This window comes from Faecalibacter rhinopitheci, assembly GCF_015234135.1.
In the GTDB taxonomy this organism is placed as follows: Bacteria; Bacteroidota; Bacteroidia; order Flavobacteriales; family Weeksellaceae; genus Empedobacter; species Empedobacter rhinopitheci.
Map to the genome: position 1 here is coordinate 230,686 of NZ_JADGIK010000002.1, position 57,671 is coordinate 288,356.

At 30.0% G+C, this 57,671-nt stretch carries 56 protein-coding genes, 5 tRNA genes and 1 other RNA gene (2 of these 62 only partly in view); 35 read left to right on the top strand and 27 right to left on the bottom strand.

The features are described from left to right. The 3 genes in view from IM532_RS13810 to IM532_RS03835 are tightly spaced (each overlapping or abutting the next) and all read left to right on the top strand, a layout consistent with a single transcriptional unit that may run on beyond the window. Positions 1 to 653, top strand: partial view of a UvrD-helicase domain-containing protein gene (locus IM532_RS13810; protein ID WP_194182120.1) — the 3' end only. 2,455 nt of this gene lie to the left of the window's left edge; the window shows 653 of its 3,108 coding nt (coding positions 2,456-3,108); the start codon falls outside the window, past its left edge; the stop codon is at positions 651 to 653. After that, complete coding sequence (gene uvrC / locus IM532_RS03830) at positions 653 to 2,464, top strand: excinuclease ABC subunit UvrC (RefSeq protein WP_194182121.1); 1,812 nt, start codon at positions 653 to 655, stop codon at positions 2,462 to 2,464. Before IM532_RS13810 ends, uvrC begins: the two co-directional genes overlap by 1 nt. Beyond that, positions 2,439 to 2,882 (top strand): hypothetical protein, encoded by a 444-nt coding sequence (locus IM532_RS03835; RefSeq protein WP_194182122.1) that lies wholly within the window; start codon positions 2,439 to 2,441, stop codon positions 2,880 to 2,882. The genes uvrC and IM532_RS03835 overlap by 26 nt, the downstream gene beginning before the upstream one ends. A 325-nt stretch (positions 2,883 to 3,207) precedes the next feature. Here IM532_RS03835 and gcvT read toward each other — a convergent pair whose 3' ends face one another. Both gcvT and IM532_RS03845 read right to left on the bottom strand, forming a co-directional pair. Beyond that, the gene (gene gcvT, locus IM532_RS03840) at positions 3,208 to 4,284 is read right to left on the bottom strand and encodes a glycine cleavage system aminomethyltransferase GcvT (protein WP_194182123.1); all 1,077 of its coding nucleotides are present in this window, start codon (positions 4,282 to 4,284) and stop codon (positions 3,208 to 3,210) included. A 75-nt stretch (positions 4,285 to 4,359) separates the two neighbouring features. After that, entirely contained in the window at positions 4,360 to 4,722 is a 363-nt protein-coding gene (locus IM532_RS03845) for a hypothetical protein (protein ID WP_194182124.1), read from the bottom strand. Between the two features lie 114 nt (positions 4,723 to 4,836). Between IM532_RS03845 and IM532_RS03850 the strand changes: the two genes are divergently transcribed. Both IM532_RS03850 and IM532_RS03855 read left to right on the top strand, forming a co-directional pair. Further along, positions 4,837 to 5,454: a YiiX/YebB-like N1pC/P60 family cysteine hydrolase gene (locus tag IM532_RS03850; protein WP_317172977.1), complete on the top strand. Its 618-nt coding sequence runs from the start codon at positions 4,837 to 4,839 to the stop codon at positions 5,452 to 5,454. Between the two features lie 24 nt (positions 5,455 to 5,478). Continuing rightward, positions 5,479 to 5,664: a hypothetical protein gene (locus tag IM532_RS03855; RefSeq protein WP_194182126.1), complete on the top strand. Its 186-nt coding sequence runs from the start codon at positions 5,479 to 5,481 to the stop codon at positions 5,662 to 5,664. On the opposite strand, the gene IM532_RS03860 is transcribed toward IM532_RS03855, so the two are convergent. From IM532_RS03860 to IM532_RS03875, 4 genes are read right to left on the bottom strand one after another with little or no spacing between them, the layout of a single operon-like run. Continuing rightward, positions 5,661 to 6,128 (bottom strand): peroxiredoxin, encoded by a 468-nt coding sequence (locus IM532_RS03860; RefSeq protein WP_194182127.1) that lies wholly within the window; start codon positions 6,126 to 6,128, stop codon positions 5,661 to 5,663. The two genes, IM532_RS03855 and IM532_RS03860, sit on opposite strands and share 4 nt — an antisense overlap. Beyond that, positions 6,115 to 6,525: a 6-pyruvoyl trahydropterin synthase family protein gene (locus IM532_RS03865; protein ID WP_194182128.1), complete on the bottom strand. Its 411-nt coding sequence runs from the start codon at positions 6,523 to 6,525 to the stop codon at positions 6,115 to 6,117. The genes IM532_RS03860 and IM532_RS03865 overlap by 14 nt, the downstream gene beginning before the upstream one ends. Before the next feature lie 14 nt (positions 6,526 to 6,539). Next, positions 6,540 to 7,055 carry an isopentenyl-diphosphate Delta-isomerase gene (gene idi, locus IM532_RS03870; RefSeq protein ID WP_194182129.1) on the bottom strand — a complete coding sequence of 172 codons (516 nt, stop codon included), beginning with the start codon at positions 7,053 to 7,055 and terminating at the stop codon, positions 6,540 to 6,542. Positions 7,056 to 7,083: 28 nt separating this feature from the next. Then, entirely contained in the window at positions 7,084 to 7,797 is a 714-nt protein-coding gene (locus IM532_RS03875) for a biotin--[acetyl-CoA-carboxylase] ligase (RefSeq protein ID WP_194182130.1), read from the bottom strand. A 99-nt stretch (positions 7,798 to 7,896) separates the two neighbouring features. Between IM532_RS03875 and rsfS the strand changes: the two genes are divergently transcribed. The 6 genes from rsfS (at position 7,897) to IM532_RS03905 (ending at position 12,815) form a co-directional block, all read left to right on the top strand. Next, positions 7,897 to 8,265 (top strand): ribosome silencing factor, encoded by a 369-nt coding sequence (gene rsfS, locus IM532_RS03880; RefSeq protein ID WP_194182131.1) that lies wholly within the window; start codon positions 7,897 to 7,899, stop codon positions 8,263 to 8,265. 25 nt (positions 8,266 to 8,290) lie between these two features. Further along, entirely contained in the window at positions 8,291 to 10,261 is a 1,971-nt protein-coding gene (gene ftsH / locus IM532_RS03885) for an ATP-dependent zinc metalloprotease FtsH (RefSeq protein WP_194182132.1), read from the top strand. Between the two features lie 126 nt (positions 10,262 to 10,387). Next, on the top strand, positions 10,388 to 10,999 hold the full coding sequence (locus tag IM532_RS03890; protein WP_194182133.1) for a hypothetical protein: 612 nt from the start codon (positions 10,388 to 10,390) through the stop codon (positions 10,997 to 10,999). Beyond that, positions 10,996 to 11,847, top strand: a complete 852-nt coding sequence (locus IM532_RS03895; RefSeq protein ID WP_194182134.1) for a phosphatidate cytidylyltransferase — start codon at positions 10,996 to 10,998, stop codon at positions 11,845 to 11,847. The genes IM532_RS03890 and IM532_RS03895 overlap by 4 nt, the downstream gene beginning before the upstream one ends. Next, a complete protein-coding gene (locus tag IM532_RS03900; protein WP_194182135.1) occupies positions 11,844 to 12,494 on the top strand; it encodes a phosphatidylserine decarboxylase family protein in 651 nt (216 codons plus the stop codon). Before IM532_RS03895 ends, IM532_RS03900 begins: the two co-directional genes overlap by 4 nt. Positions 12,495 to 12,575: 81 nt before the next feature. Beyond that, positions 12,576 to 12,815 (top strand): hypothetical protein, encoded by a 240-nt coding sequence (locus IM532_RS03905; protein ID WP_194182136.1) that lies wholly within the window; start codon positions 12,576 to 12,578, stop codon positions 12,813 to 12,815. A 19-nt stretch (positions 12,816 to 12,834) separates the two neighbouring features. Here IM532_RS03905 and IM532_RS03910 read toward each other — a convergent pair whose 3' ends face one another. Genes IM532_RS03910 through recR form a run of 4 tightly spaced genes read right to left on the bottom strand, consistent with a single transcriptional unit; the run spans position 12,835 to position 15,893 of the window. Further along, complete coding sequence (locus IM532_RS03910; RefSeq protein WP_194182137.1) at positions 12,835 to 13,458, bottom strand: HAD family hydrolase; 624 nt, start codon at positions 13,456 to 13,458, stop codon at positions 12,835 to 12,837. Next, positions 13,451 to 14,035: a phosphoribosyltransferase family protein gene (locus tag IM532_RS03915; RefSeq protein ID WP_194182138.1), complete on the bottom strand. Its 585-nt coding sequence runs from the start codon at positions 14,033 to 14,035 to the stop codon at positions 13,451 to 13,453. The genes IM532_RS03910 and IM532_RS03915 overlap by 8 nt, the downstream gene beginning before the upstream one ends. Before the next feature lie 4 nt (positions 14,036 to 14,039). Next, the gene (locus tag IM532_RS03920) at positions 14,040 to 15,245 is read right to left on the bottom strand and encodes a glycosyltransferase (RefSeq protein WP_194182139.1); all 1,206 of its coding nucleotides are present in this window, start codon (positions 15,243 to 15,245) and stop codon (positions 14,040 to 14,042) included. Positions 15,246 to 15,278: 33 nt separating this feature from the next. After that, positions 15,279 to 15,893 (bottom strand): recombination mediator RecR, encoded by a 615-nt coding sequence (gene recR / locus IM532_RS03925; RefSeq protein ID WP_194182140.1) that lies wholly within the window; start codon positions 15,891 to 15,893, stop codon positions 15,279 to 15,281. 114 nt (positions 15,894 to 16,007) lie between these two features. On the opposite strand from recR, the gene IM532_RS03930 reads away from it, so the two are divergent. From IM532_RS03930 to IM532_RS03950, 5 genes are all read left to right on the top strand, one after another. Beyond that, the gene (locus tag IM532_RS03930) at positions 16,008 to 17,531 is read left to right on the top strand and encodes a sodium:solute symporter (protein WP_194182141.1); all 1,524 of its coding nucleotides are present in this window, start codon (positions 16,008 to 16,010) and stop codon (positions 17,529 to 17,531) included. A 12-nt stretch (positions 17,532 to 17,543) separates the two neighbouring features. After that, entirely contained in the window at positions 17,544 to 17,783 is a 240-nt protein-coding gene (locus IM532_RS03935; RefSeq protein WP_194182142.1) for a hypothetical protein, read from the top strand. A 129-nt stretch (positions 17,784 to 17,912) separates the two neighbouring features. Next, positions 17,913 to 18,758, top strand: coding sequence for a transketolase (locus IM532_RS03940; RefSeq protein WP_194182143.1), 846 nt, complete (start codon positions 17,913 to 17,915; stop codon positions 18,756 to 18,758). Between the two features lie 29 nt (positions 18,759 to 18,787). Next, positions 18,788 to 20,251: a hypothetical protein gene (locus IM532_RS03945; protein ID WP_194182144.1), complete on the top strand. Its 1,464-nt coding sequence runs from the start codon at positions 18,788 to 18,790 to the stop codon at positions 20,249 to 20,251. 60 nt (positions 20,252 to 20,311) lie between these two features. Beyond that, the gene (locus tag IM532_RS03950; protein WP_194182145.1) at positions 20,312 to 21,256 is read left to right on the top strand and encodes a transketolase family protein; all 945 of its coding nucleotides are present in this window, start codon (positions 20,312 to 20,314) and stop codon (positions 21,254 to 21,256) included. A gap of 334 nt (positions 21,257 to 21,590) precedes the next feature. Here the strand turns inward: IM532_RS03950 and rnpB are convergent. The 3 genes from rnpB to IM532_RS03965 all read right to left on the bottom strand — a co-directional run bounded on the left by rnpB (position 21,591) and on the right by IM532_RS03965 (position 25,285). Further along, positions 21,591 to 21,901: RNase P RNA component class A (gene rnpB, locus IM532_RS03955), an RNA gene on the bottom strand. A gap of 88 nt (positions 21,902 to 21,989) precedes the next feature. Further along, positions 21,990 to 24,521, bottom strand: coding sequence for an ATP-dependent Clp protease ATP-binding subunit (locus IM532_RS03960; RefSeq protein ID WP_194182146.1), 2,532 nt, complete (start codon positions 24,519 to 24,521; stop codon positions 21,990 to 21,992). A 113-nt stretch (positions 24,522 to 24,634) separates the two neighbouring features. After that, entirely contained in the window at positions 24,635 to 25,285 is a 651-nt protein-coding gene (locus IM532_RS03965; RefSeq protein WP_194182147.1) for an NRDE family protein, read from the bottom strand. 47 nt (positions 25,286 to 25,332) lie between these two features. On the opposite strand from IM532_RS03965, the gene IM532_RS03970 reads away from it, so the two are divergent. The 3 genes from IM532_RS03970 to IM532_RS03980 all read left to right on the top strand — a co-directional run bounded on the left by IM532_RS03970 (position 25,333) and on the right by IM532_RS03980 (position 27,664). After that, entirely contained in the window at positions 25,333 to 25,821 is a 489-nt protein-coding gene (locus tag IM532_RS03970; protein WP_194182148.1) for a hypothetical protein, read from the top strand. Beyond that, positions 25,818 to 26,807 carry a hypothetical protein gene (locus IM532_RS03975; RefSeq protein WP_194182149.1) on the top strand — a complete coding sequence of 330 codons (990 nt, stop codon included), beginning with the start codon at positions 25,818 to 25,820 and terminating at the stop codon, positions 26,805 to 26,807. Before IM532_RS03970 ends, IM532_RS03975 begins: the two co-directional genes overlap by 4 nt. A gap of 62 nt (positions 26,808 to 26,869) precedes the next feature. Beyond that, complete coding sequence (locus tag IM532_RS03980) at positions 26,870 to 27,664, top strand: rhomboid family intramembrane serine protease (RefSeq protein ID WP_228063646.1); 795 nt, start codon at positions 26,870 to 26,872, stop codon at positions 27,662 to 27,664. Between the two features lie 20 nt (positions 27,665 to 27,684). Here the strand turns inward: IM532_RS03980 and IM532_RS03985 are convergent, their stop codons facing one another. The 3 genes from IM532_RS03985 to obgE form a co-directional block, all read right to left on the bottom strand. Then, the gene (locus IM532_RS03985; protein ID WP_194182151.1) at positions 27,685 to 28,092 is read right to left on the bottom strand and encodes a hypothetical protein; all 408 of its coding nucleotides are present in this window, start codon (positions 28,090 to 28,092) and stop codon (positions 27,685 to 27,687) included. A 130-nt stretch (positions 28,093 to 28,222) separates the two neighbouring features. Next, the gene (locus IM532_RS03990) at positions 28,223 to 28,543 is read right to left on the bottom strand and encodes a YbaB/EbfC family nucleoid-associated protein (RefSeq protein ID WP_194182152.1); all 321 of its coding nucleotides are present in this window, start codon (positions 28,541 to 28,543) and stop codon (positions 28,223 to 28,225) included. A 19-nt stretch (positions 28,544 to 28,562) separates the two neighbouring features. Then, a complete protein-coding gene (gene obgE / locus IM532_RS03995) occupies positions 28,563 to 29,549 on the bottom strand; it encodes a GTPase ObgE (RefSeq protein ID WP_194182153.1) in 987 nt (328 codons plus the stop codon). 95 nt (positions 29,550 to 29,644) lie between these two features. Here obgE and IM532_RS04000 point away from each other — a divergent pair, with 95 nt between their 5' ends. Then, entirely contained in the window at positions 29,645 to 30,673 is a 1,029-nt protein-coding gene (locus IM532_RS04000) for a quinone-dependent dihydroorotate dehydrogenase (protein ID WP_194182154.1), read from the top strand. Between the two features lie 66 nt (positions 30,674 to 30,739). On the opposite strand, the gene IM532_RS13690 is transcribed toward IM532_RS04000, so the two are convergent. The 4 genes from IM532_RS13690 to kdsA all read right to left on the bottom strand — a co-directional run bounded on the left by IM532_RS13690 (position 30,740) and on the right by kdsA (position 34,193). Further along, a complete protein-coding gene (locus IM532_RS13690) occupies positions 30,740 to 31,324 on the bottom strand; it encodes an adenylate kinase (protein ID WP_228063647.1) in 585 nt (194 codons plus the stop codon). Positions 31,325 to 31,330: 6 nt separating this feature from the next. Continuing rightward, positions 31,331 to 31,867: a hypoxanthine phosphoribosyltransferase gene (hpt, locus tag IM532_RS13695; RefSeq protein WP_228063648.1), complete on the bottom strand. Its 537-nt coding sequence runs from the start codon at positions 31,865 to 31,867 to the stop codon at positions 31,331 to 31,333. Positions 31,868 to 31,925: 58 nt separating this feature from the next. Further along, the gene (gene hemN, locus IM532_RS04010) at positions 31,926 to 33,287 is read right to left on the bottom strand and encodes an oxygen-independent coproporphyrinogen III oxidase (RefSeq protein WP_194182155.1); all 1,362 of its coding nucleotides are present in this window, start codon (positions 33,285 to 33,287) and stop codon (positions 31,926 to 31,928) included. 96 nt (positions 33,288 to 33,383) lie between these two features. Continuing rightward, positions 33,384 to 34,193, bottom strand: coding sequence for a 3-deoxy-8-phosphooctulonate synthase (kdsA, locus tag IM532_RS04015; protein WP_194182156.1), 810 nt, complete (start codon positions 34,191 to 34,193; stop codon positions 33,384 to 33,386). 75 nt (positions 34,194 to 34,268) lie between these two features. Between kdsA and IM532_RS04020 the strand changes: the two genes are divergently transcribed. Continuing rightward, positions 34,269 to 34,502, top strand: coding sequence for a YgjV family protein (locus tag IM532_RS04020; protein ID WP_194182157.1), 234 nt, complete (start codon positions 34,269 to 34,271; stop codon positions 34,500 to 34,502). Positions 34,503 to 34,514: 12 nt separating this feature from the next. Then, positions 34,515 to 35,636, top strand: coding sequence for a glycosyltransferase (locus tag IM532_RS04025; protein ID WP_194182158.1), 1,122 nt, complete (start codon positions 34,515 to 34,517; stop codon positions 35,634 to 35,636). An 82-nt stretch (positions 35,637 to 35,718) separates the two neighbouring features. Here IM532_RS04025 and IM532_RS04030 read toward each other — a convergent pair whose 3' ends face one another. Further along, positions 35,719 to 36,414 (bottom strand): cell division ATP-binding protein FtsE, encoded by a 696-nt coding sequence (locus IM532_RS04030; protein WP_194182159.1) that lies wholly within the window; start codon positions 36,412 to 36,414, stop codon positions 35,719 to 35,721. A gap of 85 nt (positions 36,415 to 36,499) precedes the next feature. Then, on the bottom strand, positions 36,500 to 36,658 hold the full coding sequence (gene rpmH, locus IM532_RS04035; protein ID WP_194182160.1) for a 50S ribosomal protein L34: 159 nt from the start codon (positions 36,656 to 36,658) through the stop codon (positions 36,500 to 36,502). Between the two features lie 274 nt (positions 36,659 to 36,932). On the opposite strand from rpmH, the gene gyrA reads away from it, so the two are divergent. Together gyrA and IM532_RS04045 are read left to right on the top strand one after the other, a co-directional pair. After that, a complete protein-coding gene (gyrA, locus tag IM532_RS04040; protein WP_194182161.1) occupies positions 36,933 to 39,512 on the top strand; it encodes a DNA gyrase subunit A in 2,580 nt (859 codons plus the stop codon). Between the two features lie 2 nt (positions 39,513 to 39,514). After that, positions 39,515 to 40,717 carry a tetratricopeptide repeat protein gene (locus tag IM532_RS04045; RefSeq protein ID WP_194182162.1) on the top strand — a complete coding sequence of 401 codons (1,203 nt, stop codon included), beginning with the start codon at positions 39,515 to 39,517 and terminating at the stop codon, positions 40,715 to 40,717. A gap of 65 nt (positions 40,718 to 40,782) precedes the next feature. On the opposite strand, the gene surE is transcribed toward IM532_RS04045, so the two are convergent. Continuing rightward, on the bottom strand, positions 40,783 to 41,547 hold the full coding sequence (gene surE / locus IM532_RS04050; protein ID WP_194182163.1) for a 5'/3'-nucleotidase SurE: 765 nt from the start codon (positions 41,545 to 41,547) through the stop codon (positions 40,783 to 40,785). A 193-nt stretch (positions 41,548 to 41,740) separates the two neighbouring features. Here surE and IM532_RS04055 point away from each other — a divergent pair, with 193 nt between their 5' ends. The 3 genes from IM532_RS04055 to IM532_RS04065 all read left to right on the top strand — a co-directional run bounded on the left by IM532_RS04055 (position 41,741) and on the right by IM532_RS04065 (position 49,403). Further along, positions 41,741 to 43,792: a carboxy terminal-processing peptidase gene (locus IM532_RS04055; RefSeq protein ID WP_194182164.1), complete on the top strand. Its 2,052-nt coding sequence runs from the start codon at positions 41,741 to 41,743 to the stop codon at positions 43,790 to 43,792. A gap of 2 nt (positions 43,793 to 43,794) precedes the next feature. Next, positions 43,795 to 44,907 carry an ABC transporter permease gene (locus tag IM532_RS04060; protein WP_194182165.1) on the top strand — a complete coding sequence of 371 codons (1,113 nt, stop codon included), beginning with the start codon at positions 43,795 to 43,797 and terminating at the stop codon, positions 44,905 to 44,907. Positions 44,908 to 45,155: 248 nt separating this feature from the next. Continuing rightward, complete coding sequence (locus IM532_RS04065) at positions 45,156 to 49,403, top strand: T9SS type B sorting domain-containing protein (protein ID WP_194182166.1); 4,248 nt, start codon at positions 45,156 to 45,158, stop codon at positions 49,401 to 49,403. 32 nt (positions 49,404 to 49,435) lie between these two features. Here IM532_RS04065 and IM532_RS04070 read toward each other — a convergent pair whose 3' ends face one another. After that, entirely contained in the window at positions 49,436 to 50,638 is a 1,203-nt protein-coding gene (locus IM532_RS04070) for a serine hydrolase domain-containing protein (RefSeq protein ID WP_194182167.1), read from the bottom strand. A gap of 89 nt (positions 50,639 to 50,727) precedes the next feature. Further along, positions 50,728 to 51,471 carry a TrmH family RNA methyltransferase gene (locus tag IM532_RS04075; protein ID WP_194182168.1) on the bottom strand — a complete coding sequence of 248 codons (744 nt, stop codon included), beginning with the start codon at positions 51,469 to 51,471 and terminating at the stop codon, positions 50,728 to 50,730. 6 nt (positions 51,472 to 51,477) lie between these two features. On the opposite strand from IM532_RS04075, the gene tamL reads away from it, so the two are divergent. From tamL to IM532_RS04115, 8 genes are all read left to right on the top strand, one after another. Continuing rightward, positions 51,478 to 54,156 carry a translocation and assembly module lipoprotein TamL gene (gene tamL, locus IM532_RS04080; RefSeq protein ID WP_194182169.1) on the top strand — a complete coding sequence of 893 codons (2,679 nt, stop codon included), beginning with the start codon at positions 51,478 to 51,480 and terminating at the stop codon, positions 54,154 to 54,156. 36 nt (positions 54,157 to 54,192) lie between these two features. Further along, positions 54,193 to 55,260, top strand: coding sequence for a class II fructose-bisphosphate aldolase (gene fbaA, locus IM532_RS04085; protein ID WP_194182170.1), 1,068 nt, complete (start codon positions 54,193 to 54,195; stop codon positions 55,258 to 55,260). A 51-nt stretch (positions 55,261 to 55,311) separates the two neighbouring features. Then, entirely contained in the window at positions 55,312 to 56,160 is an 849-nt protein-coding gene (accD, locus tag IM532_RS04090) for an acetyl-CoA carboxylase, carboxyltransferase subunit beta (RefSeq protein ID WP_194182171.1), read from the top strand. Positions 56,161 to 56,248: 88 nt separating this feature from the next. After that, a tRNA-Gly gene (locus tag IM532_RS04095) sits at positions 56,249 to 56,321 on the top strand. A gap of 32 nt (positions 56,322 to 56,353) precedes the next feature. Then, positions 56,354 to 56,437, top strand: a tRNA-Leu gene (locus IM532_RS04100). 31 nt (positions 56,438 to 56,468) lie between these two features. Next, positions 56,469 to 56,541 (top strand) — tRNA-Gly (locus IM532_RS04105). Positions 56,542 to 56,562: 21 nt separating this feature from the next. Then, a tRNA-Leu gene (locus IM532_RS04110) sits at positions 56,563 to 56,646 on the top strand. A gap of 289 nt (positions 56,647 to 56,935) precedes the next feature. Next, a tRNA-Gly gene (locus tag IM532_RS04115) sits at positions 56,936 to 57,008 on the top strand. A 44-nt stretch (positions 57,009 to 57,052) separates the two neighbouring features. Here the strand turns inward: IM532_RS04115 and IM532_RS04120 are convergent. Together IM532_RS04120 and IM532_RS04125 are read right to left on the bottom strand one after the other, a co-directional pair. Continuing rightward, positions 57,053 to 57,526, bottom strand: coding sequence for a hypothetical protein (locus IM532_RS04120; protein WP_194182172.1), 474 nt, complete (start codon positions 57,524 to 57,526; stop codon positions 57,053 to 57,055). A 69-nt stretch (positions 57,527 to 57,595) separates the two neighbouring features. Beyond that, positions 57,596 to 57,671, bottom strand: the 3' portion of a protein-coding gene (locus IM532_RS04125) for a DUF3817 domain-containing protein (protein WP_194182173.1). It continues 215 nt past the right edge of the window; only the last 76 of its 291 coding nucleotides appear in the window; the start codon falls outside the window, past its right edge; its stop codon occupies positions 57,596 to 57,598.

Genomic DNA, 57,671 nt, shown 5'->3' on the forward strand with positions numbered 1-57,671 from the left:
GTTCTAAAACTACTTCTATTGCTAATTACTTGCATAGTTATACAGTATCTAAAGGTTTGTTAGAAGATAAAATTGAAGTTTTTGGAACACCTAAACGTTTAAGCGAAAATATAGAGAATAAAAACGATTCGTCAGAAATCAAACTCCATTCATTAGATTGGAATAATAAGCTTACTGTAAATACAAATTCGGAAAAAACACAGCAAAAACTTGAATTAACTGAATTTGCAAATGCCATGCATAATGTTCTTGCGCAAATAATAACTGGAGACGAAGCAGAAAAAATTATAAACTTAGAACATCAACGAGGAAATATTTCTAATGAAAATTTAGATCGTGTAAAAAAAGGAATAGAGATTTTATTATCTAATTCATTATTAGTTCCGTATTTTGCAAAAGGTTTAAAGATATTAAATGAACGTGATTTTATTGATGCTAATGGAGAAATTTTTAGAGCGGATCGAGTTGTAATAGACCAAGATAATAATTGTACAATTATTGATTATAAAACTGGACAGCCGGAAACTACGCATCATTTCCAAATCAGTCAATACGCGGATTTCTTTCAACAATTAGGCTATACAATCAAAGAAAAATTGTTAGTTTATATTGATGAAGAACATGAAAAAATAAATATAGTTGCAGTCGATTAATGAACGAGAACGTAAAATTAAAATTAGCCTCATTACCCGAAACTCCTGGTGTATACCAATATTATAATAAAAACGGGGACCTGTTATACGTTGGAAAAGCCAAAAACTTAAAACGACGTGTAAATTCCTATTTTAATAAAACTCACGATTCTAAAAGGTTGCGCGTTTTAGTTTCTAATATTGCAAATATTGAAACTATTAATGTTAATACAGAATATGATGCTTTATTATTAGAAAATAATTTAATAAAAGAACATCAGCCCAGGTATAATATTTTATTAAAAGATGATAAAACATATCCGTGGATTTGTATTAAAAACGAACGCTTTCCGCGTATATTTTCTACTAGAAATATCATCAAAGATGGATCTGAATATTATGGCCCATACTCTAGTATAAAAATCATGAAGGTTTTGTTAGGTTTAATTAAAGAACTATATCAAGTTCGTACCTGCACCTATGATTTGAGCGAAAAAAATATTGAAAATAACAAGTACAAAGTTTGCCTAGAATATCACATAGGAAATTGCCAGGGTCCATGCGAAGGATTGCAATCTGAAGAAGAGTATATGACTCAAATTAATGCAATTCGTAGTATTATAAAAGGAGAATTTACCGAAGCAAAAAATTATTTAGTTGATAAAATGTCCAATTTTGCAGCTAATTTAGAATTTGAAAAAGCACAAATCACAAAAGATAAGTTAGAAACTTTACAAAAATATCAGGCAAGAACTACTATTGTTTCTCCAACAATTAGTAATGTTGATGTATTTTCTATTTCATCGGATGAAGAATATGCGTACATCAATTTCATGAAGATTTACCATGGTGCCATAATCCAATCTCATACAGAAGAATGGAAAAAGAAATTGGATGAAACCGATGAAGATTTACTAGAAAAAGCTATTATTGATTTTTCTGAGCGATTCCAATTAGATTCCAAAGAAATTTATATTCCTTTTGATATAAGTTTAGAAATTCCGAATCGAAAAATCACTGTACCAAAAATTGGAGAAAAGAAACATATTATTGACTTATCGCTAAAAAATACACGAATTTTCCGTTTAGAACAACTTAAACAGACTAAAATTGTAGATCCTGATCGTCATACTAAACGTATAATGAATCAGATGAAAGCTGATCTTACTTTACCTGTAGAACCAAGACATATAGAAGGTTTTGACAATTCTAACATCCAAGGAACTAATCCTGTTTCTGCATGTGTTGTTTTTAAGGATGGAAAACCGAGCAAAAAAGATTATCGTATTTTTAATGTTAAAACCGTAGAAGGTCCTAATGACTTTGCTACAATGGAAGAAGTTATTTACCGACGTTATTCTCGCGTATTAGCTGAAGGTGAACCATTACCTCAACTTATTTTAATTGATGGCGGTAAAGGGCAACTTAGCTCTGCTGTAAAATCATTGGATAAATTAGGTCTTAGAGGTAAAATATCTATTATTGGAATAGCAAAACGCTTAGAAGAAATCTATTATCCTAATGATCCTTATCCTTTGTATTTAGATAAAACTTCAGAAACTTTGAAAGTTTTACAACATGTGCGAGACGAATCGCACCGTTTCGGAATCACACAACATAGAAATCGAAGAAGTAATAATACATTTAAGTCAGAATTAGATGATATTCCGGGTATAGGCCCACAAACAATTAAAGAATTATTAACAATTTTTAAGTCAGTACAAAAAATAAAATCTGCATCTTTGGAAGAACTAACTAATGTTGTAGGAAAATCTAGAGCAGAAAAAATAAAAGTGTATTTTTCCAATGAAAACAATGCCAATATTGGATAGAGATTTAACATCACTATTAAATAATCCTAAACTTCAAACTATATTAGCTATTGTACCTTTAGCTATATTTTTATTAGCTATACTAAGCTATTTTGTAATATTCTTTTCCTTATTTGGTACTTTAGATTCTCAGTTAGGGCATGAAGGAGCTTCCAAATCCATGCTAACATCTTTATTAGGAAATTTAATCATATTTATATTTTTAGTTTTTTTAGGATTTTTCACAGGAGTTATATCTTTTGTTTATTACGTAGTACATGCCGTAAAAAACCCTAATCTTATAGAAAGCGAAGATCGATTATTATGGATCCTTGCAATTATATTAGGCAATGGTATTGGAGTGTTTATATATTGGATATATCAAATTAAAAAGAAAGATCCTAGACCATTGATTGATTTATATGATCAGGAATTATAATATTTAACTGTTCACTTTTAGTGAGCAGTTTTTTTATACAAAAAAAAAGATCTCTGTAGTAGAGATCTTTAAAATTCATAATTAGTGTTAATTCCTCTTAGAAAAATGAGCAATGTATTTAACAAATATAACAGAGTTATTGATATAATTAAAATAAATGAATATAAAAATCCTTATTATTTTATCAATTTAGTATTTATATAAAATATTGAGTGAAAATTTATTAATTTAACAATATGTTAAGTAAATATTAACAATCATTCATTTTTGATATAAAAAAATCCTACTTCTGAAGAAGTAGGATGAAGTATTATATTAAATATAATTATACGAAAGGCGTTTTTACGACTTCTGCTAAAATATTTTTGTCTCGAATCTGAATTCTAATATTAGTCCCTACTTTCGCAAAATCAATATGCACGTAAGCTAATCCTATTCCTTGCTTTAACATTGGAGATTGTGTTCCTGATGTTACAATCCCTATTGTGTTCTCATTGTCATCAACAACTTTATAATCGTGTCTTGGAATTCCACGTTCAATCATTTTAAAACCAACTAATTTCTTCTCTATACCTGCCTCTTTTTGAGCTTTTAGAATATCTGAAGAAATAAATCCTGTGTCTAATTTAGTTACCCATCCTAACCCCGCTTCTAGTGGTGTAGTTTCATCATTAATATCATTTCCATATAAACAGTAACCTTTCTCTAATCGTAATGTATCGCGAGCTGCTAATCCACATGGTTCTATTCCGAAATCTTTACCAGCTTCCATTACTTTATCCCACATTTCATTGGCTTGCTCATTAGCGAAATAAATTTCAAAACCTCCAGAACCAGTATATCCTGTTGCAGAAATTATAACATTTGCCATACCAGCAAATGTACCTACCACAAAATGATAAAAAGGAATTTCCGCTAAATTGATATCTGTTAATGATTGCATTGCTTCAATGGCTTTAGGACCTTGAATTGCTAATAAAGACATATCGTCTGATTTGTTAGTCAATTCTACTCCAAAAGAATTTTGTTTATTCATCCATTCCCAATCCTTCTCAATATTAGATGCATTAACAACAGCTAACCACTCGTTTTCAGCTAACTTATAAATAATTAAATCATCCACAATACCACCTTTTTCATTAGGCATTGCATTATATTGTGCTTGTCCGACAGTTACTTTAGTTACATCATTACTCAAAATATATTGTAAGAAATCTGTAGCTTTTTCTCCTTTCACAAAAAATTGCCCCATATGAGACACATCGAATACTCCAACCTTTTCACGAACTACAAAATGCTCTTGGTTTACACCTGTGTATTGTACTGGCATTTCATATCCAGCAAAAGGAACCATCTTAGCACCTAAATCTTTATGCTTTTGGTTTAATGTTGTAATTTTCATGATTGTTTGCTTTGTTTATTATTTGTTTCAAAAATAGGAAATTTTATTTTCAAAAAGCACAACGCACATGTTGTATTATCTGATTTTGTGTACGATCTTTAAATTTCCTGATGTTGCTTTATATGGATTAAAACTCATTCTTGATACACCATGCGTAAACTTGTATTTGAATTTTTGACTAATGTTTCCAGAAAGTTTTACTGTATTACATGAATCACAGGGTTTAATAATTATAGTATCGTTTACGTTACCCTTCAAGCGTAATATTTGATAAGAATATTGTTTATTTTTTTTTGCTGAAATAGAGTTATTAACAATTGCATCAAAATCTGTGATAAAAAACACATCACGCCCCTGGTTGCTTCCTATAATAATTGCAGCACCTAGTCCAATTAATAGCAGTATTATTGTAACTGTTAATCCCTTTTTAAAATCCATAAACTATACCTTTATAATAGAGTTTAAAAATACAAATAATAACGAATGAAAAAAATTATAAATAATGTTCTTCTACTAATAGGTTTATTTACACTCTTTTGCTTCACAAGTTGCGTGTCAAAAAACGTAACAATTAAGCAGAATGATAAAGTTATATCTATCACAGATTTAAAAAATGGAGATCTGATCTTTATACGTTCTAGAGAAGAAAATTTATCTGGCGCTATAAATAGAGTTACCCAAATTTCTAAGCAAAGAAATTATGATCATGTCGGATTAGTTGAAAAAAATTACGATTCCATCTTTATACTTCACTCCGCCCCAGAAGGCGGATCTCAACGAGAATCCATAAGGACATTATATTTATCAGCCACACAAAATAAACGTTATATAGATGTTTATCGTCTTAAAAATGAATTTTCATATAGTATTCCAGATGCTATTATAAATGCAAAATTGATGGTAGGAAAACCATATAACTGGACATATATTTTAAATAATGAATCCTTTTATTGTTCAGATTTTATAGAAAGAGCCTTTCGAGGAAATTCAATTTTCCAACATATACCAATGAATTTTACAAATATTAACACGGGTCAATTTGATTCGTTTTGGATTGAATTCTATCAGAAATTGAATTTAGAAATACCACAGAATCAACCAGGCACAAACCCTAATCAATTAGCAGAATCAGAAAAAATAGTCCAAATTGGAACATTATATATAAACTAAATGTAGAAAGCTTATCTTTGTCTCATGAAACAAAACTTATTATTAACAGGTCTTTTCTTTATCGTTTTGTTTGGTATGAAATATATTTTTGACAAAAGTGATGTAAAAACTATGTTAGTTTATTCTATTACTGGAGCAATTATCTTTTTTGCATATCGCACATTCGTACGACCAAGATTTACAAGAAATAAAAACGATCAAGAAAATTAATTTTCTTGATCGTTTTTTATAGCATTCAATGCCTTGTCAATATGTATTTGTGCTGCATTAGAACGTATATGTTCTATTAACTTTCCTTTTTTATTAAACACAAACGTTTCTCGTGGTGTTAATAAACCAAACGTTTTTTTGATTCCTAATTTCTTAGTTAATTCTGCTTTACGATCTGATAATATAGGATAATTCAAATTATTTTTAACAGCAAATTTTTCATGAGAATTAATAGATTGCCCATTGATACCCAAGACAATTGCATCTAATGCTTGAAACTCTTGGTTTATATCTCTAAATTGACAAGCTTCTTTAGTACATGTTGGCGTAAAATCCATTGGATAAAAGAATAGTACAAAATATTTTTTATATAAAAATTCATCTGAATTAAACCAGTTCCCTTTATGATCTTCCAAAGAAAATGTAGGAATATGATCACCGATTGTAAATTTATTCTCCTTCATATATTACATAGTTTCTAGGCGTTTCGTACAAGGTTATTTTTAATTCTAAATTTTGAGCTAATTTCAATCTAATTCTATTCCAAATGACAATCACAATGTTTTCTGCAGTTGGATTTAAATTTTTAAAATCATCAACTTCAATATTTAGATTTTTGTGGTCTAGATATTCTTCAACTTCCTCTTCAATAATTTTTCGTAGAACATCTAAATTCATTACAAATCCCGTCTCTGGATCAATCTCCCCTTTTACACTTACAATTAATTCGTAATTATGTCCATGGTAATGAGGATTGGAGCATTTTCCAAAAATTTCCTTATTTTTCTCCTCAGTCCAATTCGGATTATATAAACGGTGTGCAGCATTAAAATGTGCCTTTCGATTGATGGTAACTTTCATTGTTTCTTATCAGTTTATGCTTCTATATGAGAAATATATTGGTCGAATATAATCTTGAACCAAGCTGTATAATTGTGTGGATTTTTTTCGATATCTTTTTTTAAATCATCCATTTCCACCCAACGATACGCCATTACTTCATGTTTATTAAGAATAGGTTCCTCATCGTAAATACCTATAAAAACATGGTCTAATTCATGTTCTGTAAGACCATTATCTAGATTAGCTTTATAGATGAAATGAAATTTATGGAATAATTCGCAATTAAAACCCATCTCTTCTTGTAAACGTCGATGAGCAGCGTCCAAATAAGTTTCATTTTCTCTCGGATGACTACAACATGTATTGGTCCATAAAGTTGGTGAATGATATTTTGTAGCGGCTCTTTGTTGCAACATTAACTCACCTTTTGAATTAAATACGAAAACTGAAAAAGCGCGATGCAGTAACCCCGCAACATGTGCTTGTTGTTTTTCCATTAAACCCAACTCCTGATCCTGATGATCTACTAACACTACAAATTCTTCCATAAAACAAAAATACTTTCTTTATTGATTATTAAAAAATAAGTTCAATTTGTTTGTGCATAAATTCATATTCTTTACCCTTAAAATCCACTACAAGATTTCCATTAGAAGCTACATATAAAATTTTCCCTTCACAAATTTTTTCTTCTATTCTAAAATTTACTAACTGATTTTTTTTATATAAATACTTATTGTAAAAATCACTAATTAAAGTGAATGATTTATTTTCAATTAAATTAAATTCATTTTTGAAACCATCTATCAAATCTGCCAAAATCGCCAAAATGTCATACTGAATGTCAGTTTCTTTTTGTAATGATGAAGCCTTTGGCAAATGATTAAAATCAGTTTGATTAATATTTATACCAATTCCAATTATTGTATGCATAGTTTTATTAGACTTATAATTTTCTATTAATACACCACATACTTTTTTGTCATTTAGGATAATGTCATTTGGCCATTTTATGAACCATTTTCCATGTATAGAGGATAATACTTTATATATACATCCTGCTACCCACTGATTCAGAACAATTAAATCTTTATAATCTAAATCACTTTTTATCAATAAACTAAAGGTTAAATTTTCATTTGGATTTGTTTGCCATACATTCCCAGCATATCCTTTTCCTTTTGTCTGATTATATGCATGTATGACAGTCCAAGAATTGGCACCTTTTTTGGATAAATCTAGCAAATAATCATTCGTACTTGGAAGTGTATCAAATGTAATAATATTCATTTTTAATTCGAATTGAACAGATAAGTGGTTAAAGTTATTTTAAAATCTTTAGTATTTTACTAATTATAACTAAATTTGCCGTTTATATAAATAAATTAGATGATAGATTCACAATATACAAAAGACTTATTAGATAGCATTGTTGATGGAATAACAAATGTTAAAGGAGAAGATATTACAATTTTAGATTTACGCGAAGTTGAAAATGCGTTTTGTCAATATTTTGTAATCTGCAACGGTAAGTCAAATACACAAGTAAGCGCAATCGCAGCGTCTGTAGAACGTTTAGTTAAAACAGAAATGCACGAAAGACCTTATCATGTAGAGGGAACTCAAAACAAACATTGGATTTTAATGGATTACACTAACGTAATTGTTCATATCTTTCAGAATGAACACAGAGAATTCTATGACATCGAAGGCCTTTGGGGAGATGCGATAGAAACTCGCATAGAAATGAATTATTAATAGATCTTAACGAAACCAAAAAAAATTGAAAAAAAATAATTTTAAACCAAAAGGTTTTAATCCCACATGGATCTACGGAATTATAGGGTTACTACTTATTGGCTTCTTTTTTATTACACCAAATTTAGGAGGCCAAACGAAGAGCTTAGACCGTGGTACTTTTAATTCTTATGTACAAAAAGGGTTTGTTGACCAAGTTGACTTAGATTTAGAGAAAAATAAAGTAAGTGTCTATTTATCAGACAAAGCTTTAAACAGTGAAGAATTTAAACAATTTAAAAACGAAGAACCTAGCTTAACAAATTTTGGATCAAAAGGTCCTAATTTCTCATTTACAATTGCCGATGCAGGTAATTTTGAAAAGGAATTTAATGAAATTGTTGCTAGTAGTGTAAATAAAAATGTAAAATTAAACACGATAACTCCTGATGGATTTACAAAATTATTTTTACAGATTTTTATTTGGATGATATTTTTCGGAATTATCTACTTCTTTATCTTCCGTAAAATGGGAGGTGCTAGTAGTGGCGGACAAGGTGGAATTTTTAACGTTGGAAAATCTAAAGCAAAATTATTTGAAGGTGAAGATCACATCAAAACTACATTCAAAGATGTTGCAGGATTAGAAGGTGCAAAAGAAGAAATCGAAGAGATTGTTGAATTCTTGAAAAACCCTGATAAATTCACTAAGTTAGGTGGTAAAATTCCAAAAGGTGCTCTTTTAGTAGGACCTCCAGGTACCGGTAAAACATTATTGGCTAAAGCTGTAGCAGGTGAAGCTAAAGTTCCATTCTACTCATTATCAGGATCTGATTTTGTGGAGATGTTTGTTGGAGTTGGAGCTTCTCGTGTACGTGATTTATTCAAAAATGCAAAAGAAAAATCTCCTTCAATTATTTTTATTGATGAGATTGATGCAATTGGTAGAGCTCGTGGAAAATCAAATTTCTCTGGTTCTAACGATGAACGCGAAAATACATTGAACCAGTTATTAACTGAAATGGATGGTTTTGGTACAGAATCTAACGTTATTGTTATTGCTGCTACAAACCGTGCTGATATTTTAGATAAAGCTTTAACAAGACCAGGTCGTTTCGACCGTTTAATTCATGTTGACTTACCAGAAGTTAATGAGCGTAAAGATATTTTTAAAGTTCACTTACGCCCTTTAAAATTAGGTGAAGATGTTGATGTAGAATTTTTAGCTAAACAAACACCAGGTTTTTCTGGAGCAGATATCTTTAATGTTTGTAATGAAGCTGCATTAGTAGCTGCACGTAAAAATAAAGATGTTGTTGAAAAGCAAGATTTCTTAGATGCTGTAGACCGTATAATAGGTGGTCTTGAAAAGAAAAGTAAAGTGATTAAACCATCTGAAAAAAGACGTATTGCATATCACGAAGCAGGACATGCTACTATTGGTTGGTTAACAGAACATGCAGCTCCTTTAGTTAAAGTAACTATTGTACCACGTGGTAAATCATTAGGTGCAGCATGGTATTTACCTGAGGAAAGACAAATTACTACAACTGAACAGATGTTAGACGAAATGTGTATGACAATGGGAGGTAGAGCAGCTGAAGAAGTGGTGATGGGAAATATTTCTACAGGGGCTTTAAGTGATTTAGAAAAAGTGACTAAACAAGCTAACGCTATGGTTAGTATTTATGGTCTTAATAAAGAAATAGGTAATATTTCATATTATGATTCATCTGGGCAAAATGAATATGGATTTAGTAAACCATATTCTGAGTTAACTGCTCAGAAAATTGATAAAGAAATCAATTTAATGATTGAAGGTCAATATGAACGTGCTAAGGAAATATTACGATTAAATAGAGATAAACTTGATCTTTTAGCACAAAAATTAATTGATAAAGAAGTAATTTTTAAAGAAGACTTAGAAGAAGTTTTTGGGCCTAGACCTTTTTCTTCAGAAATAATTGATGAAAAGCCAGTTGTTGAAGAAGTTCAAAATCAACCTGAAATCATCTAATAACTTTACGATAAATAAAAAAAAAACACATCTTAGGATGTGTTTTTTTTTTCATTTATTGTTTAATTGGCAATTTTCACTAACTTTAAACTCTTAAATAAAGAAAAGATTAAAACATGAAAATTCATGTGGAAGGCAATTAAAAAAATATTTAATTCTGTAAATTCAACTCATACTAAAAACGAAGACAATAATAATGTTGACGTTTTTGGAGTGGATAATTCTTTCCAAAACTCTTCTTTGGATGAGTTGTTTGCAACGAACTTTAATTCGGGTGGCGGACATTTTTTATATTGTGAAAATAAAAATGAAGCAATTCATAATTTAAATCAAATTATTAAATTTGAAAATTCTTCTAAATTAATTTGTGTAGATCCTTATTTACAAAATATTCTAGAGAAAATAGAAACAGAATATACCATAAATCCTAATGAAATACCGCAAGGATTTTCATTTCTTAAATGTGAATTTCTATGTGCATTTGATGGTAGCATAATGATATCTGCACATCAAACTGCAGGACGTAAAGTAGAAGAATTTCCCTTAAATTTTATTATTTGGGCAACTCCCACTCAATTTGCTAACAACTTAAGTGATGGGCTTCAAAAATTAAAATCTTTAAAAAAAGACAATCTACCTTCTAATATTACCTGCATACGAGGAAAGGACATGCATAGTTTTAGTTCGATTCCCAATGCTAAAAATATTTATCTGTTATTGGTAGACAATTTATCATGAAAAATTTTATCCCTAGAGCAATCTCCGGAATAATCTACGCTCTTATTATTTTCCTAGGAAGTACAATTCATCCTTATGGACTTATTGCACTTATGGCTATTTTTGCCTCATTAAGTTTATATGAGTTTATAAAAATGACTCATCTAAAAGACAAATTATACTTGGTAGGAAGTATTGTAGCTTCTGCTATTCTATTTATATTATTTGGTAAAGAATTTTTAACAATTTTTTTAAATGGTAAAGATCATTTTGAGTTCTTTTTAAATTCTAAAGCATTTATACCTCCAGTTTTATTTATAATATCAATTATAACTATTTTCTTTTCTACTAGAGAATTATTAAATGATTTTTCTAAAGCTACTATTGCTGTCGTATATGTTATAATGCCATTTGTGCTAGCATTTACTCTTCCTACCTTTTCGTATGAGTTAGGTGAATATAAAATGTTCAAAGAATTATTATTTATATTTATTCTATTATGGACAAGTGATTCGTTCGCATATATAGCAGGAAATTTATTTGGAAAACATAAATTCGCTCCAAAAATTTCTGGAGCTAAAACTTGGGAAGGATTTGCAGGAGGTTTGATTTTTACCATATTAGCAGGTTTTATTATTGAGAAATATTTTGATAGTAATGCTATCGTAGATTGGTCAATTATAGGTATAATCGTGGCTCTATTAGGTCCTATCGGAGACTTAACTGAATCTAAATTAAAGAGATTTTTTCAAATAAAAGACAGTGGAACATTAATTCCAGGTCATGGCGGTTTTTTAGATAGATTAGATAGTTTTATATTTGTCGTTCCATTTATCTATTTATATTATTTATTAGTATACACTTTATGAAGCTTCACAGAGAAGGTACATCCATATTAATTGGATGCTTGGTATTATTTACTATTATAACTGTTGCGTTGGCACATTATATGCCTACCTATGGTATAGTATTAGCTTTACCCTTTTGGATCCTATTTGGATTTATAATTTGGTTTTTTAGAAACCCTATCAGAGAAACTGATTCTTCTGATAATTGTATTATTGCTCCAGTTGATGGAAAAGTTGTCGTTTTAGAAGAAGTATATGAATCTGAATTTCTGAAGGAAAAATGTATTCAGTTATCGATTTTCATGACGCCTTTAAATGTGCACGTCACTCGATATCCGGTAAATGGAAAAGTAATTTTTTCTAAATATCATCCAGGAAAATTTTTGGTTGCATTTCATCCAAAATCATCAGAGTTAAATGAGCGTACCACTGTAGTAGTTGAAACTCCAGATCAGACAAAAGTATTGTTTCGTCAGATTGCAGGAGCTGTAGCTCGACGTATTGTAAATTATGCAAAAGATAATGATGATGCTATTGCTGGTAAAGAGTATGGATTTATTAAATTCGGATCAAGAGTTGATATATTCTTACCATTAGATACAAAAATTGATGTAAAAATTGGTGATATCACAAAAGGTGGTATTCAAAAAATTGGCGAGTTAAAATAAAGTTTCTTAAAACAAACATTTTACTTAATTTTGTAGAACATTTGATTTATAATACATCATTTACATATAAAAATTGTAGACATGAAAAAATTAGGATTATTAGCTGCTGTAGCTTTTTTAGCAGTTTCTTGTAACACGAAACCAGGTGGAAACCACGGAGTTTTACCTGTTGAACATGAAGCATACACTGCAGATGATTTACACCACGAGGGTGGACACGGAGAAGATCATGCTAAACATGCTGAAGAAGTGCAAGCTGATACAATCTCTACAACTGAAAAAGTTGAAGAAGTAAACGATACAATTAAAGCTGGAAATTAATCCAGCTTTTTTTTTATTTTTATATTATCTCCAATTTATTTTTATACTGAGCTTTGTATTTATTTAGAGAAGTAACTGTAGGCGATACTAAAATAACTTTTTTACTATTTAAAGCTAAAGGTAAATCATCTATGGAATCTGTGTAAAACTCTTCTACCAATTCACCGCTTAATAAATATTTTTCTTTTAAAAGATTTAAATATTTTTCTTCTTTATAGTTATTAGAAAATTTGCCATTGCTAACAGACGCTCCTATCACTATAATTTCATTATTAAACGTTGGGAATATTTTTTTTATACAAGGTTTTAAATACTTTTCAGGTGCTGCAGAAGATATTATAATCATATGGTGATTTTGATATTCTTTAACCAATAAATCATAAACTTTTTGATTCACAAAATATTTTATAATCCTCGCAAAAGTTTTATAATAACTATCTGATAGTTTAATTTCCAGTATTTCTCTTTTAAATTCATCATGAGAAATACGTTTGCTAATCTTTCTTTGAATCAAAAGAATCAAAAGATTATATCTAAACTCAAATTTTAACATAGAAAAAACAAGTACAAATAAAATCCATAACGGAAATGTATTTATACGTACTAATGTTTTATCAAAATCAAATACTATTTTCTTAACCATCTAAAGACCAAGGAAAGCGAATTAAAACATTTTTATATAAAAAATAGTCTGGCATCATCATGGTATTCTCATTAGTTACTACAACTGCTAATGATTCTACAGCTACTGATTCATGCTTTTTAGTTCCTATATAATCAGATACTTTTTTTAATGTTAAACCAGAATCTACTGCGTCATCAATAATCAAAATTTTATCATATTTGTTATAATCAATCTCATTTTCTACTATAATATGACGTGCAGTATCTAAATTGCTATTTGTTAAAATTTTAAATTCCATTACACGTAAAATATCTAAAACTGATAAAGGAAGAATCTTAAAGAAATTTTGAATAAGATATTTTAAAAATTTTTTATTTTTCTTAGCATATGTAGATGGTCGTTGGCATGTTATAAAATTTAACTCAATTTGATTTTTCGAATTATATTTCAAAAAATCATACACATTTATTGCTAAAGGGGAACCACCTTCTTTAATTCCTAGTATAAGAAGTTTTATTGAATCATTATTCAATTCTTTTAATGATTCTGCTAAAAAATCATTAAAAGCATTTTGTTCAAAATTTATTACCTTCATATTACTATACTATTTTATTAAACAACCAATAATCATATTGTTTAACAACTTCCTCTTCCTTTAAAATTAATAAATTAGAAACTCGCTCTAAATATAGCGAATAAGACTTATTGTTTGTTAATAATTGGTGTAAATAATTAATATCAATCGAATTATTATTAAATACTATATCTTCATATCCACTTCCTTTAACACCTTCATTATTTGATATTATAAGATTTCGATAATCTAAAGCTTCAATTAATTTAGTTTTAACTCCACTTCCATTAGATGAAAAGTTAAGAAAGAATTTGGAAGATACATATAATTCGTGTAATTCCGCTTTACTAACATTGAATTTAAATTGAATGTTATAGTGTAAGGAGAATATTTGTTTAATAATTTCTTGCCTTTCTACCGATGTACATTTACCTGCTATTGTAATATTATAATGCATTAAATCATGGTCTAGTATAAATGTATTTATCTTGTGTATAGCACGAAGATTATCATCTAAATCTAAATTTCCTACGTAAAAAAAGTCGATTTTTTTATGTACATTTTCCTTTAAGCTTTTAGATTTATAAAAAATAGGCAATAAAATATTCTTGGAATTTTGATAAGTTAATTTCTCCAGATTGATTTTATCTTCAGTTGAAATATATAAAAATCCTTCGTAAAATTTATTATTCAAAATTTTCTTTTGATATTTATTATACTTTAAACTTTCTGACCAGAAGAATATTTTTTTAGGTGATGAACTTGATTTATACATATTATAATAATATTCAGCTTCATCATTATGTAACCTCAACCAAAATGGTGGTTTATCGCTTCCTTTATTTATAATATTTGCTAATAATTCTAAATTTTTAGTTGATTTTAAATGTTCAATTAAAACCAATGAATATTTTTCAGTTTTTAGAAACTCAATATTATTATAATTAATTGCTCTAACATTTACTGAAAAGGGAATTGAACTAATGAATTTATATATCTTTAAAATTGAAACACTAATTAGTTCTATATAATAATTACAAATTATTGTTTGATTGCTTTTAATAAATTCCTCAAAATACTTTTTCCTATTTTGATCAAAACAGGTACAAATTATGTCTACTTTAATATTATTGTTTTTATAATAGGCGAATTTTCTTTCGATATCCACTACACCACCGTAATTGGAAGGATAAGGCGTATCAAAACAAACTATAAGGATTTTATTAACCATTATAATACTTACTTGTAGATTGCATAATTGTTTTTAAAATTTTTGATCTGAATAAGGCACACGATATTGTATAGACCGTACCAAAGTAGCTTCATCGGCATATTCTAACTCGTCTCCTACTCCTAGTCCTCTAGCAATAGTAGAAAATTCAATATTATACTCTTTTAACTGTCTGAATAGATAAAACACGGTAGTATCTCCTTCCATTGTAGAACTTAGGGCAAAAATAATCTCTTTAATCTCGTCATTTTTAGCGCGTTGTACTAAACTTGAAACATTAAGTTGAGTTGGTCCAACACCTTCCATGGGCGATATCTTCCCTCCTAAAACGTGATATGTTCCTTTAAATTGCCCAGTATTTTCAATTGCCATTACATCTCTTACATCTTCTACTACACAAACCAATGTTTGATCGCGTAATGGATTACTACAAATTTCGCAGATGTCTAAATCTGAAATTGTATGACATTTTTTACAAAATTTTACATCTTCTACTAACTTAGATAATGCTTCTGATAGCGCAGCTGTCTGAGATTTTGGACGATTTAACATATGAAGAACGAGACGCAAAGCAGTTCTTTTTCCTATCCCAGGTAAATTCGCCATTTCTTCCACTGCACGCTCCAATATTTTACTCGGATAATTCATATTATTATAAAAGTTAATTTATTTATTTCCTCGAAAATACAAATTTCATTTTGTGTGATTCTCGTTTTCTATAATCAAAAGTATTAAATTTGACTAAATTATGTTAAAACATTTATGAACTCAACTGTTTTACTACTTTTTGTAGTAATTTATTTTATTGGATTACTTGTAATATCTTACTTTACAAGTAGAAATTCAGACAATCAATCATTTTTTAATGGAAATAAGAAGAGTAAATGGTGGCTCGTTGCATTTGGTATGATTGGCACCAGTCTAAGTGGGGTTACTTTTATTTCTGTTCCAGGTACAGTCGGAAAGCTCACTGGTACGGAATATATTTATGGTGGATTCGAATATTATATGATGGTAATTGGTTTCTTTATAGGATATTTAGTGGTATCATCTGTATTACTACCATTGTATTATCGAATGAATCTAACTTCAATTTACACCTATTTAGGACACCGATTTAATGTTGAAGCACATAAAATGGGTTCAATTTTTTTCATAATTTCTAGAGGTATTGGAGCTACAGCTCGATTATATTTAGTAGTAAATGTTTTACAAATTTTTCTCTTAGATCCGTTAGGCATCCCCTTTTGGGTAACCACAATGGTACTGATGTTAATGGTTCTTTTATACACTTTTGAAGGTGGCGTTAAGACAATTGTTGTAACAGATACTTTACAAACATCTTTTATGATTATTAGTTTATTTGCATGTATTTGGTTTATTTTACAAGAACTCCACTTATCTCCTACAGAAGCGTATAAACAACTCACTGCACAGAACTATACTCATTTTATAAATTTTGATCCCAACTCAAAAACCTTTTTCTTGAAAACTATTTTAGGCGGAATGTTTATTACAATTGCTATGACAGGGTTAGATCAAGAAATGATGCAAAAAAATATCTCTGTTGACAATATTAATAATGCAAAGAAAAATATGTTAACTTTTGCAGGAACTTTATTGTTTGTTAACCTAGCATTCTTATTTTTAGGTGGTATTCTATATTTATATGCCATTCAGAATGGAGGATTTTATCTTAATGAAGAATTCTTTTTAAAAGCTGGTGGGACAAATGTAATGGGAGACGATTTATTCCCTGCTTTATCACTACAAGGATATTTTCCGATGATTATTTCAGTTATTTTTATAATTGGATTAATATCAGCTTTATTCCCTTCTGCAGATGGCGCTTTAACAGCTGTTACATCTTCATTTTGTGTAGATCTTATTGGTTTGAATGACAATAATAATCTTACAGAAAAACAAAAACGATCAACTCGTTTAAAAATTCACTTAACTTTCACCATTGTATTTTTTGTTTTAATAATGATTTTTAAAATGATTAATAATAAAGGCATTGTATACTTAATTATGGAAGTCGCTGGTTATACATATGGACCATTGTTAGGATTATTTGCATTTGGGATTTTTACTAAACGAGTAATTAATATTAAATTTGCCATCGTTGCAGTTTCTATACTTGCCCCTATTTTAACATTTGTAATTAATGAATCAGTAACCTCATTTACAGCTTATAGAATTGGTGTTGAATTAATTATTTTAAATGGATTATTAACCTTTATAGGACTGTGGATAGTTAGTAAAAAAATAATATTAAGAACGTAGAAAAGATATAAAATGGAGAAGAAATTAAAACTAATATGGGATTTTCATGGACCTGATGCTTTACCAACTGCTAAACATCACGAAATCCATTTGAAACAGTTTATCGAAAGAGATCAACTTGCAAATAATATTACAGGTTACAATTCAACTGAGGATATGCATGCAATAGCTTGGATGGTTGTGAACGAATCTGAGATGATTCCTGTACGAGATGCACTAAAACCTCATAGAGGTGAATGGTATAATGATTAAAAAAATAGCTCAATGGAGAATCTTCCAATTGAGCTATTTTTTTATTAAAATTTAAGTATTCATTATCGTTTATCATTTTACAACCCATAAAAAATAACTTATTTTTGTATAAATTTTTATAAAACAAACATGACACTTCAAGAACTTCAAACACAAGTACAACAAACAAGAAGAGACATTTTAAGAATGGTTCATACAGTAAATAGTGGTCACCCAGGTGGTTCATTAGGTTGTGCAGAATTTTTAGCTGCACTTTACGGTAATGTAATGGAACATTCTACAGATTTCTCAATGGACGGGAAAGGTGAAGATTTATTCTTCTTATCGAATGGACATATTTCTCCTGTATTTTACAGCACATTAGCTAGAAGTGGATATTTCCCAATAGAAGAATTAAATACATTTCGTAAATTAAATACACGTTTACAAGGTCATCCTACAACACACGAAGGCTTACCTGGAATTCGTGTAGCTTCTGGTTCTTTAGGTCAAGGATTATCAGTTGCAATTGGTGCCGCATTAGCTAAAAAATTAAATAACGACGATAAATTAGTTTACACACTACATGGTGATGGTGAATTACAAGAAGGTCAGATTTGGGAAGCTTTAATGTATGCAGCTGGTAAAAATGTAGATAATATTATCGCCACAATCGATTATAATGGACGCCAAATTGATGGTGATACTGACCACGTATTACCTTTAGGTAACTTAAAAGCTAAATTTGAAGCTTTTGGATGGGTCGTTTTAGATGAGCCAAAAGGAAATGATTTAGAAGCTATTTTAGCTGTATTAGCGCAAGCTAAATCTTTAACAGGACAAGGAAAACCAGTAGCTATATTACTACATACTGAAATGGGTAATGGAGTAGATTATATGATGGGAACTCATGCATGGCATGGTAAAGCTCCATCAGATGAGCAATTAGCCTTAGCATTAGATCAAAATCAAGTTACTGATTTATTAGATTACTAAATCCAACTTAAAAACTACATACCTACTATATGAAAAAATTATTTTATTCACTATTTGCCTTATGTTCTTTGACTTTATCAGCTCAGGACAAAACATTCTCTTTTGATAAAAAAGTTAATTACGAAATAAAAGTTCCCGAAGAATATCTTACTTTTTTAAGTCTAGAAAATTTAAATATTAATTTTTATTCCGGCAAAGAGGGATTATTAGGACATTCAGAAGGTGCTTTATCATTTTATGGATTTAACACAACTGGATTTTTTACAACAAATAATAAATTCTTTGATGTTAAAGTTAATTCATTAGAAAATATACTTTCAATAGATTTTCCTCAATATTATTACAATGGTTTAGAACAAATGAATCAACCCTATAATGATAATTTTTTCGGGAAAATACAGAGTTTCAAAAAACTAAATACTACTGAAAATTATAACGGTTATACATGTAATAATTTTGAATTTGAAGTTTTAGAGAATGATGAACTTAAAACAAATACGGTTTGTATTGATGAAAAGAATACCATAAATAATGCTAAGTTTTTAATACCAAATCAAAAAGTAAATGGATTAATTGTAAAATTAGTTGATCATAGTTCAAATGGTTTATTCATTAAATCTGTTAATAATTCTAGCTTAAAAGTTACATTCGATGAAAAGAAATCCATAGAGGATTATAATCAAGAATTAGCTAAGCTAAAAGCAGAATATGAATCAAATTATACCAATGAAATTGTAGACTCAGTTGCAACTAATGTTGAAGATTATCTTCTAGATAATAGATATGATGATCCTATTTTAGCTTATTACAATTATGCAAATTCTGATAATGAGAAGGTTAATAGTGCATTTAATACAATTGTTACATTACCTTATTCTATAATGCAACAAGATAGCGATTATGATAATGAATTTGATTATGATCGATTAAAAGCATTAAAAACTTCTGAAGCGTCTACAAAACAAATTGTAAAACAATTCAGTAAAAATGGGCTAATAAATAAAAGTGAGGCAAAAGAATTAAATAATATTTTCAAAAAATTATACAAAGACGCAAAAGATTTTAAACTAATAAAAGGGCAAAATTTAAGTGATTTAAATAATGAAGCAATGTATATTGCCGATAGTGCTGCCGTAAGTTTTGAAGATTACATTTTTGATGAATATTCTTCTCAATATAAGGCGATAGATATTAAGGATATTAGTCTAGCAATAGACAATGAAACTTCAGAAAGTTTCCTGAAGATGGCTCCAAAGCATTGTCAAGATTTAAAAAAAAATGTTCCTGCATTTTCTGACAAGAATTTGAAAAATTTAGTTTACAACTATGTGGGGCAAGTTTGTGATTTATATATTTATCATAGTGGTAATGTAGGTTTAGTAAGTACAATTGATGCGCTAAGAAAAAGCGTGTTAGAAATCTATATGAAATACGATTCTATAAGTAAAGAAGATAAGGAAAAATTAAAAATTTATCTTGATTCTTTAGACTAATAGAATATTCTAAAATTAAAACGTAAGGATTTTTATAATCCTCTAAAAAAACAAAATACAATGATCGATTTAACATATACAGAAAAAAAAGATACACGAAGCGGATTTGGAGATGGTTTAACTGAGTTAGGGAGAACAAATCCTAATGTAATTGCACTATGTGCTGATTTAATTGGTTCTTTAAAAATGGACCAATTTATCAAAGAAAATCCTGAACGTTTTTTCCAAATAGGAATTGCAGAAGCTAATATGATGGGAATTGCTGCCGGTTTAACTATTGGTGGTAAAATTCCTTTTGCTGGTACTTTTGCAGAATTCGCAACAGCTCGCGTTTACGATCAAATTCGTCAATCTATTGCTTACTCTAATAAAAATGTAAAAATTGCAGCTTCTCACGCAGGTTTAACTCTAGGTGAAGATGGTGCAACACACCAAACATTAGAAGATATTGGATTAATGAAAATGTTACCTGGAATGGTAGTTATAAATCCATGTGATTATAATCAAACTAAAGCTGCAACAATAGCAGCTGCAGAATATGAAGGGCCTGTTTACTTACGTTTCGGACGTCCTGCAGTACCTGTATTTACTCCTGCTGATCAAAAATTTGAAATTGGTAAAGGTATTTTGATGAACGAAGGTACAGATGTAACTATTGTGGCTACTGGACATTTAGTTTGGGAATCATTAGTAGCTGCAGCAGAATTAGAGAAAGAAGGAATTTCTTGTGAAGTAATTAATATTCATACGATCAAACCTTTAGATGAAGAAATTATCCTTAATTCTGTAAAGAAAACAGGTAAAATTGTAACTGCAGAAGAACATAATATCTTGGGAGGATTAGGAGAATCTGTAGCACGAGTTTTAGCACAAAAATGTCCAACACCACAAGCATTTGTTGCTGTTAATGACACTTTTGGTGAATCTGGAACTCCAGCTGAATTAATGGCTAAATATGAGATCGATTCTAAAGCTGTGATAGCTAAAGTAAAATCGCTTTTATAATAATATAAGTTATACAAATTAAAAAAGGCACTCAATATTGAGTGCCTTTTTTAATTTGGTTTAGATTAGTTAGGGTTATAAGTTGTTAGTGGTACAAAGATGTAACATTACCTCACATTAAACAATACCTATATTTAGGTAAATTAGTTTAAATGTTTAAAACCGTTTTTTTATCTATAAATATACTTTTAGTGAAAGATTTTAGATTATCCTAAAAAATATAATTTTACCAAATATTTAAATATTAGTGTTAATTAATACTAATTTATAAAAATAAATTAACAATTAAAGTAATAATTATTTAAAAAATGATTTTTTATTAAAAGAAGTTTAAAAAAAAAGCAAGCCGATAAGCCGGATTCTGTCATTACATAAATGCAATGCTTTGTCATTTATCTAGGACTTGAATTACTCCAAGTCTCGAGCTGCCTACCCCCCAACAACGAACGAGAAGCCCTTAACTGTTGGTATACATGGCATTTCACCGCATAGAGTTTACCTGGTTTCACTACAGCCGAACTGTACATACTTTCTGTTGCACTTGTCCTCATCTCACGATGGACGGGTGTTACCCGCTATGCTTTCTCTATGGTGTCCAGACTTTCCTCTCCGAAATAAATTCGCAGCGACAAAGTGGCTTGCTTTCCACAAATGTATGATAAATAAATACGAATAAAGAAGCCCGTAAACATTTTTTTTACGGGCTTTTTCTATTTTATTGAAAACAAAAGGCTTACTGTTCCTTTTCTTCTATTTTACCTTTTACAGTTATCTTAACACCATCTTTTGCCTCATTTACATCTAAGATCAAGTGGTCTCCTTCAGTAATTTCTGCATTAATAATTTCTTCAGCCATCGGATCTTCAATATACTTTTGAATTGCGCGCTTTAAAGGACGTGCACCATAATCTTTATCGAATCCTTTTTCTGTAATGAAATCTCTCGCTGCAACTGTCAATTCTAAATGATAATTTAAAGCTTCTAAACGCTCAAATAAGTTAACTAACTCAATATCGATAATTTGAGTAATATGCTCTTTTGTTAGAGAATTAAAGAAAATAATATCATCAATACGATTTAAAAATTCTGGAGCAAATGCACGTTTTAAGGCTGTTTCAATTGTAGATTTAGCTCTTTCATCAGCTGTACTTTGCTTTGCAGTAGTTCCAAAACCAACTCCATCTCCAAAATCTTTTAATTGGCGTGTACCAATGTTAGACGTAAGAATGATGATTGTATTACGGAAATCTACTTTTCTTCCTAAACTATCAGTTACATGTCCATCATCTAATATTTGTAATAAAATATTAAAAACATCTGGATGTGCTTTCTCTATTTCATCTAATAATATCACAGCATAAGGTTTACGTCTAACAGCTTCTGTTAATTGACCACCTTCTTCATAACCAACATAACCAGGAGGCGCTCCTACTAAACGAGAAACCGCAAATTTCTCCATATACTCCGACATATCAATACGGATTAATGCATCTGAAGAATCAAACAATTCCTTAGCTAAAACCTTAGCTAATTGAGTTTTACCAACACCCGTAGTTCCTAGGAAGATAAATGAACCGATTGGTTTGTTAGGATCTTTTAATCCAGCACGATTACGTTGAATTGCTTTCACAACTTTATTAATCGCATCATCTTGACCTACTACTTTACCTTTCATCAACTCATTCATTTGAGCTAATTTTTTTAGTTCTTTTTCAGCTACACGATGCACAGGAACTCCACTCATCATAGAAACAACTTCCGCCACGTTTTCTTCTGATACAGTTTCACGATTTTCTTTAGAAGCTTGCATCCATTCTGCTTGAGAACGTTTTAAGTCAGCTTCTAATTGCTTTTCTGAATCACGTAAACGAGCAGCTTCTTCATATTTTTGAGATTTTACAACTTTAGTTTTTTCTTCTCGAACTTCTTCAAGCTTACTTTCTAAATCTAAAATCTCCTGTGGAACTCTTATATTTTTAATATGAACTCTTGAACCTGCTTCGTCTAAAGCATCAATTGCTTTATCCGGTAAAAAGCGATCTGTAATATAACGTGTTGTTAAACTTACACAAGCTTTTAATGCTTCGTCTGTATAATTTACGTTATGGTGAGATTCATATTTATCTTTAATATTTTTTAAGATCTGTAATGTTTCTTCTGGAGTTGTAGGTTCTACCATTACATTTTGGAAACGACGCACTAATGCACCATCTTTTTCAATGTATTGGCGGTATTCATCTAAAGTTGTAGCTCCAACACATTGTAACTCACCTCTAGCTAAGGCAGGTTTAAACATATTAGATGCATCTAAAGAACCCGTTGCTCCTCCCGCTCCTACAATAGTATGTAACTCATCTATGAATAAAATGATATCATCATTCTTTTCTAATTCATTCATAATTGCTTTCATACGTTCTTCAAACTGACCACGGTATTTAGTACCAGCCACTAATGAAGCTAAATCTAATGTAACTACACGTTTATTGAATAATACGCGAGAAACTTTTCGTTGAACAATACGTAAGGCTAATCCTTCGGCAATTGCAGATTTACCAACTCCTGGTTCCCCAATTAACAATGGATTATTCTTTTTACGACGTGATAAAATTTGAGACACTCGCTCAATTTCTTTTTCACGTCCAACGACAGGATCTAATTTTCCTTCTTGTGCTATTGCTGTAAGATCACGTCCAAAATTATCTAATACTGGAGTTTTACTTTTCGCAGTAGTTTTACTCATTGATGGGCGATCAAAATCACCGGCCATGTCTGATTCTCCATCAAAAGATGGATTTTCGGCACGTGGTGAACTTGTTGAATCATCATCTTGAAATTGAAATTTAAATTCTTCTTTGATTGTATTATAATCAATTTCAAATTTATTCATCAATTTAGTAATTGGATCATTTTCATTTCTAAGAATACATAACAATAAGTGAACTGTATTAACGGTTGGACTTTTAAAAAGTTTTGCTTCTAAAAAAGTCGTTTTCAACGCACGTTCTGCTTGTTTTGTTAAGCTTAGATTTTTTATATAATTAGATGTTGTTGTCTCTTTTGGAGGATTAAGATTCTCAATTTTCTGACGCATTTCCTTAAAGTCTACATTAAGCGCCTCTAAGACAGAAATTGCTTTTCCCTCACCATCGCGAAGAATTCCCAACATAAGGTGCTCTGTACCAATTTGGTCATGCCCTAATCTTAACGCTTCTTCTTTACTGTAAGCGATTACATCTTTTACTTGTTGTGAGAAATTATCGTTCATTCTAAAAACTGTCTTTTAACAATTAAATATTATTTTACTTTATAGCATAAATTGTGCCTATGTCATTAATTTATTATCATACAGATATATAATGACATTTTATACTATAATCATTAAAAAAACGGACAATATTTCATGCTGATTTTTGTTGAGGTTGCAAAAATCTGTGTGATAGAAGTTGTCGCTTTTCCTTTTATAATATCTCCATCTTTCATCATTAGACTATAATGAATCTTCATAATGTTCTCAGGTGATATATTATTAAATTTAGGGAATTTTTTTTCAAACTTCACCATATCATTAAAAGAATATAAGGTTGATGAACATCTGAAAACAAAGTTAACATCACTTAAATCATTACAATTCAACTGTTTTTCATCCCAAAAAAGTAAATAAGTTTTTTTATTTTTTATTTCGTGAACTAAAATTGTAAATGGTGCTATATTAGTAAGATCTTCAGCTTTACAAAACTCTATTACAGAATTATATTTTAAGATATCTAAAAGTAATATTCCTCTACTTTTTTTATAATTAGTTTTGGTTTCTACTGGTTTTTCTTTTCCTCCGTTTAAAATACAAGCAATATAATTTTCACTATAAAATATCCAAGTGCCCTTTTTTTCTTCATCTAAAGGCGCGTAGTATTCATTTCCTTCCCAAAATTTTTGTTCTACACTAGGTGATGCTATACGATGAATACTCTCATCTCGATTATGAGTCAATATAATTTCGTCATTTTGTTTATAAAAACTAATGATACACATTTCTAAAAGGGAATTTATTCAAAAGTAAATTATCTTTGCAAATAATTATGCAAATTCAAGATACAATTCATCAAACTTTACAGTACTTAGAGGATATTCTTCATCAATTAAATGATAATGAATATACAACTTCATTAGGCATCTTAAATGGTGCAACAATTGGGGAGCACGTTCGACACATTGTCGAATTTTTTCAATGCTTAGCACTGGCAGATGATTATATATGCTATGATGAAAGAGAACGAGAAAATAAAATTTCCAATTCAACTTTATATACCATTGATCTAGTAAATGATTTAAAATATAAATTATATGTATTAGATTTTAATCAAATTATAAATTTGAAGCAACTCGTAGGTGAACATATATTATATGTAAAAACTACGATAGGTCGTGAAATTATTTATTGCATTGATCATTCTATTCATCATTTCGCAATTATTAAAATCGCTTTAATTACTGCTTTTCCACAAATTAAGATATCTAATGATTTTGGAATTGCTTACTCTACTTCAAAATACAAAGAGTCCAAATGAAAAATTCATTCATAAAATGGTCTAAATACGAATATTGGCCATTTTGGCTATTTTATGGTCCATTAACACCTTGGTATATATATAAAATTTGTACTGCTGGTGCACCAGCATATTTTTGCACTACAAATCCTGGCCTAAAATGGGGCGGTTTTATGAATTATTCTAAAATTGATATTTTAAATCAAATAGATGAAAACTTCAAACCTAAAACATTTTTCTTTGATTTTTTAAAGGAGGATAAAATTCCTTTACAATTTCCTTTCATTGCAAAACCCGACGAAGGTGAGCGTGGAATCGGTGTAGAATTAATAAGAAATAAAGAAGATTGGTCTGCTTATTTAAAACAAAATAACACTAATTTAATCATTCAAGAATACAATGAATATCCGCTAGAATTTGGAGCTTTCTATGCACGATTACCAAAGGAAACTAATGGAAAAATAATTTCTATGACAGGAAAAGATTTCTTAAAATTTACTGGTGATGGAAAAACAACATTAGATGATTTTATTAAAAAGAATGTTCGGGCAAATTTTCGTAAAGAATATTTGTTTAAACGATATTCTAAAGAATTGGATGAAGTAGTTCCTTCAGGAAAAACAATATTGATAGAACCCATTGGTAATCATAACCGTGGAACAACTTTTCTTGATGCTTCAGACTTAATAACTCCAGCATTAGAAAAACAAATCAATTTGATCGCACAAAAAATAGATGGTTTTTATTACGGACGATTTGATTTGAAAGCAAAATCCATTGAAGATTTGAAAAACGGTAAATTTGTCATTCTTGAAGTGAATGGTACAAATTCAGAAGCTACACATGTTTATGATCCTAAACATAACTTGTTTTTTGCTTATAAAGAGGTATTACGTCACTTAAATTACCAACATAAAATAGCAAAACAAAATCATGAATTAGGTCATGAATTTGTAAAATGGCCACTTCTTGCAAAAGAAATAATTAATAGATTTATTGCAAAATAACCAATTTTGTCAGCTTATTTGGATAGGTATGGTTTATGATTTTATTGCACCAAACCAACTTTATGAAATATCCATTACCGAAAAAAACAATCATAATTCCCTTATTTTTAACTTCTTTAATATGGATTATTTTCTTAATTGAAAATAATAATTTAGGATTAAGAGATTGTTATGGAGTTATACCTAGAACCTTTTACGGATTAAAAGGAATCTTATTTTCACCACTATTTCATTCAGGTTGGTCTCATATCATAAGTAATACTTTTCCCTTATTATTCCTAAGTTTTCTTACACTTTTAATGTACGAGCGATTAGGTTATTATGTAATAGGTTTTGGTTGGATTCTATCGGGTATATTATTGTGGTTGATAGGTAATCCTACTTTTTTGGACGATAGTTTGGGTTGTCATATTGGTGCAAGTGGTATAATTTATATGTTAGCTTCATTTTTATTACTAAGTGGAATAATAAGAAAAGAAAGAGGATTAATGGCTATTTCTGGTATCGTAATTCTTTTATACGGTGGAATGTTTTGGGGTGTAATTCCAGAAGAATTTTTACCTTCTTCCGGTACTGGAAAAAATTCTATTTCTTGGGAAGGACATTTAAGCGGCTTAGCTGTTGGTATTTTCTTCGCATTTTTATTTAGAAATGTAGGTCCACAAAAACAGAAACCATATTGGGAAAATGAAAATTATTATGATCCTCGGGAAGAGGAATTATGGCAACGCTATTTAGATATTACTCATCCAAAAATTGATCAAGACACCGTGCAAGAAATTAGCTTGAAAGAGGGAGAATATCAGCTTAATGATGAGAAAGATGAGTCAATTATCAATAAAAATAATAAAGCTTAAAAGTTATATTAACTGTAAACTTATCTTTTTTTGTACAATAGAAAATCTAATTTTTTAATCTCAACAGGTGTATTGCTTGGTTTAAAAATTTTAGTTCTAAGTGTATCTTTACCTTCTATAAATAGATACATAATTGTAGGTAAATCATTTTTTGTGACTTGATCTAGTTTTTCAATATTTTGAATGGTTTCATGAACATTGAGTTTACTAATTTCATACTCAATCTCATTTTTTTGTATAACAGGCAGATCTAAAATCAAAAGCTGATTTTTTTTGATTTGTTTCTTTAACAATCCTTTATCATATTCTATAACTAAGTATCCGTCTTTGGTCTGCATATATCTAATTACTTTATACGATTTTTGATAATCATCCATAAAACCAAAAATAGTTGCTCCTATCAAAAAAATATTTATTAAAACATTCATATTCATTGCATTAAAACACAAATGTAATTATATTAACATGGAATATAAATACCTAGAAATGAGTAAATTTTTTATATAAAAAAAGACATCATAAATTATGATGTCTTTTTATTTTTTTTAAATAGCTGGATTAAAAAGGCATTCCAGGAATATTAGGTAAATTTTCTTGAGCAGTTTTCTTAGCACGATCAATTGCTTCAGTTTTTACTTGCTCTAAAGCTTTATTCAATGTCATTACTAACATATCTTCTATTTGCTCTTTATCCATCCCCTCAGCTAATACAATATCTTTAACAGTAGCTAATTTAGACATTGTAATTTTTACTGTTCCATCATTAGATGTAGTTGTGAATGTTTCGTTTTCTAACTCATCTTTTAAACCAGAAAATTTTTCTTTAAATGAGCTAACTTTACCCATCATATCCATGATGTTCCCGAAGTTTCCAAACATAATCTTTTTATTTTTTTATTTAGTCAATTAATTTACTCCACAATAAATCTTTCAATTCCGTTAACCCTTGATTGGCTACAGAAGAGATAAATACAGCTTCGATATCTTTTGGTAATTGAGTTTTTATTTCAGCTTTCAATTCATCATCTAACATGTCAGATTTAGTAATTGCTAAAACTTTGGCTTTATCTAAAAGTTCAGGATTATATTTACGTAATTCATTTAATAAAATTTCGTATTCTTTAGCGTAATCTTCTGCATCTGCCGGAACCATAAAAAGTAGGGTAGAATTACGTTCTATATGACGCAAAAAACGGTGTCCTAAACCTTTACCTTCTGCTGCTCCCTCAATAATTCCAGGAATATCTGCCATAATAAATGACTGATGATTACGGTATTCTACGATACCTAAGTTAGGAGTTAATGTTGTGAAAGCATAATCCGCAATTTTTGGTTTAGCAGCTGATAATACAGATAATAATGTTGATTTCCCTGCATTAGGAAATCCAACTAAACCTACATCTGCTAATACTTTTAATTCTAAAGAAATCCAACCTTCTTCTCCTTCCAAACCTGGTTGAGCATAACGTGGCGTTTGGCGAGTTGCAGAACGGAAATGCCAGTTTCCTAAACCTCCTTTACCTCCTTTTTTTATAAAAATTTCCTGTCCATCATGTGTAATTTCTCCAATGATTTCTCCATCTTCATCACGAGCAATTACACCAATCGGAACATTTAAGATAATATCTTCTCCATCCCAACCTGTAGAACGAGATTTACCTCCACGACCTCCATGTTGTGCACGGAAGTGTTTTTTAAATTTGTATTCCAATAAAGTCCAAAGATTTGAATTTCCTCTCAATATGATGTGCCCTCCACGACCACCATCTCCACCATCTGGACCTCCTTTATCGATATATTTTTCGCGATGCAAACTTGCTGAACCCGCTCCACCGTGTCCACTTTTACAATGAATTTTTACGTAGTCAACAAAATTTGATTGCATAATTCTTCTTTATTTAATAATTAGTCTGCAAAAATACGACTTCTTACCTTTATATTAAAATCGAATATTGGATAAACATTACTTATTTTTGCTAAATGTACAAGCACGTAAAAAATATTCTTTTCCAGTTACAACCTGAAGATGCTCATCATTTTGTAACTCGTCAATTAAAAAATTACGCCAATTTCCCTGGTATTGATAAATTATTACAAAAAAAATATTCTATAAACCATCCTTCTTTAGAACGTGAAGTGTTTGGTATTAAGTTTAAAAATCCTGTTGGATTAGCCGCAGGTTTTGATAAAAATGGTGAATATATCCAGGAATTAAGCCGTTTTGGTTTTGGTTTTATAGAAATTGGAACTGTCACTCCAAAGCCACAACCTGGTAATGAATTGCCAAGAATGTTTCGTTTAGTAGAAGATGAAGCTATTATAAATCGTATGGGATTTAATAATAAAGGTGCTGAATATGCTGTAAAACAAATCAGAAAATTACAACATCGCGAGCGTTATATAATTGGTGGTAATATTGGTAAAAATAAAAACACACCAAACGAAGATGCTACGAATGATTATGTATATTGTTTTAATATGCTTTTTGATGAGGTAGACTACTTCGTAGTAAATGTGAGTTCACCAAATACTCCAAATCTGCGAGAATTACAAGAAAAAGAACCATTAATGGATTTGTTATATACTTTACAAAGACATAATGGAATCAAAGAAAACCCTAAGCCAATTTTATTAAAAATAGCACCTGATTTAACAAACGAACAATTAGATGATATTATTGAAATTGTGACTGAAACTAAAATTGCTGGGATAATCGCTACAAATACTACAATCTCTCGTGAGGGCCTTCAATCAGACCCAATGATTGTACAAGAAATGGGAGGTGTAAGTGGAAAACCTTTAAAACAAAGATCAACTGAAGTAATAAAATATCTTTCTAACAAATCAAATAAGGCTTTTCCTATTATTGGTGTAGGTGGAATTCACTCACCTGAAGATGCTGTAGAAAAATTAGATGCTGGTGCAAGTTTAATTCAAATTTATACGGGGTTCATCTATGAAGGCCCCGGATTAGCAAAAGAAATTTGTGAAAAATTAATTCAATACTAGTATTGAATTTATAGATAAAAAAAGCCTCAACTACAGTTGAGGCTTATATTTTATAAAAACTAATTTCTATTTAGCTTGTGCATGATCAATTGCTGCAAATAATTTTTGAGTAATTTCCTCAATAGTACCAATACCATCAATTTCTACCCATTTACCTTGCGCTTTAAAGTGTTCTGCAACTACAGCTGTTTTTTCGTAATATTCTGTAATACGGCTACGGATAATATTTTCATCCACATCATCTGCACGACCAGAAGTTTTTCCACGTTCTAATAAACGTTTCACTAACACCTCATCTTCAACAACTAAAGCAACCGTTATTGTTACTTCTTTATTATATTTTTCGGCTAAAATCTCATCTAATTTCTGAGCTTGTGCAGTTGTTCTAGGATAACCATCAAAGATATAACCATAATCATTAGGATGTTTATCTAAATGATCACTTAACATATTTGTAGTTACTTCATCCGGAACTAACTGCCCCTTATCCATATAAGATTGAGCTAATTTCCCTAGTTCAGTTTCATTTTTTAAATTGAAACGAAATAAATCACCTGTTGAAATTTGTGGAGTTGAATATTTTTCTTCTAGGAATTTTGCTTGAGTTCCTTTTCCGCAACCTGGAGGTCCGAACAATACGATGTTTAGCATTTTAATTTAAGATTTTATTTGATAAATATCCGGTAAATTTCTTCCGTATCCGTCGAAATCTAATCCATATCCAACTACAAATTTATCAGGAATAGAGATACCAACTAAATCTACTTCTAAGTCTTTTTTGTACGCGTCTGGTTTAAATAATAACGTTGCTACTTTCAAAGATTTAACTTTTTTCTCTTGTAATATACGGTGTAATTCTACTAATGTATTACCTGTATCTACAATATCCTCTAAAATAATTACGTGGCGACCTTCCACATTCATTGGTATATCCATTTGAATTTGGATTTTACCTGTTGATTCTGTCCCTTCGTAAGATTTTAATTTTAAGAAAGAAATTTCACAATTTCCTGGATATTGCTTTAAGAAATCGCTCATGAACATCACAACTCCATTTAAAACTCCGATAAAAATTGGCGTCTCATCTTTGTATTCATCATACACTTTGTTCGCCATTTCTTTAATTGCGTGCTCAATTTCTTCAAAAGCAATGTACGGTATAAATTTTTTACCGTGAATTTCTATTTCATTCATTTTTTAAGATATTCAAATATACTATTTTGGATAAAAGTTTCAAAATTTTCGAAACAAATTAAATTGTCATTGAAAAAAGTCTAGTCTCTGGTTCATTTTCCAACATTCGCAAATCAAAAGACATGCAAACATTACGAACATAAGGGCGACCTTCCTCTTTTACTTCAATTCCGTTTTCATTGATGATAATTAAACCATCATCTTCTATTCCCTTCAGCATCGATATGACATTATCGATTCCGTTAAATTTCAAATTATCATCTTCCCATGAAGTCTTTAAATTACACATCAAATTCAGAATATGATGACGTATAATTAAATCCTCCTCTGTTAAGATATGTCCTTTATAAACAGATAATTCTCCTTTATTAATCGAAGCTTCATATTCTTCTACAGTTTTCTCATTTTGTGCAAAACTATACCAAGAATCACTAATTGATGAAACTCCTAGCCCAATCATTACTTGTGTTTTTGATGAAGAATACCCCATAAAATTACGATGTAATGATTTTTGTACCATTGATTGATACATTGTATCATGTTCTAAAGCAAAGTGATCCATTCCAATTTCGAAATAATCCATATCTTCAAACATTTTCTTTCCCGTTTCGTACAATTTGCGCTTTAATTTTGGAGAAGGTAAATCTTCTTCCAAATAACCACGTTGTCCTACTCCTTTTATCCACGGTACGTGGGCATAACTGTAAAAAGAAATTCGATCAGGATTTAGTTCTTTTGTTTTGTTAATCGTTTCAACCATACCAGCTAAGGTTTGGTGAGGCAATCCAAAAACTAAATCATGAGAAATTGATGTGTAACCAATTTCACGAGCTTCTTCTGTTGCTCTTTTTACATTTTGAAAAGGTTGAATACGATTAATAGCATGTTGTACTTTTAAATCATAATCTTGTACACCATAAGAAACACGACGAAAACCTATATCAAATAAAACTTGTAAATGTTCTTTCGTTGTATTATTAGGATGTCCTTCTAAACTAAATTCATGTCCCTGTGCAACGATAGATGTATTAATAATTCCTTCTAATAATCTTCTTAAATTCTCTGGTGAGAAAAATGTAGGAGTTCCTCCTCCTAAATGAATTTCCTTAATAACAGGTTTGGATGGCATGATATCCAAATAGATTTGCCATTCTTTCAGTACTGTTGTAACATAAGGTTCTTCTACACTATGTTGTTTTGTTATTCGTTTATTACATGCACAAAAAGTACATAACGACTCACAAAACGGTAAATGGATATATATTGAGATTCCTTCAGACGTATTACTTTCAATAAATGATTGTTGAAAAGTCTCTATCCATTTTTGCTTCCTAAACCCTGCTTCATCCCAATATGGTACCGTAGGGTAACTGGTATAGCGAGGTCCAGGTATATTATATTTCTGAATTAGATTGTTCATAAGATATAAATCCACACAAACTGAGTTTAAATAAATTTCTCAATGCTCGAAAAAAAATTCAAACATTGAGATAAATTATAAATATTTTATTTTTAATTAGATAACAGCTTGTCTAACTCGAACAAGTTTTTCTAATAATCCTTCTAACAAATCTAATTGAAGCATATTTGCTCCATCACTTTTTGCATTTTTAGGGTCTGGATGAGTTTCAATAAATAAACCATCAGCACCTACAGCAATACCTGCTTTAGCAATTGTTTCTATCAATTCTGGTTTTCCACCTGTTACACCAGATGCTTGATTTGGTTGCTGTAAAGAGTGTGTAACATCTAAAATTACAGGCGCATAGTTTTGCATTACTGGAATTCCGCGGTAATCTACCACTAAATCTCCATAGCCTAACATTGTTCCACGCTCTATGATTACTACATTATTATTACCTGAATCAGTTACTTTCTGAACTGGAAATTGCATTGCTTCTGGTGAAAGAAACTGTCCTTTTTTCAAGGAAACGTGTTTTCCAGTTTTAGCAGCTGCTACAACCAAATCAGTTTGACGAACTAAGAATGCAGGAATTTGTAAAACATCAACATACGCTGCAGCCATTTCGGCATGAAAAGGTTCATGAATATCAGTTGTCGTTGGAACATCAAAAGTTTCACTTACTTTACGTAATATTTTTAAGGCTTTCTCATCTCCAATTCCTGTAAAACTATCAATACGAGAACGATTTGCTTTCTTGAAAGAACCTTTAAAAATATAAGGAATATTCAATTTATCTGTAATTGTAATTACTCGTTCTGCGATTTGCATAGCCATTTCTTCACTCTCTATCGCGCAAGGACCTGCGATCAAAAAGAAATTTGAAGAATCTTTATGTTTGATATTTGATAGGTGCTTAATCATCTTGCAAATTTACACAAAGTTATCGACTATTTTTTATAATTTTGCCTATACTTTATCATTCTTATTTATCTTATTATGGATTTATTATCTAACATTAGCATAGCCGATATTTTTGGCTATATGGCTTCTGTGTTTATAGTAATGGCCTTCTTTTTTTCGGACATTACTAAAATTAGAATTATCAATGCAATTGGTTGCGTTTGTTTTGTCATTTACGCATCAATGATTGATGCATGGCCAGTTTTAATTCCTAATGCAATTTTATTTTTAGTTCAATTTTATTACATTACTTTTAAAAAAGGAAAATAAAACACCTTACAATTGAAAATTTTAGCTGCTGTAATCAATAATATTGAAACTGATCAAAGACTAGATAAAGTATGTAACTCTTTATTAAAGTTTGGATATGATGTAGAATTAATAGGAACAACCTTACGAGGAAAACCTATATTAAATAAACCTTATAAAACGAGTTTTATTCCCATCAAAAATCAAGAAGGCTTCAAATTATATGCAGAGTTTAATTTCAAATTATTTGTAAATCTATTGCTAAAGGCAGATAAAAACACCATTTTACTTGCAAATGATTTAGATAGTTTATTTCCTTATTACTTAGTAAGTAAAATAAAAAATCTGCCTTTAGTATTTGATAGTCACGAGATATACTCTGAACTACCTTCATTACACAATCGTCCAAACACAAAACGCGTTTGGAAAATATTAGAGAAATTTCTTTTACCAAAAATTAAATATTTTTATACCGTAAGTAATGGGTATGCAAATTGGTTTGCAAAAGAATATGGGTCTACTCCTGTTGTAGTCCGAAATGTTCCTCATTTACAAAAATTAAACAACAAAGAATCTTTTATATTTTATCCTTTACCTGAAGTTCCTCCTCATCATAAAATAGTACTTTATCAGGGAGCATTAAATATGAGTAGAGGATTAGAGTATATCATACAAGCAATGCAATATATGGACAATTGCGTATTTTGGATAGCGGGTGATGGACCTCTTAGAAAAAAAATAGAACAATTAGTTTTAGACCTTAAATTATCTCATAAAATTTATTTCTTAGGAAGTGTCTCACCTAAAGTTCTTAAGACTATAACTCCTTTAGCTGAGGTAGGAATAAGTTTAGAACAAGATTTAGGAATAAGTTATAGATATGCTTTACCCAATAAAATTTTTGATTATTTTCAGGCCAGAGTTCCTGTACTTTCTACCTATTTACCGGAAATAAAATCAATTGTTGAAAAATACCAAGTTGGGCGTGTTATTCAGCGTCATGATGCAGAACATATCGCTGAAGAGTTAACTATTATGTTAAAGCAAGGTAAAAAGCATTATCATGATAACTTAACTACAGCTGCCCTTGCATGTTGTTGGGAAAACGAAGAACCAAAATTAAAAACAATCTTTGAACAAATACAAAAGAAATAGTTCCATTATATCTTATATAGAATAAAAAAAAGAGCTTAGTTTAGTAACTAAGCTCTTTTTTTATATAATTATAATCTTTTAATTAAAATTCTATAGAATCAGCATTTACATCTAATACTCTACCTTCTTCACATCGTATCATACGTGCTGGATAACGACGAATAATATCATAGTCATGCGTTGCCATTAACACTGCACAATTATTTTGTTTAGAAACAGAAAGTAATAAATTCATAATCTCATTTGAAGTTTCTGGATCTAAATTTCCTGTAGGCTCATCTGCAAGTATTAATTCTGGATGATTTAGCAAAGCACGTGCAATAGACACACGTTGTTGCTCACCACCTGATAAACGGAAAGGCATCATTTTCTTTTTAGATAACATACCCACTGAATCTAATACCTCATCGATACGAGTTTCAATCGATTTTTTATCTTTCCAACCTGTTGCTTTTAAAACAAATATTAAATTTTGTTCAACTGTACGATCAGTTAATAATTGAAAATCTTGAAATACAATTCCTAAATGACGACGTAAATCTGGAATTTTGCTAGTTTTTAAAGATTTTAAGTCAATCCCTACAACTTTTCCTGTTCCAGTTTTTAAAGGTAAATCTCCATAAAGCACTTTTAATAAACTACTTTTTCCACTACCCGTTTTACCAATTAAATAAACAAATTCCCCTTCTGATAAGGCAATATTTACATCTGATAAAACTAAATGGTTACGTTGATAGATTGAAGACTGAATTACTTCAATTACATTTTTAACTTCCATACAACTCTACGTCTTTTTTTTCAAATGTATAAAAAAAAAGCCTGAAAGAAGAACCTTCAAGCTTAATTTTTATGAATGATAGCAATTATCTTTTAGCTCTTACAGAACTAACAGTTAACGCTTTTCTTCCTTTTTTTCTACGAGCCGCTAATAATCTACGACCGTTTTTAGAAGCCATACGCTCACGGAATCCGTGTTTGTTTCTTTTCTTTCTGTTACTTGGTTGAAATGTTCTCTTACTCATCTTTACAAAGTTTCTAGCCCACTACTCGAATGGGGTTGCAAATATACAGTTAATAAATTAATTCAAAAATCAAAACTAGAAAATTACAAAAATTTTGAATTAACTCAAAACCATCTCTCGTTTTCCTAATTTGTAATTTTCGAAGTGCAAATATAAAAATTATTTCTAGTTAAACAACACTAAATTAAATATAAAATCTATAAATAGGTTACTATTATCACTCTTAATTGTTACTAAAATTTGTATCTTAGCCGTCTTATATAACAAAAGGAATATGACTGAAGGAGAAAAACTGATCCCAATCAACATTGAGGATGAAATGAAATCGGCATATATCGATTACTCGATGTCGGTAATCGTATCTCGTGCCCTTCCAGATGTACGTGATGGTTTGAAACCTGTTCACCGAAGAGTATTATTCGGGATGTATGAATTAGGCGTTTTTTCTAATCGTTCTTATAAAAAATCTGCTCGTATTGTAGGAGAAGTTTTAGGTAAATTTCACCCACATGGTGATAGTTCTGTTTATGATGCGATGGTACGTATGGCTCAACCTTGGTCATTACGTTATATGCTAGTTGACGGACAAGGTAACTACGGTTCTGTAGATGGTGATCCACCAGCTGCAATGCGTTATACTGAGGCTAGACTTCAAAAGATATCAGACGAATTATTAGCTGATTTAGATAAAGAAACTGTCGATTTTCAATTAAATTTCGATGATACAATTCAAGAACCTACAGTTTTACCTACAAAGTTCCCGACATTATTAGTAAATGGTGCTTCTGGAATTGCAGTAGGTATGGCTACTAATATGGCTCCTCATAACTTAACTGAGGTAATTGATGGAACTATTGCATACATTGATAATAAAGATATTACTATTGATGAATTAATTCAATATGTAAAAGCGCCAGATTTCCCTACAGGAGGAACTATTTATGGATATGATGGTGTAAAACAAGCTTTAGAAACTGGTAGAGGACGTGTCGTTTTACGTGCTAAAACACACTTTGAAGAAGTTCATGGTCGTGATTGTATTATTGCAACTGAGATTCCTTACCAAGTGAATAAGGCAGATATGATTACGAAAACTGCTGATTTAATTAAAGATGGTAAATTAGATGGTATTGCTGAGATACGAGACGAATCCGACCGTAAAGGGATGCGTATTGTTTATGTTCTTAAAATGGATGCTGTACCAAACGTAGTTTTAAATAAATTATTTAAATATACACAATTACAATCTTCTTTCTCTGTAAATAACATTGCATTAGTAAATGGTAGACCAGAGCAATTAAATTTAAAAGATTTAATCCATTATTTCGTAGAACATAGACACGAAGTAGTAGTACGTCGTGCAGAATACGACTTAAGAAAAGCTAGAGAGCGTGCGCACATCTTAGAAGGTTACATGAAAGTAATTGGAACACAAGATGATTTAGATCGTGCAATCAAAATTATTCGTGAATCAGCTACACCAGAAGAAGCTCGTAATGGATTAATTGAGGCTTTTGGATTATCTGAAATACAAGCGCGTTCTATTCTTGAATTACGCTTACGTACTTTAACAGGTCTTGAAATTGATAAGATCCGTGCAGAGTATGATGAAATTATGAAAACAATCTTACATTTAGAAGCTATTTTATCTAATGAAGATACTCGTATGCAAATTATTAAAGACGAATTGATTGAGATTCGTACAAAATATGGTGATGAGCGTCGTACAGATATCAACTTCGCAGGTGGAGATTTAAATATGGAGGATTTAATCCCAGACGAAAAAGTTGTATTAACAATTTCTCGTTTAGGTTATATTAAACGTACTCCTTTATCAGAATACCGTAAACAAACTCGTGGAGGTGTTGGTAATAGAGCCGCAACAACACGTGATGAAGATTTCCTAGAATATATGGTCGTTGCCACTAACCACCAATATATGTTATTCTTTACAGAAAAAGGAAAATGTTTCTGGATGCGCGTGTATGAAATTCCTGAAGGTTCTAAAACATCTAAGGGACGTGCAATTCAAAACTTAATCAATATTGATCCAGATGATAAAGTAAAAGCTTATATCCGTACACACGATTTAATGGATGAAGAATATGTTAATAATCATTTCGTAATCATGGTTACAAAAAATGGTATTATCAAGAAAACTTCTTTAGAGGCTTATTCTCGCCCACGTGCAAATGGAATTAACGCAATTACTGTTCGAGAAGGTGATACATTATTAGAAGCTTTATTAACTGACGGGAAATCTCAGATTATGATAGCTTCAAAATACGGAAAAGCTATACGTTTCTACGATGAAAAAGTTCGCCCAATGGGTCGTACAGCTTCTGGTGTTCGTGGAATAAATCTTGGTGAAGAGACAGATAACGAAGTTATTGGAATGATTGTCGTTTCGGACATCGAAAATGAAACTGTTTTAGTGGTTTCAGAAAAAGGTTACGGAAAACGTACATCTATTGAGGATTATCGTGAAACAAATCGTGGTGGTAAAGGTGTAACTACATTAAACATTACAGACAAAACAGGAAAATTAATCGCCATAGAATCAGTTACAGATGATAATGATTTAATGATCATTAATAAATCTGGAGTTGCTATCCGTACAGGACTTAATGATATCCGCATAATGGGTCGTGCTACACAAGGTGTACGATTAATTAACCTAAAAAGCACGGATGCTATTGCAGCTATTGCCAAAGTTGAAGTAGATGTTGAAGATGCTGAAATTGAAGATGAAAACGCTATTACAACTGAAGGAGAAATAACAGAAACACAAGTTGAATTAAATAACGATCCTGTAACTGAAGAAACTTCAGAAGGTGATCAAACAATAGATTAATTATGAAAAAAATCTTATTTAGTTTAGGTTTAGTATTATCATTATCAACTGCCTTTGCACAATCAAATGCAGAAGAATTAAATACAAATCCAACAGCGTTAGCAGAAAAATACAATACAATAGCAAAAGAAAATTTATCAAAAGGTGATATTTCTAAAGCTAGTGAGAGCTTAGCTAAGTTAACAAAATACGAAAACGGTAAAGCATTTCAAGTTCGTAATAAAGACACTAAAAAGGATGAGTTTTACTACTCACAAGCTGATCTAGATGCTGCTACAGCAAACGGAAATTATGCGAAAGCAAAAGAAGTTGTGTTAACTCCCAAATATGGTTTTTTATTACAGTCTCAAGTATCTGAGCTTGCTAATAAAGAATTAGCTGATGCTAATACAGCTTTAGATGCTAAACAATTTGATAAAGCTGCTCAAAATTTTATTAATGTTTATCATTTGGTAGAAGCTTTAGGAACAAAAGAAGAAGTTTATAAATATCAAGCTGCAATTTCTTACTATAATGGAAATAAATTTGATAAATCCTTAGCTATTATAAAAGAATTAGCTAAAAATAATTTTACTGGAGTTTCGGCTAATCAGACTAAAAATTTAAATAGAGATTTATATGTATTAGGTTTAAATTCATTATATAATTTAAAACAATACGATCCTTTATTAGATGAAGCTCTTGCAAAATATCCTACTGATATAGATATTAATACAATTGCTACAAGTATTTACCAAGCTTCTGGACAAGGAGATAAATTAAAATCTAAAATTGAAGAGAACATCAAATTAAATCCATCAGATTATTTAAATTATTATAATTTAGGTGTATTATTAATGGATGATGCATCTCAAGAAGATAAAGCACGTGATTTATTCAAAAAATCTATTGAATTAAATCCTAAGCATATTGAATCTTACAGAAACTTAGTAGCTACATATTTATCAAAGGATAAAGTTTTAGTAGAAAATATTAATAATAACTTAGGAAATTCTAAACAGGAGAAGGCAATTTACAACGAAAATATGGCAAAACGTAAAGCTATATTTGCGGATGTTACTCCTTATTTAGAAAAAATTCATGAGTTAGATCCTTCAGATATTACAATTATCAAAAACTTATCTGCAGCATACAGAACATTAGAAAATACAGCAAAAGAAGATCACTACCGCGCTTTAGAAAAGAAAGTTGCAACAGGGAAATAATATTATTTGCTGCATAATACAAAAAAAGGAGAATCTAATGATTCTCCTTTTTTATTGGAATTAAATTAAAAATTCCAATTTTTTAACTCACTTAAAAAATGATGTGCTGTTAAATCAAAACGAACTGGTACGATAGATATATATCCATTGGCCAAAGCATACTCATCCGTATCGTCACCTTTATCATGATTTACAAATTCTCCACACATCCAATAATACTGTCTTCCACGAGGATCTTCACGTTTATCAAATTTTTCGTCCCATTTAGCATCAGCTTGTCTCACAACTTTTACTCCTTTTATTTCCCCTTTAGGTACATCCGGAATATTTACGTTTAAAACAATACCTTTTGGAAGCTTATTTTCCAAAACTTCTTTAATAATTGATTTGATTTCCGTTTCTGCAACTGTAAAGTCAGCATTATAATCAAAATTATCTAAAGAAAAACCTATTGCTGGAATACCTTCTATACCCGCTTCTACAGCAGCTGACATTGTTCCCGAGTAAATTACATTAATTGAAGAATTAGATCCATGATTTATCCCAGAAATGCACAAATCAGGCTTACGCGGTAAGATATGAGCCACTGCAAGTTTTACACAATCTACAGGTGTACCTGAGCAAGAAAACTCTTTCACTTCACTTTGAGAAACTATTTCATTACAAAAAATTGCTTTATTTAAAGTAACAGCATGTCCCATTCCACTTTGAGGACTATCTGGAGCAACAACATACACTTCTCCAAACTCTTTTGCCATATTAATCAAATTACGAATTCCAGGAGCTGTAATTCCATCGTCATTTGTGATTAAAATTAATGGTCTTTCCATAATTATTCTTAATTTTAGATTTCTATTTGTCAATGCAAAAATCTTAATTTAATTATTAATTTGATTTATATTTGACTAAAGATTTTATAATATTAATTAATACCCAGAAAAACTTTATATGCTAGTTAAAAAAACGTATATCTTATTATCGTTTTTATCAATGAGTTTATTGGCCTTTTGCTTTTGTAAACCAATGCTAGATAATGATGACGAGAAAGAAAAATTAGTGATTAAGAACACACGTAACACTCTTTCTTATTTACACTATAAACCTGCACAACTTGATGATAAATTTTCAGAAAATGTGTTTAATAAATACATTGAAAATTTAGATCCTTCTAAGCGATTTTTCTTACAAAGTGATTATGACGCATTTGCTGTAGATAAACATAATTTAGATGATTATTTTAAAACAGAAAATCTAAGTTTCTACAACAAAACAGTCGATACAATTTATCTTCGTATCGCAGAAGCAGAAAAATATGCAGAAGAAATTTTAGCAAAACCATTTGATTTTACCGCTAAAGAAGATTTAATCATTGATTCTAAAAATCAAACTTATTCTAAATCTAAAGCTGATTTAAAGGATAATTGGAGAAAATATTTAAAGTACAATGTATTATTGGAAATCAATTCTATGCAAGATGATTTAAATGATACGAAGAAAAATGATTCTGTAAAAATTGTTTCAGAAGAAAAAGAAAAGAAAATAACTAAAGACACTCCTTTTGCTGAGATTGAAAAAATAGCACGTGAAGATGTTAAGGAATTAATTTCTGACTATTTCCGTCGTCTAAAAAAACGCAAAAGAAGTACATATTTCACTGTCTATGTAAATGCACATACAGAGCAATATGACCCACATACAAGTTATTTTTCACCAACAGACAAGGAAGATTTTGACATCTCTATGTCAGGTCAGCTAGAAGGAATTGGAGCTAAGTTACAAGATAAAAAAGGGTATGCTACAATTGCAGAGCTTGTTGTTGGTGGCCCTGCTTGGAAAGGTGGAAAACTTGAAGTTGGTGATCAAATTATTAAGGTTGCGCAAGGTAAAAAAGGTGAAGCTGTAAATATTGTAGGAATGATTTTGGACGAAGCAATTCGCCTAATTCGTGGTAAAAAAGGAACTGAAGTTATCTTAACTGTTAAAAAGAAAGATAGCTCAACACAAGAAATATCTATCATTCGTGATGTAATAGAATATGATGAAACTTTTGCTAGATCTTCTGTTGTGATGGATGCAAAAGGAGATAAGTATGGAGTAATATATTTACCAGAATTTTACACTTCTATGGGAGATGCAAATGGTAGAGATCCGTCGGTGGATATAGAAAAAGAAATTGAAATTTTAAAGAAAGAGAATATTAAAGGTTTAGTATTTGATGTTCGTAATAATGGAGGAGGATCTTTGGAAGAAGTAGTTCAAATTTCTGGCTTATTTATCAAAAATGGTCCTATTGTACAGGTGAAACGTAGTGATGGGATGATGAAAATTCATGAAGATAAAGATAATTCTATTGCTTACGATGGTCCATTAGTTATATTGGTAAATGAATTGTCTGCTTCTGCTTCTGAGATTCTTGCTGCAGCAATGCAAGATTATGGTAGAGCTGTAATTATTGGTTCTCCACAAACTTTTGGAAAAGGTACAGTACAAACAATGTTACCACTAGACCAAAGAAATAGAAGTGATGAGTTTGGAGCAATTAAATTAACTATACAGAAATTTTACCGCGTAAATGGTGGTTCTACACAATTAAAAGGTGTTAACTCAGATATTTCTATGGTAGATCAATTTACATATAGTGATATTAATGAAGGCTCTAGAGCGGAAGCATTAGCATGGGATCAGATCGGTGCATTAACTATCCAAAAATGGACTAATCCATTTGATTTAAATGTTATTAAAGCCAAAAGTGCAGCACGTCTTAAAAACAATCAACATTTAAAAATGATTGACGAAAGCATGAAAATGGTTAAAACAATGGAAGACACGAAAAAAATTCCATTGAATCTTAACGATTATAAAGCTTTCCGTAAAGAAAGAGAGAATAAGATTAAAAAATATGAAATCTTAGATAAATACAAAAACAATTTTAAAATCTCTATGAATGCTAAAGATATGGAAACAGCAAAAACAGATACTGTATTTAAAGCTAGACGAGAAAATTGGATAAAAAATTTAGAAAAAGATTTATACTTAGAGGAATCAATTAATGTTTTAAGAGATTTAAGAAAATAAAAATGGATCAAAACTCAGGTTCTTTAAGTCAAATCGTATTTAAAAAATTAAGAAAGAGCCCTATTGGGCTCATTTCTTTTAGTATAATTTTATTAGCTGCTTTAGTTACAATATTTGCCTATTTTATTGCAACTGATAAGACAGCAAATGCTAATAGACAAGATTTAGCGATTGCATATGCACCTATTGGACATAAACAATTAACCTTAGAAATTCCATTACCAAATTATACGGCAACTAAAAGTGTTAATGATTATTTCTTTGGTAAGGAAATAGATTCAGAACATATTAGTATATCGTCCTATAAAATAAATTCTAATACATTACAATATATCCCATATTTAGGAAACGGATTAAATGGAGAGACTATAACTTTACCTTTATCACACTGGACAGATTACAGCCTTGAAATAAAAGATATTGAATCTAAATTTATTTTTAATAAAACTTATTTATTGGGTACGGACAGCTATGGGAGAGATTTTTATTCTAGACTAGTTATCGGGACGCGAATATCATTTTTAATAGGTTTTATTGCTGTCTTTATCTCAATATTTGTAGGTATTACTCTCGGCGCATTAGCGGGCTATTATAAAGGTAATATTGATAATATAATTATGTGGTTTATCAATGTTATATGGTCAATCCCAACTTTACTACTTGTCATCGCAATAACTTTAGCAATCGGAAAAGGTTTTTGGCAAATTTTTATTGCTGTTGGCCTTACGATGTGGGTAGAAGTTGCACGTGTGGTAAGAGGTCAATTTCTTTCTTACCGCGAAAAAGAATTCGTTGAAGCTGCACGTGCTTTAGGATTCAACGATTATAATATTATTTTTAAACAGATAATGCCAAATATAATTGCTCCAGTTATTGTAATTTCTGCCGCCAATTTTGCATCGGCCATATTAGTAGAAAGTGGACTTAGCTTTTTAGGAATTGGAGCACAACCTCCTACTCCATCTTGGGGAAATATCATAAAGGAACATTATGCCCATATTATCTTAGATAAACAACATTTGGCCATATTACCTGGATTAGCAATTATGATACTAGTATTAGGTTTTAATATTTTCGGGAATACACTCCGTGATTTAATGGACATCAAAAATTAACTATAAATAGCGATTCAAATTCTGAATCGCTATTTATATTATTGGTTATAAATTGATTAAATTTGAATCAAACTAACCCTATGAGAAAAATATTTACCTTTTTTTTCCTCTTTTTTAAAATTTCATTTCTTTTATCACAACAATGTAGTTATATAAAAGATCATAACGGAATTTCAAATATAACTTCCATTGGGTGTAATTATAATTTCCTAAATAATACTTGTATAAGGTTAGATTCAAATTTCCCTTTGTTATTAGACACTAATATTTATGAAGCTTTAGAAAGTTCTACTTATCAACCTTCTGGCTCGTACATTGCAGGCTTAGCATTACAAGCAAATGACGATGATAAATATTTTAAACGAATTAATTTAAATACAATTGATACTGAACCATTTGCTTTTAGCTATTATGGTAATGTCGTAAATTCATTTATAATTAGTACGAACGGATACATCTCCTTTAATACAAACATAAATGAGGGCGATTATAGCACTCCAGTTTTAAATGATAGAAGTATACCAAGTATATATCTTCCACAAAATTCTATTTTTGGTTTATATCAAGATTTAATATTTTCTTCAGAAACCGATTCAGAAATATATATAAATGTAATAGGAGAATACCCTTGCAGAAAATTAGTAATTAATTTTTATAAAGGTATAATTACAGGAACTAATCAAACTTCAACTTTTCAGATTGTATTACATGAAACTAAAAGTGATATAGAGATTAACATTGAAGATAAACCTATCCCAAATACTAGCTCAAGATTTAATCAAAGTTTAATTGGAATAACAAATGCAAATGGAGAAGGTTTAGCTGCTCCTAATAAAAATACTGGAGTATGGGCTGTTAATCAATCTTCATACTTATTTAATCCAACAGGTAACACACTATCACCAAGAAATATACAGTGGTCTAATAATATAAATAATACAACTCAAGGTACTAATTCTATTAACATCTGTAATATATCACCGTCAATTTATACCGCTAAAGCAAATTATCTTTTAAGCTTTGGGCAAACATTTAGTATTACAGATAAACATATAATACAATTTGCAAACGACTATCCTAGACCAAAAAATCATAAAGCAATTATTTGTGAAGGATCATCCGCTTTAAATCAAGCTAATTTCTATGAAAGTATCAATAGCCAACCAAATCATAACTTATTTAAATATAAATTTTATATAACCGAGAATGATGCGAAAAATAACAATTCGAATTATTTACCCGAAAATCAAATACTATTATCTAATCAAACATACTTTGTTCGGATAGAGAATAAAAACGATTCTTCATGTTTTGGCATTTCAAAATTAGAATTAACTACAACAAATACTTTTCCTTCGCAAGTGGAAATATGTGATTTAGAAAATGATAAACAAGAAGAATATATTTTAGCTAATTTAAATTGTCAATTATTTTCAAACGTAACCAATGTTACCAACATTCGATATTATGTAAATAATGGTACAACTCCAGTATCTACAGCAGTTTTAACAGAAAATACTGAGATTAAGGTACAATATAATTTGCCTGGTTGCACAGATTATACCTCAAATATTATCAAAGTTAAGTTTATAGAAAGTCCAAAATTTAATACGAATGAATTAATTTTTGAATCCTATGACGAATTATTTGACGTCGTTACCAATAACAATCCTCCTAAATTTGAACCTTTTGATTGGCAAGAAGAATTTACACAACGTGGAATCACAATTTCTACACAAAATGATGTAAAAAACTTAAAGATTTTCAATACTTATGAAGATGCAAAAAACAATAGAAATGCATTAAATCGTATAAAAGAAGGAGAAGAATTATTAGATTATAAATACGATTTGTTTATAAGATTAGAAAATTCGAAGGAAGATTGTAAAGGGAATTGCTTTAATATTTTACATGTTAAAGCAAGAGTAAAATTCAAAAAAATTATCGTAAATATAAATGACAATGATCCAGATAATCCACCAGATGATCCATCTATCTACGATGAGGAAGTAGCCCATGTGTATTTATGTGCGAATAAAACATATAATTTAAATTTCAGAGATGATGTTCTAAGAATTTTTAAAGTAACAAATTATGATATTAATAAATTAGAGATTACTTTTCATTCTAACTATAATTCTGCAAATAATCTCGAGGATATTGGAATCGCCAATACTTACCAAACTACCGATTATACTTCCATTGATATATATGTTCGGTTAAAAATAAATGATGGCAATAATAGCTTAAAACAATATGTTGTAAAACAGCTACAGTATCGATTTTTACCTTATGATATCACAACGAATAGCATAGAAATTTGTGTAGATTATGAAGTTATTGATAAAGAAATTATCTTACAAAACTATTTATCATTAATACTTCCTAATACAATTTTATCATTAAATCCTAAACCAACGATAGAATTTTTTGAGGACCAATTAGGCACTAAAAAAATTGATAGAATTTTAGCAAATCGTATAAATCAAAGGGTTTGGGTGAAAATAAAATTTGAACAAACCGAAAATACATGTGAAGAAATAAGCGCTTTAGATATCAAATTAATTGCCAACGAAGGGATCAAAAAAAGAGAACATGAAGTAAAAATTACATGTGATAATAACTTTGATGGGAAAGAATTTATAAATCTATTAGACTATATTCCTGAGTATGTTGCAAATCCTGAGAATTATTCCGTTAAATTTTACAGAAATTATAATCCCCAGACTAATGTATTTTCTAATCAGATAAATAATCCTACAAATTTTGAAATTACTACTAATACTAAAGTTTTTATTAGTATCACAGAAAAAACAATTTCTACAAAGTGTGAGCAGCCACTAAGCCTGAATATCATTTTTTCGACAAACGAACATGATCAAATCAGACTTGAAAAAAATTCTGTCCTGTTATTGTGTAACGAGGCAAATGAAGCTTTTGTCTATTTTGATTTAGATGAGGCTATTCCTCAACTTTATTTACCTGAAAATAACCCTGATTTTTCTACATTGATTAGTAAAGTTATTTATTATGAGAATTATGAAGATGCTATTTTAGGTAATGTAAACGTAATAACAAACTGGAATAATTTCGCACTTCCCTCAACTTTACCACTAAAAACGGTCTATGTTCGTTTCGAAAGTATACACGGATGTTATAGCATTACTCCTATTCAATTAAAAATTATAGGGATTATAAAACTAAAAAATGATATAGAAATTGAAATATGTGACGATAATTTAGATGATATTTACACCTTTAACTTTAGAGAATGGATCAATTCACGAACAAAAGACACAAACATAGAAAATGATTTATTAACAGACCCTGACACTAATAAATTTGCAGACTATAAAATCTATCTAAATCAAGAACATTATAATAATGGTATTTTTCTGACTAGCGAAGAAGAAGAAAATTTTGAATTAAACCTCGATATTCATCAAACGATAATACTAGAAGCTACGGTAGCTGGAGGTTGTATAGATTATTTACCTATAAAGTTGAATTACATCACAAAACAACCAAATGAATTTACAATATCTCCTATTTGTGATGAAGAAAATAACGGTAGAGAGGAAATAGATTTAACTATTTTTCAAACTAATTTCTTGAATTCTACTTTTAAATATTATAGAACTTTTGCTGATTTGACAAATGATATAAATATAATTGAAGATCCTTTAAATTATGAATTTGATGAATCATTTGGAACGAAAGTATATTTTAAAATATATGAGGCAGGAAGCTTATGCCCTAGCTTAGGTATAATTAATATACAATTGATAAAAGTTCCTATGGTAGCAGTAGATAATTATCTTATTTGCCCAGGAACATCCATTCTGATTGAACCAGATTATAAAAATTGGAAAATCACTTCCTATGAATGGTTAAATGAAAAAAATGAAGTTATAAGTACTAATTCAACTGTCGAAATTGCAGAAGCTGGGAAATACACACTTAAGTTAAAAGAAGAAAATGGTTGTTTTTATATTGAAGATTTTACGATTTCTCATTATGATTTACCAATATTAGTTGAAATTATATATCAACAAAACACTGCGAATATTATCGCTCAAGGAAATAGAAAAATTTTATATTCTATTGACGGAATTAGTTGGCAAGAGAATAATACTTTTGAAAATTTATCCCCTGGAATACATAATTTTTATCTAAAATATGAAAACGAAGATTGCATTATTGGGCCTTTTAAAGGATTAATTCCTATTATATTTAACACCATTACTCCTAATGGAGACGGTTATAATGATCTATGGATTATAAAAGATTTAAATGTTTTTGAAGGAAAAATTGCACAACTCGAAATATTTGATCGTTTCGGAAAAACTATCTATACACAGCATAGCAATACAGAACTTACATGGAACGGGAAAGTTAATGGAAATCCAGTTCCTTCTACTAGTTATTGGTATAAAATTACATTACCTGACGGAAGAACTTTTACAAACTATATAAATGTAATAAACAAAAAATAATAAAAAAGCCCTTTCTTAAAAGGGCTTTTTTATTATTTAATTGAATCTTTTTCAGGAACTTTTAGAGGATAATTATCATGTATCCCAGCTAGTCTAAAAGCGCTATAAATCGATTTATTTTGTCGGTTACCTAATGCAATTACTGTAAATTTATTTTTAGTATCGTGTACAAAAACTGTATTATTCCCGTGCCACCAACCATTATGGTACAATAGTTTTTCATTATTTTCATATTCAAGCAATCGCATAGCTAATCCATAATTCTTATACCCTTTCGACTCATAGCTATATCCTTTATAGGCCTCATCTTTTATCGCTTTCGATAAAAATTTATCAGAATACATTGCTTGATCTAATTTAAATAAATCTCTAGGTGTTGAATAAACGTTTTTATCCCCATAAGTTTTATCTAAATGATCCCAATTCCATTTTGAACCAGCATAGCCATAAGACTCGGAAACGATGTCTTTGTGTTTATCATATTCAAAAATAAATGTATTTTTCATGCCAATTGGATCAAAAACCATGTATTTCATAGCTTGCGGAAATGGCATTTTCTGAATTTTTTCTATAATTAACGCTAATAAAACAAAATTTGTATTAGAATAGAAGAAACCAGAATCTACTCTTCTTACCAATCCAACATTATTATTCGCAAATACTTCTAGAACTCCTTCGTTAGTAATTGGATTTGCTCGATCTTCTAACTTTTTCTCATACAATACATTTGCATAATTTGGTAATCCACTGCGATGATTTAGTAAATTTCTTACCGTAGTTTCTTCGTACGGAAACGTCGGCAAATATTTTTGAACCTTATCATCAAGTTTCAATTTATTATTTTCTACTAATTTTAAAATTGCTACACCAGTTAAAACTTTTGAAATGGATGCAATATGAATAGGTGTATCCGCAGTTAGTGGAGTGTTCTTCCCTACATTAGCTAATCCTGCGTATTGTTCAAATATTATTTTACCGTTTTTAGCTACTAATAATCCACCACTAACATTAGAACTCTTCCAAAAATCAGTATGAAATTTAGCTACTCTATTACGATATAATTCTACTTCTTGAGCAGTTAATACCGGATGTTTTGTTTCCTGTGACCAATCTATAGAATCAAATCTAACGGGTGCATTTGGATCTATTATTTGAGTTGTTTTTTTGTCTGTTTCTTTTCCACAGCTTATAAAAGCTAATGCAAAAGAAACAGCAATAACACCAATAATTCTCATTTAAAATAATTAATCTGTTAAATACTTAGACAGCGAAATTAGTATTTATTTGTATTTATAAAATAAGAATTGCTTTAATTATTATTTTTTTAAGACTTTTTTGAAAGTTGAGATTTAAATTCTCCTAAAATTACGCTTGTAGCAACAGCTACATTTAAACTTTCTGTATTTCCTTTATTCCCAAAAAACGGAATACTAATCTTATGACTTGTAATCTTTTCTATTTCTTTAGAAATACCATTAGCTTCATTCCCCATCACTAAAATTCCTTCTTGAGGTAATATATTTTCGTAAATTGAATCACCTTCCATAAAAGTTCCAAAAATAGGACCTTTATATTCCTTCAGATATTCAGCTAAGTTGATATAATGTACATTAACACGAGAAAATGAACCCATGGTAGACATAATAACTTTAGGATTATATAAATCTACAGACTCTTTTGTACACAAAATATTTTCTACCCCGAACCAATCTGCCAAACGAACAATTGTACCAAGATTTCCTGGATCTCGAATATCATCTAATGCAATTGCTAAACCTTCAAAATTGGTTAATTTTGGATCTGATGGAAGTTCGCATAAAGCTAACCCTACATTAGGAGTTGTTAAAAAACTAATCTTTTTTAAATCCTTTTCTTCTATAAAAGTTTTTTTAATTGCAATTTCATCAGGCCATAAGTCTTCAGTTATAAACAATTCCTTTACTTTTATAGAACTTTTTATAACTTCTCCTATATTTTTAACACCTTCTACGATAAACAAATTATATTTTTGTCTATATTTTTTAGAACTTAAAGAAGTTATTATCTTAATAACGTTATTTGATAACATATTTTTATGCATAAAAAAATCACAGCAAATATAGCACTTATCTATAGCTTAACTCTAATTTTATCAGGTTGTAGTACAACTGAGAAAGTTCCGGATGGGGAATATTTGTTTGTAAAAAATAAATTTCAATACGATAAAGAGGATACTGATATCAAGAAAAAAGAAAAAATTATTGATGCAGACCTTAGTAATTACGTCAAACAAAAACCTGCTGGTAAATTCTTAGGAGTTATCCCATTATGGCAATGGATGTATAATTGGTCTCCTAAAGAATTGGACCAAACTTTTGAAGAATATTATCGAGAGGATGAATCTAAAAGAAATCAAGCATTATTAGATAGTATTTTAACTAAAAACGGCCTAGATAAATATGTAGGAAAAGGTTTAACCATCGAACGCTTTTTTTACAACCGTGGAGATGAGCCTGTTTTATTAGATGAAGAATTATCAGAATTTTCTGCAGAAAATTTAAATCGTCTTTTTCATGATAAGGGCTATTTTGATTCTAAAGTAAAAGTTTCTTACGAAAAAAATGAAGAAACTAAAAAAGCTAAGACTTTATATGATATAAAACTGGGTGACCCATCTTACATAGAAACCTTTAATAATAAAATATTTGATCGTGAAATTGAAGAATTCTTAACCCAGGATAGAAACCAATACAATGGGATTAATCTTTTTGGAAAAAGAAGACAAACAAAAACCAATTATCTTAAAGAGTCTAAAATTGTTGCAGGCAATCAGTATGATTTTGATAATTTTGAGGCCGAAAGGGATCGAATTGTAGATCTTTTAAAGAATAGAGGGTATTATGACTTTAATGATTCTGGAGAAGATTTATATTTTGAAGCAGATACTTTAAAAAGTAATAAAAGATTAGATATTACTCTATTTATTGACAAATTTATACAAGATACTATTATAAAAGATAGTACAAAACAGTTTGTTAAATACAACTGGGGAGAAATAAATATCTACACAGATGCACGCAATAATAATGATATAAATTTTGACTCAATAGAAACAATAAATCATGAAGGATATAATGTGCACTATACGAAAGACCATAAGTATAAACCTCATTATTTCTCGGATGCATTTGTTATACGACCAAATCAAACTTATAGACAAAGACAAGAAATTCAAACAAAGAGAAATATATTTAAACGTGAAAATTTAAATCTCCACAAATTTGATATCGTAAAACGTGATTCTTTATTAGATGTTAATGTCTACTTCTCTCCTAAAAAGAAATATGATTTAAATTTATTTTTTGAAAGCTATGCTTCTCAATACATGAATTTTGCGATATCTCCTGGGGTTACTTTAACTACCAGAAATATTTTTGGTGGAGGAGAAAATCTAGAAACAACCCTAAAAGGTAATTTAGGTTCGGTGGATAAAGATTTTACAAATAGTTCTGGTTTTCTAAATGCCTATGAAATTGCATTAGAAACACGACTTAAATTCCCATATCTCTTAGCTCCTAAATTCCTAAAAGAGTTAGTTCCGCGTCGTTTTGTAGCCGAATCATCTTTGCGTATGAATGCTAGTACACAAAAAAATGTAGGTTTAGATCGTGTTTCATACGGATTTGGGTTAGACATCGATTTAACAAGTGGAGAATTCCAACACAAAATATCCGTTTTTAATACTGAATTTGTAAATAATTCAAAAAAAGACAGGTACTACACTATTTTCCAAGCAGATAACGAACGTAAAGATAAGATTATTACCAATTATTTTAATTACGATGATACTTATTACAACGAATACATAGGTGGATATATTACTGATGATGAAATCACTGATATTATACAAAATGATTTGTACTACAGAAATTCATTAACTGATCAAGATGCGAAAGATTATATCGCTTTCGAAGATATGCTTTACCGTAAAGCAAGTATCTCTCAAAACGTATTAATTAATTCGTTCATCTACCAGTTTACTTATAACCAAGAAAATGCTTTCAGAACAGTTCCTAATCCTTGGTATGGATCATTTCGAATTGAATTAGCTGGAAATCTACTTAGAACTTTGGACAGAGCATTTGGCTTTAATAAAGGTCAAAATGAATTGAATAAAGAAACAGGAATGGTATTCGGTATTCCTTATTCGCAGTTCATCAAAATGGATTTTGAAGTGCGTAAAAAATGGAAATATAGTTCAAAATCGCAAATTGCTACTCGCGCTATGTTTGGATTTATTAAACCATATGGTAATACAGATTTCACACCTTTTGTACGAAGTTATTCTGCTGGTGGTGCCAATGATGTACGTGGATGGTGGCCCCTAACATTAGGTCCAGCTGACCGTACGAGATTAGAAGGTGTAGAACGCGAAAGTTTAGCTTTTGAAAGCATGAAACTACTTTTTAATGCAGAGTATCGTTACCGAATGACAGATATGTTTGAGGTGGCATACTTTTTAGATGCAGGAAATATTTGGTCGGTAAGCAAAGAAAGAGAAGAATACAGATTTAAGTTTAATGAATTTTATAAACAATTCGGAATTGGTACTGGAGTCGGATTGCGAATGCATATAGGTAATTTTGCAATTGTACGTTTTGACCTTGGATATAAATTATATAATCCCGCATACGAAGAAGGAAATCGATGGCAATTTGATAACCTAAATATTCTTAAACCAAGATTACACTTCGGAATTAATTATCCATTCTAAAAAAAACTTATATTTGTTTAATAAAATACAAACACAATGAGTAGAAAATTTCCTGCCGGTGTAGCAACCGGATCTTTAGTTCAAGAAATAATTAAAGACGCAAAAGCAAATCAATATGCATTACCTGCATGTAACGTTGTTGGTTCATCGTCAGTAAATGCTGCTATGGAAGCTGCTGTAGAAGCAAACGCTCCTGTTATAATTCAATTCTCTAATGGAGGTGCTGTATTTAATGCTGGTAAAGGTTTAAAAACAGAAGGACATACAGCATGCATCAAAGGTGCTATCGCAGGTGCTAAACATATTCATGAGTTAGCAGAAGCTTATGGAGCAACTGTAATTTTACACACTGACCATTGTGCAAAAAAATTATTACCATGGATAGATGGTATTATGGATGCTAATGAAGATTTTTACAATAAAACAGGTAAAACTTTATTTTCATCTCATATGTTAGATTTATCTGAAGAACCATTAGAAGAAAATGTTGAAGTTTGTAAAAGATATTTAGACAGAATGTCTAAAATCGGAATGACTTTAGAAATGGAATTAGGTATTACAGGTGGTGAAGAAGACGGAGTAGACAACTCTAACGTTGATAATTCATTATTATATACACAACCAGAAGAAGTAGCATATGTATATGAAAATTTAAAATCTATTTCAGATAATTTTTGGATAGCTGCAGCATTTGGAAATGTACACGGTGTTTACAAACCAGGTAATGTCGTACTAACACCTAAGATTTTAGATAACTCTCAAAAATATATTCAAGAAAAATTTGGCGTAGAAAAAGATGTCAACTTCGTATTTCATGGCGGATCAGGATCTAGCTTAGAAGAAATTAGAGAAGCTATTAGTTATGGAGTAATCAAAATGAATCTTGATACAGATTTACAGTACGCTTACATGGAAGGTATTCGTAAGTATTTTGATAAAAATGCTGATTATTTACAAACTCAAATTGGAAACCCAGAAGGAGCTGAATCTCCTAATAAAAAATATTATGACCCACGTACTTGGTTACGTGCTGGTGAAATTTCATTTAAAGAAAGAATGTTAAAAGCATTCCACGATTTAAACAATGTTAACACATTAGGGTAATTCTCTGTTGCAGCATTGGATTATTCTAAACTACACAAAAATAAAGAAAGTATGCCTTGGTTTATTAGACGCAAGAAAAATATCACTACTCCTACAGAGTCAAAGAAAGATGTTCAAAAAGGATTATGGTACAAATCTCCTACAGGTAAAATTATCGAAACTGAGGAGCTTAGAGCTAATTCATATGTAAGTCCAGAAGACGATCACCATGTACAAATTGGATCTAACGAATATTTTGAAATTTTATTTGACGAAGGAAAATATACCGAATTAGATGCAAATGTTGAGAGTAAAGATCCATTAAACTGGACAGATACTCAACCTTACAAAGACAGATTAAAATCAATCAAGAAGAAAACTGGTTTAGTCGATTCTATTCGTACGGGAGCAGGAAATGTTGAAGGGAGAGAAATTGTAATTTCTTGTATGGATTTCAAATTCATTGGTGGATCATTAGGATCTGTAATGGGTGAAAAGATTTCTCGTGCAATTGATTACTGTATCAAAAACAAAGTTCCTTACGTTATTATTACGCAATCTGGTGGAGCTCGTATGATGGAAGCTGCTATCTCATTAATGCAGTTAGCAAAAGTTGAAGCTAAATTAGTACAATTAGCAGATCACCAAATTCCGTATATCACGATATTAACAAATCCATCTTTTGGAGGAATTACAGCATCTTTTGGATCTATTGGAGACGTTATTATGGCAGAACCAGGAGCTTTGATTGGATTCGCAGGACCTCGTGTAATTAAAGAAACAATTGGTCGCGATTTACCAGAAGGATTCCAAACATCAGAATTTTTATTAGAAAAAGGTTTTGTTGATATGATCGTTCACCGTAAAAAGATGAAAGGAAAATTAAAAGAAGTTGTTGATATGTTGATGCCTATCAAATAATTAAAAAAAAGTGCAAATATTTATTTGAAATTTATATCAATTTCATTTGGAATTATAAAAATGGATTTTATATATTTGCACTCTAATTGCGAGAATAGCTCAGCTGGTAGAGCGCAACCTTGCCAAGGTTGAGGTCGCGGGTTCGAGCCCCGTTTCCCGCTCATTGAAATAACTGAAAATATAAATTAATTTTGCCTTGGTGGTGGAATTGGTAGACACGCAGGACTTAAAATCCTGTGCTCATTAGAGCGTGCGGGTTCAAGTCCCGCCTGAGGTACTTTTTAAATTAATTTATTTTTTTCGATTCTGCGGGAATAGCTCAATTGGTAGAGCGTCAGCCTTCCAAGCTGAATGTTGCGAGTTCGAGTCTCGTTTCCCGCTCTAACTTTTTATAAGTTGGATGCCTTGGTGGTGGAATTGGTAGACACGCAGGACTTAAAATCCTGTGTCCATTAGGACGTGCGGGTTCAAGTCCCGCCTGAGGTACAAGGCTAAAAGCTCAAGAATTTATTTTCTTGGGCTTTTTTTATGCAATATATTTAAAAAAAATAGATTCTATTACTACGCCTCAAATCTGCTATAGTATTAAAATCTATTTAATATTACAGCTAGAAATTATAAGAATCATATCCCAAAAAATAATTAAGGATAAATTCTTATAAATATTTTTAATTTTATTTTTTAGTAAATCAACAACTTAGATTTATAGCATAAAAAAATTTAAAGAAATGTTTGCAAATTCCATATAAATCATAGTATATTTGTCAAACAAATCGCGGGAATAGCTCAATTGGTAGAGCGTCAGCCTTCCAAGCTGAATGTTGCGAGTTCGAGTCTCGTTTCCCGCTCTAAAGCAAAAAAGCTGAAGTTATTAACTTCAGCTTTTTTTATTTTAAATCATTTTTATTTCTTCTGGATTGTCGCAACTGATATGCACTATTTGATTATTTTTAAGTTGGATTCTTAACGAATTAGATAAATCAGAAATATTGTAATACTCTTGCGATTGGAAAAGACTAATAAATCCTAAAATCCCTCTACTTCCTAATTTTAAATTAAATAAATTAATAGGTACTTTTTTTATAGAATCTATTTCATTAAAATAAATTGTTCGAGAAAATACATAACTATTTAAAATATATCTGTCTTTATATATTTCTATACTTCTATAACGAATAAGTAGAAAATAAATAAATAGTGCTAAGGCTAAAATACACACTATTAAACCTATTATATCTCCCTGCATCGCTCCATTATTTAAAATCTTTTTTAAAGAGTTTAAACCATATGTAAGAAATATTAATACGTATATACTAGACAATAATACGAAGATAGGATGTAATGTTATATTTATTCGTTTTCTCATTTTATAAATTTTGTGGTAATTAAAGATACAAAAAAAGCTAGAAATTAAATTTCTAGCTTTTTTTTTATATTAAGAATTGTATCTCTTTCCTTCTATGAGACGCTTATCTGCCCAGATTGTACCGCCAGGAATAATTGAAGCGACA

What these genes read in the sequence shown, in the direction of transcription:
- fbaA (WP_194182170.1), top strand. Translation starts at nt 54,193, where the DNA reads ATGAGTAGAAAATTTCCTGCCGGTGTAGCAACCGGATCTTTAGTTCAA.
- IM532_RS04060 (WP_194182165.1), top strand. Translation starts at nt 43,795, where the DNA reads ATGGATCAAAACTCAGGTTCTTTAAGTCAAATCGTATTTAAAAAATTA.
- IM532_RS03865 (WP_194182128.1), bottom strand. Translation starts at nt 6,525, where the DNA reads ATGAAAGTTACCATCAATCGAAAGGCACATTTTAATGCTGCACACCGT.
- IM532_RS04045 (WP_194182162.1), top strand. Translation starts at nt 39,515, where the DNA reads ATGAAAAAAATCTTATTTAGTTTAGGTTTAGTATTATCATTATCAACT.
- rsfS (WP_194182131.1), top strand. Translation starts at nt 7,897, where the DNA reads ATGATAGATTCACAATATACAAAAGACTTATTAGATAGCATTGTTGAT.
- IM532_RS03950 (WP_194182145.1), top strand. Translation starts at nt 20,312, where the DNA reads ATGATCGATTTAACATATACAGAAAAAAAAGATACACGAAGCGGATTT.
- tamL (WP_194182169.1), top strand. Translation starts at nt 51,478, where the DNA reads ATGCATAAAAAAATCACAGCAAATATAGCACTTATCTATAGCTTAACT.
- IM532_RS03890 (WP_194182133.1), top strand. Translation starts at nt 10,388, where the DNA reads ATGTGGAAGGCAATTAAAAAAATATTTAATTCTGTAAATTCAACTCAT.
- IM532_RS03900 (WP_194182135.1), top strand. Translation starts at nt 11,844, where the DNA reads ATGAAGCTTCACAGAGAAGGTACATCCATATTAATTGGATGCTTGGTA.
- IM532_RS03935 (WP_194182142.1), top strand. Translation starts at nt 17,544, where the DNA reads ATGGAGAAGAAATTAAAACTAATATGGGATTTTCATGGACCTGATGCT.
- accD (WP_194182171.1), top strand. Translation starts at nt 55,312, where the DNA reads ATGCCTTGGTTTATTAGACGCAAGAAAAATATCACTACTCCTACAGAG.
- IM532_RS03970 (WP_194182148.1), top strand. Translation starts at nt 25,333, where the DNA reads ATGCAAATTCAAGATACAATTCATCAAACTTTACAGTACTTAGAGGAT.
- recR (WP_194182140.1), bottom strand. Translation starts at nt 15,893, where the DNA reads ATGAATTATCCGAGTAAAATATTGGAGCGTGCAGTGGAAGAAATGGCG.
- IM532_RS03920 (WP_194182139.1), bottom strand. Translation starts at nt 15,245, where the DNA reads ATGGTTAATAAAATCCTTATAGTTTGTTTTGATACGCCTTATCCTTCC.
- IM532_RS04030 (WP_194182159.1), bottom strand. Translation starts at nt 36,414, where the DNA reads ATGGAAGTTAAAAATGTAATTGAAGTAATTCAGTCTTCAATCTATCAA.
- gcvT (WP_194182123.1), bottom strand. Translation starts at nt 4,284, where the DNA reads ATGAAAATTACAACATTAAACCAAAAGCATAAAGATTTAGGTGCTAAG.
- IM532_RS03945 (WP_194182144.1), top strand. Translation starts at nt 18,788, where the DNA reads ATGAAAAAATTATTTTATTCACTATTTGCCTTATGTTCTTTGACTTTA.
- IM532_RS03930 (WP_194182141.1), top strand. Translation starts at nt 16,008, where the DNA reads ATGAACTCAACTGTTTTACTACTTTTTGTAGTAATTTATTTTATTGGA.
- IM532_RS03875 (WP_194182130.1), bottom strand. Translation starts at nt 7,797, where the DNA reads ATGAATATTATTACATTTGATACACTTCCAAGTACGAATGATTATTTG.
- IM532_RS03905 (WP_194182136.1), top strand. Translation starts at nt 12,576, where the DNA reads ATGAAAAAATTAGGATTATTAGCTGCTGTAGCTTTTTTAGCAGTTTCT.
- hemN (WP_194182155.1), bottom strand. Translation starts at nt 33,287, where the DNA reads ATGAACAATCTAATTCAGAAATATAATATACCTGGACCTCGCTATACC.
- rpmH (WP_194182160.1), bottom strand. Translation starts at nt 36,658, where the DNA reads ATGAGTAAGAGAACATTTCAACCAAGTAACAGAAAGAAAAGAAACAAA.
- IM532_RS03910 (WP_194182137.1), bottom strand. Translation starts at nt 13,458, where the DNA reads ATGGTTAAGAAAATAGTATTTGATTTTGATAAAACATTAGTACGTATA.
- IM532_RS04000 (WP_194182154.1), top strand. Translation starts at nt 29,645, where the DNA reads ATGTACAAGCACGTAAAAAATATTCTTTTCCAGTTACAACCTGAAGAT.
- IM532_RS04075 (WP_194182168.1), bottom strand. Translation starts at nt 51,471, where the DNA reads ATGTTATCAAATAACGTTATTAAGATAATAACTTCTTTAAGTTCTAAA.
- gyrA (WP_194182161.1), top strand. Translation starts at nt 36,933, where the DNA reads ATGACTGAAGGAGAAAAACTGATCCCAATCAACATTGAGGATGAAATG.
- IM532_RS03835 (WP_194182122.1), top strand. Translation starts at nt 2,439, where the DNA reads ATGAAAACAATGCCAATATTGGATAGAGATTTAACATCACTATTAAAT.
- IM532_RS03975 (WP_194182149.1), top strand. Translation starts at nt 25,818, where the DNA reads ATGAAAAATTCATTCATAAAATGGTCTAAATACGAATATTGGCCATTT.
- hpt (WP_228063648.1), bottom strand. Translation starts at nt 31,867, where the DNA reads ATGAATGAAATAGAAATTCACGGTAAAAAATTTATACCGTACATTGCT.
- IM532_RS03855 (WP_194182126.1), top strand. Translation starts at nt 5,479, where the DNA reads ATGAAACAAAACTTATTATTAACAGGTCTTTTCTTTATCGTTTTGTTT.
- uvrC (WP_194182121.1), top strand. Translation starts at nt 653, where the DNA reads ATGAACGAGAACGTAAAATTAAAATTAGCCTCATTACCCGAAACTCCT.
- IM532_RS04070 (WP_194182167.1), bottom strand. Translation starts at nt 50,638, where the DNA reads ATGAGAATTATTGGTGTTATTGCTGTTTCTTTTGCATTAGCTTTTATA.
- IM532_RS03845 (WP_194182124.1), bottom strand. Translation starts at nt 4,722, where the DNA reads ATGGATTTTAAAAAGGGATTAACAGTTACAATAATACTGCTATTAATT.
- IM532_RS13690 (WP_228063647.1), bottom strand. Translation starts at nt 31,324, where the DNA reads ATGCTAAACATCGTATTGTTCGGACCTCCAGGTTGCGGAAAAGGAACT.
- IM532_RS03895 (WP_194182134.1), top strand. Translation starts at nt 10,996, where the DNA reads ATGAAAAATTTTATCCCTAGAGCAATCTCCGGAATAATCTACGCTCTT.
- IM532_RS04120 (WP_194182172.1), bottom strand. Translation starts at nt 57,526, where the DNA reads ATGAGAAAACGAATAAATATAACATTACATCCTATCTTCGTATTATTG.
- IM532_RS03965 (WP_194182147.1), bottom strand. Translation starts at nt 25,285, where the DNA reads ATGTGTATCATTAGTTTTTATAAACAAAATGACGAAATTATATTGACT.
- surE (WP_194182163.1), bottom strand. Translation starts at nt 41,547, where the DNA reads ATGGAAAGACCATTAATTTTAATCACAAATGACGATGGAATTACAGCT.
- idi (WP_194182129.1), bottom strand. Translation starts at nt 7,055, where the DNA reads ATGGAAGAATTTGTAGTGTTAGTAGATCATCAGGATCAGGAGTTGGGT.
- IM532_RS03860 (WP_194182127.1), bottom strand. Translation starts at nt 6,128, where the DNA reads ATGAAGGAGAATAAATTTACAATCGGTGATCATATTCCTACATTTTCT.
- IM532_RS04020 (WP_194182157.1), top strand. Translation starts at nt 34,269, where the DNA reads ATGGATTTATTATCTAACATTAGCATAGCCGATATTTTTGGCTATATG.
- IM532_RS03980 (WP_228063646.1), top strand. Translation starts at nt 26,870, where the DNA reads ATGAAATATCCATTACCGAAAAAAACAATCATAATTCCCTTATTTTTA.
- IM532_RS03985 (WP_194182151.1), bottom strand. Translation starts at nt 28,092, where the DNA reads ATGAATGTTTTAATAAATATTTTTTTGATAGGAGCAACTATTTTTGGT.
- IM532_RS04055 (WP_194182164.1), top strand. Translation starts at nt 41,741, where the DNA reads ATGCTAGATAATGATGACGAGAAAGAAAAATTAGTGATTAAGAACACA.
- IM532_RS03960 (WP_194182146.1), bottom strand. Translation starts at nt 24,521, where the DNA reads ATGAACGATAATTTCTCACAACAAGTAAAAGATGTAATCGCTTACAGT.
- IM532_RS03990 (WP_194182152.1), bottom strand. Translation starts at nt 28,543, where the DNA reads ATGTTTGGAAACTTCGGGAACATCATGGATATGATGGGTAAAGTTAGC.
- kdsA (WP_194182156.1), bottom strand. Translation starts at nt 34,193, where the DNA reads ATGATTAAGCACCTATCAAATATCAAACATAAAGATTCTTCAAATTTC.
- IM532_RS03940 (WP_194182143.1), top strand. Translation starts at nt 17,913, where the DNA reads ATGACACTTCAAGAACTTCAAACACAAGTACAACAAACAAGAAGAGAC.
- IM532_RS03915 (WP_194182138.1), bottom strand. Translation starts at nt 14,035, where the DNA reads ATGAAGGTAATAAATTTTGAACAAAATGCTTTTAATGATTTTTTAGCA.
- obgE (WP_194182153.1), bottom strand. Translation starts at nt 29,549, where the DNA reads ATGCAATCAAATTTTGTTGACTACGTAAAAATTCATTGTAAAAGTGGA.